40 protein-coding genes, 3 tRNA genes and 1 pseudogene (2 of these 44 cut by a window edge) are annotated in these 57671 nt (G+C 50.1%); 22 read left to right on the top strand and 22 right to left on the bottom strand.

Translation table 11 applies throughout. The features are described 5' to 3' along the window. Both ACO0K8_RS11390 and ACO0K8_RS11385 read left to right on the top strand, forming a co-directional pair. A protein-coding gene (locus ACO0K8_RS11390) for a response regulator (protein WP_422946774.1) crosses the window boundary here: on the top strand, nucleotides 1–1688 show its 3' portion. Its footprint begins 202 nt before the window's first position; only the last 1688 of its 1890 coding nucleotides appear in the window; its start codon lies off the left edge, out of view; it ends in the stop codon at nucleotides 1686–1688. 156 nt (nucleotides 1689–1844) lie between these two features. Further along, nucleotides 1845–3260 (top strand): HD-GYP domain-containing protein, encoded by a 1416-nt coding sequence (locus ACO0K8_RS11385; protein WP_422946773.1) that lies wholly within the window; start codon nucleotides 1845–1847, stop codon nucleotides 3258–3260. A gap of 135 nt (nucleotides 3261–3395) precedes the next feature. Here ACO0K8_RS11385 and ACO0K8_RS11380 read toward each other — a convergent pair whose 3' ends face one another. The 3 genes from ACO0K8_RS11380 to nirB all read right to left on the bottom strand — a co-directional run bounded on the left by ACO0K8_RS11380 (nucleotide 3396) and on the right by nirB (nucleotide 9137). Then, nucleotides 3396–6161, bottom strand: a complete 2766-nt coding sequence (locus tag ACO0K8_RS11380) for a molybdopterin-dependent oxidoreductase (RefSeq protein WP_422946772.1) — start codon at nucleotides 6159–6161, stop codon at nucleotides 3396–3398. A gap of 136 nt (nucleotides 6162–6297) precedes the next feature. Then, a complete protein-coding gene (gene nirD, locus ACO0K8_RS11375) occupies nucleotides 6298–6645 on the bottom strand; it encodes a nitrite reductase small subunit NirD (protein ID WP_422946771.1) in 348 nt (115 codons plus the stop codon). A 62-nt stretch (nucleotides 6646–6707) separates the two neighbouring features. Next, a complete protein-coding gene (gene nirB, locus ACO0K8_RS11370; RefSeq protein ID WP_422946770.1) occupies nucleotides 6708–9137 on the bottom strand; it encodes a nitrite reductase large subunit NirB in 2430 nt (809 codons plus the stop codon). A 430-nt stretch (nucleotides 9138–9567) separates the two neighbouring features. Here nirB and ACO0K8_RS11365 point away from each other — a divergent pair, with 430 nt between their 5' ends. Both ACO0K8_RS11365 and ACO0K8_RS11360 read left to right on the top strand, forming a co-directional pair. Continuing rightward, on the top strand, nucleotides 9568–10782 hold the full coding sequence (locus ACO0K8_RS11365) for a nitrate/nitrite transporter (RefSeq protein ID WP_422946769.1): 1215 nt from the start codon (nucleotides 9568–9570) through the stop codon (nucleotides 10780–10782). Nucleotides 10783–10855: 73 nt separating this feature from the next. Continuing rightward, a complete protein-coding gene (locus ACO0K8_RS11360; RefSeq protein ID WP_422946768.1) occupies nucleotides 10856–12577 on the top strand; it encodes a protein kinase domain-containing protein in 1722 nt (573 codons plus the stop codon). Nucleotides 12578–12920: 343 nt separating this feature from the next. Here ACO0K8_RS11360 and ACO0K8_RS11355 read toward each other — a convergent pair whose 3' ends face one another. Then, nucleotides 12921–14750 carry a M4 family metallopeptidase gene (locus ACO0K8_RS11355; protein WP_422946767.1) on the bottom strand — a complete coding sequence of 610 codons (1830 nt, stop codon included), beginning with the start codon at nucleotides 14748–14750 and terminating at the stop codon, nucleotides 12921–12923. Nucleotides 14751–15545: 795 nt separating this feature from the next. Between ACO0K8_RS11355 and ACO0K8_RS11350 the strand changes: the two genes are divergently transcribed. From ACO0K8_RS11350 to ACO0K8_RS11335, 4 genes are all read left to right on the top strand, one after another. Next, complete coding sequence (locus tag ACO0K8_RS11350; protein WP_422946766.1) at nucleotides 15546–16637, top strand: Stealth CR1 domain-containing protein; 1092 nt, start codon at nucleotides 15546–15548, stop codon at nucleotides 16635–16637. 280 nt (nucleotides 16638–16917) lie between these two features. Continuing rightward, complete coding sequence (locus ACO0K8_RS11345; protein ID WP_422946765.1) at nucleotides 16918–18096, top strand: ABC transporter substrate-binding protein; 1179 nt, start codon at nucleotides 16918–16920, stop codon at nucleotides 18094–18096. A gap of 13 nt (nucleotides 18097–18109) precedes the next feature. Next, nucleotides 18110–22474 (top strand): PAS domain S-box protein, encoded by a 4365-nt coding sequence (locus ACO0K8_RS11340; protein ID WP_422946764.1) that lies wholly within the window; start codon nucleotides 18110–18112, stop codon nucleotides 22472–22474. A gap of 193 nt (nucleotides 22475–22667) precedes the next feature. After that, entirely contained in the window at nucleotides 22668–23042 is a 375-nt protein-coding gene (locus ACO0K8_RS11335) for a hypothetical protein (protein ID WP_422946763.1), read from the top strand. A gap of 37 nt (nucleotides 23043–23079) precedes the next feature. Here the strand turns inward: ACO0K8_RS11335 and lnt are convergent, their stop codons facing one another. From lnt to ACO0K8_RS11280, 11 genes and pseudogenes are all read right to left on the bottom strand, one after another. Next, nucleotides 23080–24618 carry an apolipoprotein N-acyltransferase gene (gene lnt / locus ACO0K8_RS11330; RefSeq protein WP_422946762.1) on the bottom strand — a complete coding sequence of 513 codons (1539 nt, stop codon included), beginning with the start codon at nucleotides 24616–24618 and terminating at the stop codon, nucleotides 23080–23082. A 78-nt stretch (nucleotides 24619–24696) separates the two neighbouring features. Continuing rightward, complete coding sequence (locus ACO0K8_RS11325) at nucleotides 24697–25578, bottom strand: HlyC/CorC family transporter (protein WP_422946761.1); 882 nt, start codon at nucleotides 25576–25578, stop codon at nucleotides 24697–24699. A gap of 266 nt (nucleotides 25579–25844) precedes the next feature. Continuing rightward, nucleotides 25845–26105 (bottom strand): annotated as a pseudogene (locus tag ACO0K8_RS11320) (MerR family transcriptional regulator); the annotation flags it as partial. 8 nt (nucleotides 26106–26113) lie between these two features. Continuing rightward, nucleotides 26114–26527 carry an integration host factor subunit alpha gene (locus ACO0K8_RS11315; RefSeq protein ID WP_422946760.1) on the bottom strand — a complete coding sequence of 138 codons (414 nt, stop codon included), beginning with the start codon at nucleotides 26525–26527 and terminating at the stop codon, nucleotides 26114–26116. Between the two features lie 82 nt (nucleotides 26528–26609). Then, on the bottom strand, nucleotides 26610–29036 hold the full coding sequence (gene pheT / locus ACO0K8_RS11310) for a phenylalanine--tRNA ligase subunit beta (RefSeq protein ID WP_422946759.1): 2427 nt from the start codon (nucleotides 29034–29036) through the stop codon (nucleotides 26610–26612). A gap of 83 nt (nucleotides 29037–29119) precedes the next feature. Continuing rightward, the gene (gene pheS / locus ACO0K8_RS11305; protein ID WP_422946758.1) at nucleotides 29120–30136 is read right to left on the bottom strand and encodes a phenylalanine--tRNA ligase subunit alpha; all 1017 of its coding nucleotides are present in this window, start codon (nucleotides 30134–30136) and stop codon (nucleotides 29120–29122) included. A 150-nt stretch (nucleotides 30137–30286) separates the two neighbouring features. Beyond that, on the bottom strand, nucleotides 30287–30646 hold the full coding sequence (gene rplT, locus ACO0K8_RS11300; RefSeq protein WP_422946757.1) for a 50S ribosomal protein L20: 360 nt from the start codon (nucleotides 30644–30646) through the stop codon (nucleotides 30287–30289). Nucleotides 30647–30674: 28 nt separating this feature from the next. After that, on the bottom strand, nucleotides 30675–30872 hold the full coding sequence (gene rpmI, locus ACO0K8_RS11295; RefSeq protein WP_304771617.1) for a 50S ribosomal protein L35: 198 nt from the start codon (nucleotides 30870–30872) through the stop codon (nucleotides 30675–30677). Nucleotides 30873–31048: 176 nt separating this feature from the next. Then, nucleotides 31049–31570, bottom strand: a complete 522-nt coding sequence (gene infC / locus ACO0K8_RS11290; RefSeq protein WP_422946971.1) for a translation initiation factor IF-3 — start codon at nucleotides 31568–31570, stop codon at nucleotides 31049–31051. A 57-nt stretch (nucleotides 31571–31627) separates the two neighbouring features. Further along, nucleotides 31628–33535, bottom strand: coding sequence for a threonine--tRNA ligase (thrS, locus tag ACO0K8_RS11285; protein WP_422946756.1), 1908 nt, complete (start codon nucleotides 33533–33535; stop codon nucleotides 31628–31630). 243 nt (nucleotides 33536–33778) lie between these two features. After that, nucleotides 33779–33855, bottom strand: a tRNA-Val gene (locus ACO0K8_RS11280). Nucleotides 33856–34065: 210 nt separating this feature from the next. Between ACO0K8_RS11280 and ACO0K8_RS11275 the strand changes: the two genes are divergently transcribed. Further along, nucleotides 34066–34989 (top strand): cation diffusion facilitator family transporter, encoded by a 924-nt coding sequence (locus tag ACO0K8_RS11275; protein WP_422946755.1) that lies wholly within the window; start codon nucleotides 34066–34068, stop codon nucleotides 34987–34989. A gap of 116 nt (nucleotides 34990–35105) precedes the next feature. Here the strand turns inward: ACO0K8_RS11275 and uvrB are convergent, their stop codons facing one another. Next, the gene (gene uvrB, locus ACO0K8_RS11270) at nucleotides 35106–37202 is read right to left on the bottom strand and encodes an excinuclease ABC subunit UvrB (protein WP_422946754.1); all 2097 of its coding nucleotides are present in this window, start codon (nucleotides 37200–37202) and stop codon (nucleotides 35106–35108) included. A gap of 112 nt (nucleotides 37203–37314) precedes the next feature. On the opposite strand from uvrB, the gene ACO0K8_RS11265 reads away from it, so the two are divergent. The 6 genes from ACO0K8_RS11265 (at nucleotide 37315) to ACO0K8_RS11240 (ending at nucleotide 42153) form a co-directional block, all read left to right on the top strand. Then, nucleotides 37315–38529 (top strand): aromatic amino acid transaminase, encoded by a 1215-nt coding sequence (locus ACO0K8_RS11265; RefSeq protein ID WP_422946753.1) that lies wholly within the window; start codon nucleotides 37315–37317, stop codon nucleotides 38527–38529. Between the two features lie 62 nt (nucleotides 38530–38591). Continuing rightward, nucleotides 38592–38667: transfer RNA gene (locus tag ACO0K8_RS11260), tRNA-Asn, on the top strand. 76 nt (nucleotides 38668–38743) lie between these two features. Then, nucleotides 38744–38819: transfer RNA gene (locus tag ACO0K8_RS11255), tRNA-Asn, on the top strand. A gap of 82 nt (nucleotides 38820–38901) precedes the next feature. Then, nucleotides 38902–39417: a DNA-deoxyinosine glycosylase gene (locus tag ACO0K8_RS11250; protein WP_422946752.1), complete on the top strand. Its 516-nt coding sequence runs from the start codon at nucleotides 38902–38904 to the stop codon at nucleotides 39415–39417. A 73-nt stretch (nucleotides 39418–39490) separates the two neighbouring features. After that, nucleotides 39491–40306 carry a methyltransferase domain-containing protein gene (locus ACO0K8_RS11245; protein ID WP_422946751.1) on the top strand — a complete coding sequence of 272 codons (816 nt, stop codon included), beginning with the start codon at nucleotides 39491–39493 and terminating at the stop codon, nucleotides 40304–40306. A 65-nt stretch (nucleotides 40307–40371) separates the two neighbouring features. Then, nucleotides 40372–42153 (top strand): GspE/PulE family protein, encoded by a 1782-nt coding sequence (locus ACO0K8_RS11240; RefSeq protein WP_422946750.1) that lies wholly within the window; start codon nucleotides 40372–40374, stop codon nucleotides 42151–42153. A gap of 157 nt (nucleotides 42154–42310) precedes the next feature. On the opposite strand, the gene ACO0K8_RS11235 is transcribed toward ACO0K8_RS11240, so the two are convergent. Beyond that, nucleotides 42311–45094 (bottom strand): HD domain-containing phosphohydrolase, encoded by a 2784-nt coding sequence (locus ACO0K8_RS11235; RefSeq protein WP_422946749.1) that lies wholly within the window; start codon nucleotides 45092–45094, stop codon nucleotides 42311–42313. Between the two features lie 298 nt (nucleotides 45095–45392). After that, entirely contained in the window at nucleotides 45393–46301 is a 909-nt protein-coding gene (locus ACO0K8_RS11230; RefSeq protein ID WP_422946748.1) for an NAD-dependent epimerase/dehydratase family protein, read from the bottom strand. A 35-nt stretch (nucleotides 46302–46336) separates the two neighbouring features. Between ACO0K8_RS11230 and ACO0K8_RS11225 the strand changes: the two genes are divergently transcribed. From ACO0K8_RS11225 to ACO0K8_RS11205, 5 genes are all read left to right on the top strand, one after another. Beyond that, complete coding sequence (locus ACO0K8_RS11225) at nucleotides 46337–47365, top strand: CDP-6-deoxy-delta-3,4-glucoseen reductase (RefSeq protein WP_422946747.1); 1029 nt, start codon at nucleotides 46337–46339, stop codon at nucleotides 47363–47365. Nucleotides 47366–47637: 272 nt separating this feature from the next. Then, nucleotides 47638–48840, top strand: a complete 1203-nt coding sequence (locus ACO0K8_RS11220; RefSeq protein WP_422946746.1) for an acetylornithine transaminase — start codon at nucleotides 47638–47640, stop codon at nucleotides 48838–48840. Between the two features lie 128 nt (nucleotides 48841–48968). Further along, complete coding sequence (argF, locus tag ACO0K8_RS11215; protein ID WP_422946745.1) at nucleotides 48969–49886, top strand: ornithine carbamoyltransferase; 918 nt, start codon at nucleotides 48969–48971, stop codon at nucleotides 49884–49886. 72 nt (nucleotides 49887–49958) lie between these two features. Next, nucleotides 49959–51188: an argininosuccinate synthase gene (locus tag ACO0K8_RS11210; protein WP_422946744.1), complete on the top strand. Its 1230-nt coding sequence runs from the start codon at nucleotides 49959–49961 to the stop codon at nucleotides 51186–51188. Nucleotides 51189–51278: 90 nt separating this feature from the next. Continuing rightward, nucleotides 51279–51593, top strand: coding sequence for a pyrimidine/purine nucleoside phosphorylase (locus tag ACO0K8_RS11205; protein WP_422946743.1), 315 nt, complete (start codon nucleotides 51279–51281; stop codon nucleotides 51591–51593). 114 nt (nucleotides 51594–51707) lie between these two features. Here the strand turns inward: ACO0K8_RS11205 and ACO0K8_RS11200 are convergent, their stop codons facing one another. Then, nucleotides 51708–52490, bottom strand: a complete 783-nt coding sequence (locus ACO0K8_RS11200) for an SDR family NAD(P)-dependent oxidoreductase (RefSeq protein WP_422946742.1) — start codon at nucleotides 52488–52490, stop codon at nucleotides 51708–51710. 172 nt (nucleotides 52491–52662) lie between these two features. After that, on the bottom strand, nucleotides 52663–53688 hold the full coding sequence (gene murB / locus ACO0K8_RS11195) for a UDP-N-acetylmuramate dehydrogenase (protein ID WP_422946970.1): 1026 nt from the start codon (nucleotides 53686–53688) through the stop codon (nucleotides 52663–52665). 107 nt (nucleotides 53689–53795) lie between these two features. Here murB and ACO0K8_RS11190 point away from each other — a divergent pair, with 107 nt between their 5' ends. Beyond that, the gene (locus tag ACO0K8_RS11190; protein ID WP_422946741.1) at nucleotides 53796–54287 is read left to right on the top strand and encodes a YajQ family cyclic di-GMP-binding protein; all 492 of its coding nucleotides are present in this window, start codon (nucleotides 53796–53798) and stop codon (nucleotides 54285–54287) included. 14 nt (nucleotides 54288–54301) lie between these two features. Beyond that, nucleotides 54302–54934 (top strand): retropepsin-like aspartic protease family protein, encoded by a 633-nt coding sequence (locus ACO0K8_RS11185; protein ID WP_422946740.1) that lies wholly within the window; start codon nucleotides 54302–54304, stop codon nucleotides 54932–54934. A gap of 110 nt (nucleotides 54935–55044) precedes the next feature. On the opposite strand, the gene aroG is transcribed toward ACO0K8_RS11185, so the two are convergent. Together aroG and tldD are read right to left on the bottom strand one after the other, a co-directional pair. Beyond that, the gene (gene aroG / locus ACO0K8_RS11180) at nucleotides 55045–56106 is read right to left on the bottom strand and encodes a 3-deoxy-7-phosphoheptulonate synthase AroG (protein ID WP_422946739.1); all 1062 of its coding nucleotides are present in this window, start codon (nucleotides 56104–56106) and stop codon (nucleotides 55045–55047) included. Nucleotides 56107–56446: 340 nt separating this feature from the next. Further along, on the bottom strand, nucleotides 56447–57671 hold the 3' portion of the coding sequence (tldD, locus tag ACO0K8_RS11175; protein WP_422946738.1) for a metalloprotease TldD. The gene runs 236 nt beyond the window's last position; only the last 1225 of its 1461 coding nucleotides appear in the window; the start codon falls outside the window, past its right edge; it ends in the stop codon at nucleotides 56447–56449.

Raw genomic sequence — 57671 nt, 5'->3', positions numbered from 1 at the left:
TCTTCAACCAAGTCACCGGTCAGGCGACACCTCAAGCAGCTCCCCAGATTATCGAGGTCGGCCATCCACCTTTAAGCGAAGTACAGCTAGAACTGCAGCGCCTCAATGCTAAATTAACTGAACGCGAAAAAGTATTCTATCCGGACGAAAACGCGCTGTTGCAAGCCGAACAGGACAAGCTCGCCAGTGCCGCAGCAGCGCGACTAGCGCCCGCTGATACGATCACTCGCCTGGCCCCAACCTCGCACGAAACCCACAATACACAAGCCAACGAGTTTGAAATCGCCGCGCTAGTGAGTAGCATGCAAGAGAGCGTTACGCCTGTGCTAACGGCTGTGCCCGAGCATTTCGATCCTAGCGAACTTGAGGCAGTCGCCATAGCGTCTGCCGAGTTCGACGGTATCGATTTTGAAAACGAAGAGCAGGAAGAACGAGATAGGCAAACCGCAGCGGCTGCATTGGCCGCAGCGCAAGCCGAACGTGCTGCCGAACAAGAGGCCGAACTACGGGCAGAACAACAGGCTAAAATAATCGCAGAACAGCAAGCCGAGGCGGCAGCGGTAGAAGCACAGGCCGCCTTAGCGATATTGGCAGCACAACATGAGGCGCAAAGAGAAGCGCAACAAATAGCACAACATCAGGCACAGCTGGCGGCCGACCTGGCAGAAAAATTAGAACAAGAACGTGCCACACTGGTCGCGCGACTGGAAGCAGAGCAAGCCGCTCATCTAGAAGCACAAAGAGTCGCAGAAGAAAATGCAAAAATTGCAGCCGAGGCCTTGTTAGCCCTGGAAACGGCGCGACAAGAAGCACAGCAAGCGGCCGCCGAAGTTGAGAGAGTAGAGCAAGAACGCATCCATCACGAAACTCAAAGACGAGAACAGCAGGCGTCCGAACAAGCGGCTCAGTTGCAAGCCACATTAGACGCTCAGTTAAAAGCCGAGCAAGCCGCGCAACTAGAAGCGCAACGCCTTGCCGATGAAAACGCCAGGATAGTAGCCGAAACAAAGCGCGCAGCCGAGCAAGCAGAACAATTGGAAGCGCAGCGAGTACAAACCCAATTAGCGGCAGAAGCTAACGCAGCCGCACTGATAGAGCAAGAGCGACTCGAGCAGGCCGCGCTGATACAAGCACAAGCGCAAGAAAAAGAAAAAGCGGCACAAGAAGAGCTAGAGCGTCTAGAGCAACAACGTGCAGCCGCACAAAAACTTACCGAACAAACCGCAGCAGCACAGGCAGCACCAGCGCCATCCGCACCGCCAACCCCGTTAGTGCCAGAGCCAGCCTTGAGTGCTAGCCAGCCTGGCGCAATGAAGAGCCCGGAAAACACCATGATCATGGTGGCGGACGATTCCAAAGTAGTTCGCATCAAAATTAGCCGGGCCCTGACTAAGCACAACTACCAAATTACACTGGCGGAAAACGGCATAGAAGCGGCCAGCAAAATTGCCGAAGCGCGGCCCGATGTCTTGATCACTGACGTAGAAATGCCAGGCATGGATGGCTTTGGTCTGACCCAGCAACTACGTAGCAATCCAGCCACTATGCATCTGCCTATCATCATGATCTCCGGTGCCAGTCATGAATTGGCCGACAAAGCCAAACAAGCTGGGATCGACGTTTTGCTGGGCAAGCCTTACTCGGATGATGAATTGATAGGGCACATACATCGCTTATTACAGCGATAATTACAGAGGTAATTTAGAGATAGCATGCGTTTGCAAGAGCGGGAATGTATTGAATTAATAAACGCATGATTTGTTAGGGCGCGACACGAAGCATATAACCATGCAAAACGGTCCTCGGCACAAAAAGATATTTCACGCTTACTCATGGATACGCATATGCCCAATCGCCCTCCTGATACGCCGCTCGATCTAAACCTCGCTCTCAGCCCAAGTTTAAGCCCCTCCCCGGTTAATGACATCGCCCTGTCTGAGTTAATCGGGGCACTCAGCCACGCCTTAGACATCACCGAAGGGCAGCCCGCCGGGCACTGCATACGTTGCTGCTGGATAGGCATGCACCTGGGGCGCGAGCTAGGTTTGCCGGAAGATCAGCTGTGGGATTTGTATTACACCTTGCTGCTCAAGGACCTGGGATGCAGCAGCAACGCGGCACGCATTTGCGAACTCTACCTGACCGACGATTTGAGCTTTAAACGCGATTTCAAGACCGTCGGCGATAGCCTGCCCAAGGTCTTGCAATTCGTGCTGAAACATACCGGTCTAAAAGCCGGCCTGGCCGAACGCTTTCGTAGCGTCATGACGATCTTGCGCGATGGCAGCGAGATCGCCCATGAATTAATCGCCACCCGTTGTCAGCGCGGCGCAGAAATCGCCCGTTTGCTGCGCTTCTCAGAAAGCGTGGCCTGCGGCATCTACAGCCTGGATGAACATTATAATGGCCAAGGAAAACCGGATGGCTTAAGCGCTAACGCCATTCCCATCTTTTCGAGTATCGCCTTGCTCGCGCAAGTAGTCGATGTATTTCGCACCGCTGCCGGTGAACAAGCCGCCATCGCCGAAGTAGCATTACGTTCAGGTCAATGGTTCGATCCAAAGTTGGTACTGGCGTTCCAGAAAGTAGCCAGCGCCAGCACGTTTTGGCAAGCATTGAACTCGGACGACATCGCCTTGCGCGTCGCGCAGCTAGAGCCGATTAGCCGTAAAGTGCCAGTGGATGACGACTATCTGGACGACATCGCGGCCGCCTTCGGCCAGGTAGTCGATTCAAAAAGTCCCTACACCAGCGGTCACAGCGCCAGAGTCGCTTTTTACACCGACATGATCGCAGCAGCTATGGGGCTAAGCATAGAACAAAGACGCTGGCTAAAACGCGGTGCACTGCTGCATGACGTTGGTAAATTAGGTGTCAGCAATAGCGTTCTGGATAAACCCGGCAAGCTCGATGCCGAAGAATGGGAGGCGGTAAAATCCCACGCCGCCTACACCGAAACCATCCTGGCCCGTATCGCCGCCTTTGCCCAACTAGCTACGGTAGCCGGTGCCCACCACGAAAGACTCGATGGCGGCGGTTATCCGCGCGGCCTGCATGCCGCCGATATCAGTCTGGAAACGCGCATTATCACGACCGCCGACATCTTCGACGCGATCACCGCAGAACGTCCCTACCGTGGTGCCATCCCGGTAGCGCGCAGCCTGGAGATGATGGCAGAAACCGTAGGCACAGCGATCGACGCCGACTGCTTTGCCGCCCTCAAACTCGCGCTCAGCCAGCTCAGCGAGCTGCCGCCCTAGCCCGCCAGCCAAAGCCAATGAAGGCATGCCGCCAGCGCGCATAGCCCATGCGGCTCGCAGACCAGCATGCTCGAAGAAGCGCATGGATTATGCGCGCTGGCAGGGTGGCATTTCAGATTACCACCAGAGGTTTAGCTAGGCCGCGACCCCGCTTTTCACAAAGATCATTTTCTTCAATTCCGGCACGCAAGAGCCGCAGTTGGTGCCGCACTTCAAGCGTGTTTGCAAAGCTGCCAGAATGTCGGCTGGGGCGCCATCGAGTTTATCGAGTTCGGCATTGATCTCACTGTCGGCCACGTTGAGACAAGCGCAGACTACTTTGCCGCGCGCTTTAAAACCTTGCGGGGCGCTGGTGCTAGGCATTAGTAAAAGACGACCTAATTTTGCGACACTTTGCTGATCCAGCAGATAGGGACGCAGCCAGCTTTCGGCGGAAATATCGCCAGCTAAGGCAACTGCCGCCAGCGTACCGTCTTTAACCATAATATGTCTGGAATTGCCGCGTTTACTATCGTCGTAGCGCAATACAGTGGCGCCGCTGATGCCGAACAAGGCCTCGATTTTTTGCAATAACTCGGGCGCAGCCGCATAGTCGTCGGCAGCACGGAATAAGACCCCGACTTTATCGCGCCCAAACGGCACACAACTGGCATACGCGAACTCGCGCATAGTCGGGCGCAATGCCTGTTGCAGGCTGAGCGCCTGCGCCGCATCGACCCAGGCAAACACCAGAAAGCGCCACGGCAATTCGGCCTTGAGTATTTTTACCGCAGCGTGCTTCAGTTCCGGCTGTTTCGAGCTAGGATCTAAGGCCGACGAGGTCAGCGCATTGACCCCGGTGCCGGCAGTACCGGCATGGCCGCGCCCGGAGACGTATTCTTCGCCCCAATGCATGGCGATAAAGCTTTGCCCGGGACGCATCTCATCACTCTCGCTGACGGCAAAAATTTGCGAGCCGCGTTTATTCGTCACATGCACCAAGTCGCCGTTTTTCAGGAAACGCCGCTGCATATCCTGCGCCGCCATATTGATACTCGGTTCAGCCACATGTGAAAACAATTGCGCCACGCTACCGGTGCGGCTCATGCCATGCCATTGGTCACGCAGGCGGCCGGTGTTTAAAGCAAACGGATGGCGCGGATCGACTATTTCAGCCACCGGCAGATACGGGGTATTGATAAATTTGGCCCGACCATTGGCGGTGGCGAACACGCCATCCTGATACAGGCGTTGCTGACCTCTGCTTGCGCCAGTCGGATACGGCCATTGCTGCGGGCCCTGCTCCGCCAATAATTGATACGACAGGCCAGTGATATCCAGATCGCGCCCACGCGTGCTTTCTCTGTGCTCGTTCCAAACTTGCTCCGGCGACTCGTACGGAAATAGCGTGCCACGCGCACCCTGGTTTTTTTTCAGATATTTTTCCAGCTTACGGGCAAAGGCGGTGGCGATCTGCCAATCGGCTCGCGCCTCACCGGGTGCGGCGATGGCAGCGTTGACGCGCGAGATACGGCGCTCCGAATTCGTCACGGTACCGGATTTTTCGGCCCAGGTGCTGGCCGGTAGCAAGATGTCGGCATACGGCACGGTGGCGGTGCTGCTATAGGCTTCTTGCACGATCACCAGCTCGGCCTTATCAAGGGCTTCGCGTATCAGATTTTGCTCGGGCATGGATTGCGCCGGGTTGGTGCAGACTATCCAGAGTAGTTTAATCTGACCTTGTCTGACCGCTTCAAATAACTCGACCGCGGTCTTACCGGGTAGCGCTGGCACATCGTCCACACCCCACAGCGCAGCCACTTCAGCGCGATGTTTTGGATTTGCCAAATCTCTATGGCCAGACATCAAATTCGCCATGCCGCCGACTTCGCGCCCGCCCATGGCGTTCGGCTGGCCAGTCAATGAGAAAGGTCCTGCGCCCGGTTTGGCTATCTGATGGGTGGCCAGATGCAGATTGATCAGGGCAGCGTTTTTGGCGGTGCCGGACGAGGATTGATTCAGACCCTGACAATACAAAGACAGCGTCGCCTTCGATTGCCCGAACCAGCGCGCCGCCAGGAGCAAGTCTTCTTCCTTGATGCCACAGGTTTGCGTCACGTAAGCGGGCGTATAGCTGCGCACGGTTTGCTTGAGCTCGGCAAAACCTTCGGTGTGGGCGGCGATATAGGCAGCGTCGACCAAGTCTTCCCACAAACACAGGTGCAACATGCCATTAAACAAAGCGACATCGGTGCCAGGCAAGATCGCCAAAAATAAATCGGCTTCACGCGCAGTATCGGTACGGCGCGGATCCACTACGATGACTTTTAATTCAGGATTGTTTTTTCTGGCATCCTCTATGCGACGATACAAAACCGGATGGGCATACGCCGTATTCGAGCCGACGATAAAAATCACCTCGGCCAGATCGATATCCTCGTAACAGGCGGGCGGCGCATCGGCTCCCAAAGTTTGCTTGTAACCGGCCACCGCGCTAGACATGCACAGGCGCGAATTGCTATCGATGTTATTGGTGCCTATCAAACCCTTGGCGAGTTTATTGAAGACGTAATAATCCTCGGTCAGCAATTGGCCCGAGACATAGAAGCCTACGCTATCAGGGCCGTGCTCGTGGATGGTGTCGGCAAAACGGCGTGCCATACTATCTAGACAGCTATCCCAGTCACTACGCTGGCGAGCTTGTCCACGGCTGCTGCGCATCTCGGGATACAGCGCGCGCACTTGCTGTTGTATCAGCGGCTGCGCAGATAAATGCAGGGTGCTGCCCTTACTGCAGAGTCGTCCAAAATTGGCCGGATGCTCCGGATCGCCACGCACGCCCAGCACTTGCTGGCCATCGCTTTGTATCAAGACGCCACAACCTACGCCGCAGTAACAACAGGTGGCTTTCGTTTCAGTCATTTTCTAGCCTTTTATTTATACTCCCCATGAGTATTTTTAAATTGCGCAATACTGATATGCGCAATTGGCCTAATTTTTTTAAATTTAGGGGGAGTATCTTGTTATTTACTGTGCTTACTGGATTTAATGAAGGTGTTCAGCTGGCGTCCAGCGCCAGCGTACGCAACTCCGCCGCATCCAGATAAACCAGCTCTTGCTCTACCTTGAGGCTAAATTTCTGGGTGCAACCCTCGTCCGGCGAGACCGCGCAACCGGTTGGCAATTCTATGTTCCAGTTATGTAGCGGGCAGGCCACTTTTTCACCAAAGACGATGCCTTGCGAGAGCGGCCCGCCTTTATGCGGACACTTATCTAACAAGGCAAAAATCTTGTTTTGACTATTTCTAAAAATCGCCACATCGGGTTTGACGCTGCGTACCACAACGCGCGCACCTAGCACCGGGATGTCGTCGATTTTACAAATAGCTTGCCATTCTTGGGACATGGTATTTCCTTCAATTATTGATTTCTATCCCCTGCCCCGCTCGCGGGACAGGTTGTTTAACACTAAGCGTTGAGCATCTCAAACTGGCGGGTATCGACCTGCGCCTTTTCTGGCTCATGCCAGGGATCGGCTTCCTGCTCTAGCGAGAACAAGAGTCTTTGGTAGAGTTCTTTACGTTTGACTTCATCGTCCACCACGCTACGCTTGGCGTGATCCAGGCCGACACGTTCCAGATAATGCACAGTGCGCTCCAGATACCAGCCCTCTTCCCGATACAATTGCAGGAAAGCGCCGGTGTATTCCATCACTTCTTCATGGGTCTTGAGCTTAACGAAAAATTGCGCGACTTCGGTTTTGATACCGCCGTTACCGCCCACATACACTTCCCAGCCTGATTCGACGCCGATAATCCCCACGTCTTTAATTCCGGATTCAGCGCAATTACGCGGGCAACCGGAGACTGCTAGTTTCACTTTATGCGGTGCATACATGCGTGCCAGTTCGCGCTCTAGTTGCTGCCCCATCAGGGTAGAATTTTGCGTCCCCATACGGCACCATTCGCTACCGACGCAGGTCTTAACTGTACGCAGTCCCTTGGCGTACGCCAGACCGGAAGGCATGCCCAGATCTTGCCAGACCGCGCGCAGATCTTCCTTCTTAACACCGAGTAAATCGATACGTTGGCCGCCTGTCACCTTGACCGTCGGGATGTGATATTTGTCGACCACATCGGCAATCCGGCGCAATTCTGAGGCATTGGTCTCGCCACCCCACATACGTGGAATCACAGAATAAGTGCCGTCTTTCTGGATGTTGGCGTGCGAGCGTTCATTGATGTAGCGTGATTGCGGATCATCCTTGGCTTCGCGCGGCCAGGTCGAGATCAGGTAGTAATTAAGCGCCGGACGGCAGCTAGAACAACCGTCAGGGGTACGCCAGTTCATGCCTTGCTGGGTGCTTGCCACGGTCAGGTATTTTTGTGCCTTGATCGCATCGCGCACTTCTTGATGGGTGTGATCGGTACAGCTGCACATGGCTTTAACTTTCGCCACATCGCTGTAATCGCTACCGACTGTAAACATCAAGATCTGTTCGACTAAGCCAGTGCATGAACCACAAGAAGCAGATGCCTTGGTGTGCTTACGCACCTCGTCCAAAGTGAGCAGGCCTTTTTCTTTAATCGTGTTGACGATGCTGCCTTTACAAACCCCATTACAACCGCAGACTTCGGCGGTATCGGGCATGGCGGCGGCTTTACTATAGCCTTCATGCCCAGTGTCGCCGGTATTGGATTCACCAAACATTAAGGTGTCGCGGAACTCGGCGATGCTTTTTCCTTCGCGTAGCAGTTTGAAATACCAGCTACCGTCCGAGGTATCGCCATACAGGCAGGCACCGACTAATTTATCGTCCTTAATCACCAGCTTTTTATACACGCCGCCGATAGGATCCGACAAGATGATCGCTTCGGTGTCAGTGCCGCCCATAAATTCGCCAGCCGAAAACAAATCGATACCGGTGACCTTGAGTTTGGTAGAAGTGACCGAACCCTGGTAGCGCGCGATACCGAAATTGGCCAGATGATTGGCGCAGACTTTCGCCATTTCATACAAAGGCGCGACCAGACCGTAGGCGGTGCCGCGATGATTCACACACTCGCCAACCGAATAGATACGCGGGTCGAAAGTTTGCATGGTGTCGTTCACCACGATGCCGCGGTTGCAATGCAGACCGGCCGATTCGGCCAGTGTGGTATTCGGGCGTATCCCGACCGCCATCACGATCAGTTGCGCAGGGATTTCTAAACCATCGGTAAAACGTATGCCTTTAACGTGACCTTGATCGTCACTCAGGATGGCTTCGGTATTTTTTTCCAGCAGGAAGCTCAGGCCGCGATCTTCTAAAGATTTTTGCAGCATTTTGGCGGCGACCGGGTCGAGTTGGCGTTCCATCAACCAGCCTGGCAAATGCACGACAGATACCTTCATGCCGCGCATCATCAAGCCGTTAGCCGCTTCCAGACCGAGCAAACCACCACCAATGACCACCGCATGGCTGTGCTTCTCGGCCGCAGCGATCATGGTATTGGTGTCGTAAATATCGCGATAAGCAATCACGCCTGGCGCGTCTTTGCCAGGCACCGGCAAGATAAATGGTGAAGAACCGGTGGCCATCAGGAGGCGATCGTATTGGGCCTCGGTGCCATCTTCGGCAATCACGATGCGTTTTACCCTGTCGATTTTGACGATTTTTTTACCAAGATGCAGGGTGATATTGTTTTCTGCATACCAGGCTTCATCATTAAGCATGATGTCTTTGAAGGCTTGTTCACCAGACAGTACCGGGGACAAAAGAATGCGATTGTAATTGGCGTGCGGCTCTGCACCAAAAACCGTAATGTCATACAGATCGGGGGCGATCTTTAATAACTCTTCTAAGGTACGTGCACCTGCCATACCGTTCCCTACCATCACTAGCTTCAATTTTTTCATCGCTCACTCCTTTGCTTGTCTTGCACTCGTATAAGCAAAAGCAATGCCAGTTTCGAGGAATCTTATTCAGACCTGACTGCGCCAGCAATACAAGCGTCGGAAAAACAAGCAAAATCATGTATTTAGCACAGCGCACCAACACCCTATCCAAAGTTAATTTGGTGCGAGCAAAAACTTTGAAGCACCGAAATTCAGCAAAGCAGTCTGATTCGCACCCGAAAGTGGCATTCAGACTACCCATCTGGTGCAACGCACAATTTGAGGGAGCTAACTTAGCTAGTTTGCCTCCAAATGCAGCTAGCGCAGCACTAAAATGCGCCAAAACAGATGGCACGGCAATTGCAATAGCTTAGTTAAAGCTTGCAAAGACTGGTCTCAAGCACCGGCCCTCACCACTTACTTATTACGCTGTTACTACGCTGGAGCGATTATGCAAAAAACCTCTTTCTGGAAAGTCGGACACACCCCGACTTTACTAGCCGCCTTCTTTTACTTCGACCTCAGTTTTATGGTCTGGGTTTTACTCGGGCCCTTAGGTATACAGATCGCTAAAGACCTAGGTTTAAGCGCCGCGCAAAAAGGCTTGATGGTGGCCACCCCTTTGCTGGCCGGAGCTTTGCTGCGTATCGTGATGGGCATGCTGGTGGATCATTTAAAACCAAAAAAAGCCGGCTTGATCGGGCAAGTCATCGTGATCGCCGGCCTGAGCTGGGCCTGGTTAGGTAATCTGCACACCTATGAGCAATTGCTGTTTCTGGGCATCATACTGGGCGTCGCTGGTGCTGCCTTTGCGGTGGCATTACCGCTGGCATCCCGCTGGTATCCGCCTGAGCATCAGGGCACAGCGCTGGGCATTGCAGGAGCCGGCAATTCTGGCACCGCCTTCGCTGCCTTGTTTGCCCCAACCTTAGCAATTATGTTCGGCTGGCAGAATGTATTTGGCCTGGCCATCATCCCCTTGTTGCTTGCACTGGCGGTGTATCTGGTGTTCGCCAAAGATGCGCCGGGCGAGGTGCCGACTAAATCCTTAACCGAATACCTTGCGGTATTAAAAGATAAGGATGCCTGGTGGTTTATGTTCTTCTATAGCGTGACCTTTGGCGGCTTCTCTGGCCTGGCTTCCTCTTTGACGATTTACTTCAATACCCAATACGGCCTAACCCCGGTAACTGCTGGTTATTTCACGGCCGCCTGCGTGTTCGCCGGCTCTATGGTCAGACCTATGGGCGGGCGCATCGCCGACCGCATCGGCGGCATCAAAACTTTGTCGGTGATGTATGTGATCGCAGCGGCCTTTCTGTTCATAGCCTCCACCGGCTTGCAATCAGCGACTGGCGCAGTGATCGTGTTTGTGGGAGCGATGCTGGCACTCGGCACCGGCAACGGTGCGGTGTTTCAATTGGTGCCGCAACGTTTCCGCAAAGAGATGGGCGTGATGACCGGACTGGTCGGTATGGCCGGTGGTATCGGCGGCTTCTACTTAGCCTCCAGCCTCGGCTATTCGCATCAGATCACTGGCAGTTACCAAATCGGTCTGTCTATCTTTGCCAGTCTGGCCGTAATCGCCTTATTGGGCTTATCATTAGTCAAGAAACGCTGGCGCACTACCTGGGGTTCAGCGGCCATGACGACAGCTAAGATTTAAACCTAAACCCAAGCATCGCCGCTGAGGCGCAAAACGTTTTCACCGAATTAGATGAGCCAACTATGCCCCTGATATGCCCCTGATCGTTAGCACCGGCCACCACTCGCTGGCGGGAGTGCGTCCACGCAATGAAGACTTTGTCGGCATGGTCACGCCAAACGAACCTGAACTTTCTAGCAAGGGCTTGATCGCTGCGATTGCCGATGGCGTCTCAGGTAACGAGGGTGGGCGCGAAGCTTCAGAATATGCGGTGCGCGGCCTGCTGACCGATTACTACGCCACTCCCGACACCTGGGAAATTACCACCTCGCTAGAAAAAGTACTGGTCGCCATCAATAGCTGGGTGCAACAGCAAGGCACGGTAAGGCGCGAATTGGCCGGCATGGCCAGCACCCTGACCGCACTGGTGCTGCGCGGCCGTATGTATTACACCGCGCATGTGGGCGATACCCGCTGTTATTTGCTACGCGACGACGGCTTGGGCAAGCTACAAAAACTGACGCAAGACCATGTCTGGGACCGTCCCGAAATGCAGCACGTACTGACCCGCGCAATCGGCATGGATACCCGTCTGGCGGTCGATCATGGCATGGGCGAAGTACGTCAGAACGATGTGTTTTTACTCGCCAGTGATGGCGTCTGGGCGGCCCTGAGCGAATACGATATCTGCGATACCCTGAAACAAGTCAGTCAGCACAGCTTGACACCTGAGCTAGGCAGCAAAGCCCTGTGCGATGCAGCGCTAGCGGCAGGCTCGCAAGACAATTGCAGTGCCATCGTGGTGCAAGTGACGACCTTGCCCGAGGGCGATTTGCGTGATGCTTTATCTGAACTACGCAGCCTGCCAGCCCCACCCAAGCTCAAACCGGGGCAGATGATAGACGGCTATCTGGTCGAAGAAATTCTGCACAGCTCAATGACCACACTGCTCTATCTAGTCAACGACAGCGTGCATCATCGCAAGCTGGTGTTAAAAACCCTGCATCCTGATCGTGCCAACGACGCGCATGAGCGCTCCGCTTTTGCGCATGAAGCCTGGCTCGCCAAGCGGGTAGTGGCGCGCTTTTTCCCGCAGGTGATCACACCGGATCAAAGAAATTTTCTGTATTACCTATCGACCTGGCATGCCGGCGATTCGCTACAAACCCGGCTCGCTAGCGGCCAGCATTTTACGGTGCCGGATGTGATCACTTATGGCAGCAAGCTGGTACGTGCAGTGGGCGCCCTGCACCGCCGCAGTATTGTGCATAGAGACATCAAACCAGACAATGTGCACCTGGGCGAAGATGGCGAAATTCGCATCCTCGATCTAGGCGTTGCGCAATCTGGCCTGGATGCCCAAGACCAGAACTTGTCGGCCAACTTTAGCATGGCCGGCACACCGTCCTTTCTCGCCCCCGAACAATTTCAGGGGGCCAAGGCCTCACCTCAGAGCGATATCTACGCCAGCGGCGTCACGCTGTATTACCTGCTGACGCGGCATTATCCTTACGGTGAGATAGAGCCGTTTCAAAGGCCTAAATTTGGCGATGCTGTCGTGCCTAGCCGCTACCGCCCCGATCTGCCGATTTGGCTAGAAAACGTCTTGCTCAAAGCAGTGGCGCGCGAGCCGCAAGAGCGCTTCGAAACTGCCGAAGAATTTTTACTCGCACTGGAACGCGGCGCGGCCCGTCCGCTGCCAGCACCCAGCGCCACGCCGCTGGTCAACAGTGACCCCGCCACCGTATGGCGCGCGCTAGCGGCCACCTCCATCGTAATCAATCTACTCTTGCTGTATGTGCTGATCGTGCGCTAAGCATGCTGCTGTGCGACTTAAACAGGTTTTCAAACTAGCACCTGGTTCACCACGCATATTTCATGCGCCTCACCGGCCCGATAGGCTGGAAACCCGCATGGGTATTGCGCAAGCGGGTAGTGCATCGATCATTTTAAGAATGTTACGCTCGTGATAAATGCCTGCCATGCCAGCCATGCAAGCCACACAAATATTGGTCAAAAAAAAATCGCCACCCCCGCTGATAGCGAGGACGGCGATCTCGAGGTAGCTCACCTAAGCTGAAATACTAAGCTGAAATCCCAAGTTAACCAACTAAGTTGAACTACCAAATTAAAACACTAGCTAGGCATCAAGCACTTACTTAGAAAGTCGCCACCAAGGATGTACCGGTGACTGCTGCATAGGCTTTGACTAAAATATAGTAAGTGCCCGCCGCTGGCGAAGTGACTGTCATGGTTTCGGTATTGGTTGAGCCTGCCGACTTCTTCAAATACGAAGTTGTGGTTGGCGCAGAACCCAGTTTGGTATAAATATCGCCATCGCCTGTTCCGCCAGAGAGTTTAATCGTCAGACTTGCCTTGCCTGCAGGAACAACGATGGTGTAAGTCTTGCTAGCGTTCTTAGCCAGAGTAATGCCTGTAACGGCAACACCATTAGTCAAGACGGTACCAGTCGGTGGTATGACTGCACAACTTACGCCAACAGCGGCGAATGCTGCCGTGACATCGGCGGTGACGTAAGCACGATTAGTCGCTGCTTTTTCTACGCCACATGCACCGTCATTAAAAGTGCTACCTGCGGTCCAATACAAGTGATTTGCGTCTGCCATGACTTCAAAGGCTTTACGTGTATTCCAGCCTGCGGTGCTTGCTAACAAATAAAACGCTTTGTTATACACACCGCTGCTGTAATGAACATCGAGCGAGCTCTTGTAATTGGCCGCATTATCGATAGAGCCGCCATCTAGTGGTGGGTTATACATGTAACGCAAGGCACCAGCAGCCTTGAAGATATCAACGCCTACTTTAAAATCGTTAGTCCCCTTGACGTAATACTTCGCAGCCTCGCCCGCCATATCCGAGAATGCTTCGTTCATACCGCCGGACATGCCGGAGTAGGTCAGATTCGAATTTTGCTCAGTGAAACCATGGCTCACTTCGTGTGAGGTCACATCGAGCGAAACCAAAGGATAGAACGTGGTAGCGCCATCGCCAAAGTTCATGGCACTGCCATCCCAGAATGCGTTTTCGTAACTAGAGCCGTAATGTACTTTCATCATCAGCTTTTGACTGATAGGACGCAGGCCAAGATACGCCTGGTACATATTGAACACCTGGTTACCAAAATAATGCGCGTCATTCATCGGTGAAAACGCACCATTGATTGCCTTGACCGTATTGCGTGGGCAAGTAAAGCTATGCAGCGTACCGGCACCGGAGGTCGCACCATTCATATTGTAGGTATCGACATTGCTGCTGCTTAATTTACAGGTGCTACCACTGACCACTACATCCAAAAATCCGTAGCCTGCGCTTGTGCCGTATTCGTATTGGCCGGTTTTAGTGTTGCCGCCTGGCCCCGTGCCTGACAAGGCGTGAGTAATGCCCTCCCACTGCGCTAAGATAGCACCAGAATTTGCATCGATCATGAATGAGGGGCGACTAGGTTTGGCCGTATTTTTTGCCAAAAACGACACCGCATACACTAGCCTTGCAACACCATTGGCATCTTGTTTGATATACAGTTTTGCTTGCTCGTTCTCAGTGGAGAAAACTTGTGCCTTGGTTTTTGCCAACTCAAGAATCTGGGTAGATGTATAGGTGGGCTTGATACTTGGCAGGTCGTTAGCTAAACCTCTGAGCATTGCTCCAGACATTTTTGCCTGGTTCTCGCCTTTACCGCGGTGCTCAACAATACCCTCACCCCAGACCGGTACTCCCATATGATATTGCTGATGGCGGGTAACGACTTTGCCGTTAGCATAAGTCTTACTGCGCTCCGCTTTCAACTCATCTGCCGCCAAACCCAAATGCTCCCCAGCACTGAGCGGTCCGGCATTCGTCAAACTCGTTGATTTGGCAGCGCTTGAATTTTTTTCTAAATCTACGCGTTCAGCGGCCATGACATTACATGCACTAGCCACCAAGACGGATAACAACAGCGGACGAACTCCATAAAATGCTTGTTTCATTTTTAAGCCTTATATTTAGTTATATAACTCGAGGTTGATTCCCCAATGTTTAATCAATGAAAACTGTTTGCCTCCATTGACCCATCCTTACTTATCGAAGTCAGATAAATGTGTGATTTTTTCTCACAAATACCCAGCTTAAATAATTAACTACTAAGTCTCCTGCATCGCAAATAATACAGAGATGAGAAAGATAAAATTGTATGAATAGCACTTAGCAGCCAAAAGAGACTTACGCAAAAAACATGCCAATGTACAAAAACAACAAGAAATATAATAATGTTAATTATTTTGATCATTTACTTTGGCTTTTAGGAATCCTTCGCAGGAAAATCCATCAAGATTTTTTTAAAATTGATATTTTTTTTGACTGCACGTCCCAGTCAAACAGTTATTTTTTACTGAAAAAAGAGTAACGATTTTGAACTGATGTTGAACTGATGTTGAACTGATGTTGAACTGATGGTGAACTGATCGATATATCAGATGCAAGGATCAATCTCAGCTCACGTATGCAAAATAGGCTTTGAAGCTGCACCGAGAAAGTGCAGCTTGCCACTAAAGCACCCTACTTTGGCGCAGCGCTTAAGACTTCGCTATCGCTGCTGGCCGCAGCACCACGAATGGAAACAAAATAAATAAATTAGGGCATAGGCCCAGCGCGCATAGCCCATGCGCCTTGCAGGGCAGGCATGCTGAAAAGCCGCATGGGCTATGCGCGCTGGCGGCATGCTAGTTTTTATTTTGAATATGCCGGCAACAAATACTGATAGCAGCGATCGCAATTTCTAAAACATGGTAAATTGCGCCTCCGGACGGTCGCGTCTGCAGTTAACCCAAGGCCAGCAAATTATCTTCTCTGACTCTATCGTGAACTCCTGCCCTTCTCCACAAGTCGAAACCATCGCCATCCTGGACCAGATCGAACCTATCGATATCGTGTATCTGTGGGTGAATGGTGCCGACCCGGCGTGGCGCAATAAGCGTCAGCAAGCACTGCTGGATGCGGGCGCGCCGCGGGCCAGGGATCTGGCCGTGCATGGCGATGTCGCCGGTCGTTACCGGGACAATGAAGAGTTACGTTTCAATTTACGGGCACTTGAAAAATTTTATCCTGAGCATGGCCATATCTATCTGGTGACCGATGGCCAGACTCCGGATTGGCTAGACGCTCATCCTCGCCTTAGCGTGATCGACCATAGCGAACTGATCCCGCCTGCGGCCTTGCCGGTGTTTGATTCCGGACATATAGAATCATATCTGCACCACATCCCCGGGCTGGCTGAACGCTTTATTTACCTCAATGACGATGTCTTCTTCGGTGCCGAGGTAGACCCGGCGCTGTGGTTCGGCACGGAGGGCCTGGCGGTGTTTACCGAAAAAACCAAGGTGCCGGACTACGATCAGTTGCAAGCGCATGAGAGTGCGCTGGTCAACGCCTCGGTCTTGTCTAAGCATTGGCTGTCGCGGCGTTACCCGCAGTACCGGCATGCGCCACGGATTTTTGCGCACTCGCCACGCCCCATGCTCAAGAGCCTGTTGTACGAGTTGGAGTTGGCCGCACCTGAGCTGTTTCAGCAAGTGCGGCAAACCGTGTTTCGCTCATGGCAGGTGCCGCCATTAATGCCAGATCTGGTACCGCGTTGGATGCTACACACCGGGCACGCAGCTGAACAAACGCTGGAGCCACTGTATATCAGCAGTGGTGCCAACGATGCAGAACAGCAATTTCAAACGCTGCTCAATGAGTTCGGCAGTATTCCTTTTTTTTGCATCAACGATACGAGTGACGATGCCTTGGACGATGCCCCGCAATTGCAGAAAATCCCGCATACTTTGGCCAGGCTGCTACCGCATCCCTCGTCCTTTGAGCGTTGCGCTGACTAAATTTTTTGCGGGGCTAATGCATTAAATTGTGCATAGCCATTGAGCAGATTACGAAGAGGCGGATACAAATATCAAAATACTGTATCAGTCTTACAATTTTCTTACATGATTAGACTCCCTTTTTAAACTCATTTGGATTAGACTATTTCGGTATTTGCAATACATGAAATAGTCGAACTATGCTTTTGACGCGTGGTAATCGAGCAAGCTAGCTATATCGTTGAATAAGCTCACATAGGCACTCCTGGACTAGCACAAGCAAGATCACCGAAGGATCAAAATGACTTTGCCATTCTTGCGCTTACTTAAACACGAGGGCACAACTGCCCCAAACAGCTTGTGCAGCAAGTCAGACCGACACCTAAGTCACAAAAAAAACAAACGCTTTTCACCAAAGTTTGCGCTGCTCGCTGCAGTCAGCATGTTGGCGCTGAACACGGCTAGAGAACTATGCGCTGAAGAATATTTTTCACACTACGCCAGCAGTACAGACTCCGCTGCAATCGATCTAGGGATACAACCTTTAGGCTACCCTTCCGGTGTGATCAGTGCACTGATGCAACGTGATCAGATTCTAAAAAAAGCACTGTCAGAAAGTCAGCAGGAGTTAAAAATTTACCCCTTCAAACGCGGCGCCGACATGCTAACCATGCTCGCGAATCAGCGATTAGAAGCAGGTTTTCTGGGTGATATGCCAACCATACTAAGTGCCGCCAGTGGCGACGTATGGATAGTCGGATTGTTGAAGCAAAGTTTTACCTCTATCATTGCCAAAGACACCAGCCAAGTGCGCGACCTGGTCGGAAAACGACTCGCCTATATTGAGGCTTCGAGTGCACACCACACCTTGTTGCAGGGATTGGCCTCGGCGGGCATCCGTGAGGGCCAAGTCAGCTTGGTGCCATTAACGGTCGACGCCATGCCAGAGGCGCTAGCGCGTGGCGAAATTGATGCTTTTGCGGCGTGGGAACCGGGGCCAACCCTCGCGCTTAGCCAGAGTGAAAGAAACCACATTGTTTTTCGCGGTATTAGTAGCGACTATTTTGTCATAGGCAAAGAATTTGCAAAACAGTCTCCGCAGGCCGCGTTGCATCTGGTGGCTAGCCTATTACGAGCGGTTGAATGGTTGCGACGCTCACAACGACATCTCGAAACGGCTGCTAAATGGGCAATGGCTGATGCGAAGGCTTTTTCTGGTAAGGCGACGACACTTAGCGTGGCCCAAATCAGCGCTATTACCAGACGTGAAATTCTCGATATTCCGTCAGCACCAAACATACTAAAAAATCCTAGCGCACCGCCGCTCAAAGCCGAATTTTTATTCTTAGCTAATTTAGGAAAACTTCCCGCAACCGCTAATGAACAAAATTTAGCCGCTGCATTCAACTATGACGGTCTAAGTACGGTTATCAGTGACAGAAAAAAATTTCAAATCGAGCGCTACGATTATAGAGAGTAAGCATTCGACACTCATGAATACTTCTTTCTCAAGCAGAATCGCAGGATATTTTGGCGTTTTATTTTTAGCCGCAATTTGGCTATTATTGATGCTCTGGTATTTCGGCTTTCCTCAAATTGGATGGATAGGTGCGCGCAATCAACGCTTAACCGAAGCTATTCATATTCTGGAAGTGAAAGCTGACTTACAAAGGGCCTGGATTGCCAACAGTATTAAAGAGCGCAGAGGGAGTATTTTAGTAGTCTCAGAAAGTCGCTCATTGGCAAACCAACTCGAGAGTCAAGACAAGAATTTGCAAAACAATTTTGAACGCCTATTTGACCGCATAGAACGCGCCCACCCCGACCATTTCAATCATATGCTTTTGGTCGATCCTGAGAGTGGAACAATACGAGCGAGCGACAAGTCTATCGATGTCGGTCGTCAGTTTTATGATCAATCGTTAATCAAACGCGCCACTCAAATTGGCGCATCCGAAATGGTGGAACAATTACTGGGACCGGAAAATAAACCTGCTATAGGGATCGTACGGCAGATCCACATGGAAGACAGCAATGGCGACCACAATGGCAAATTAGTGGGGCTGCTGATCGCTTTTCTCGATTTACAAAATTTTATTGGCGAAATTTTTCAGGAGGAAAGTAGCGGTTTCACCAGTCAGGAAAGAAGCTTGCTGTTTGATCCTGATCGCAGACTCCTGGCTCACTTCCCCGCCCATGCGGGTTCAGAAAAGTTCATTTTCAACAATCAGATAGCACCAGGATTTGAAGGAACGTTAACTGGCAAAGATGGCAGCGATACTGAGCTGGTGGAAGTCTATCGCAGTCTGCAACTGAACGGCTCACAAGTATGGACCCTAGTGCATTATGCGAGCAAGGAGGCGGCACTCGGCACTTTGAAAGAAAACCTCAATGCACTTGCGATCAGTGCGCTACTGCTCACCCTGCTAGCCTTACTGCTCATACGATGGGTAGCGCATCGGCTGACGCGACCATTGTTAGCCTTATCAGAAGCGGCCAAACAACTTGGTGTCGGAGATCTGAATGTCAGGGCAACAAGCCACAAGAGCGAAAGCCGGGAACTGGTTACACTATCAGACGCCTTCAATAGTATGGCCGACAGCATACAAAAAGATCACTGCACCTTGGCTGATCGCATCACAGCGGGCACCGCAGAATTACGAAAATCCGAAAAGCGCAATCTGATTTTTTTTGATGCAACTGCCGATGCCGTAATCTTATTGGAGAACGGTACCATCATCGACTGCAATCCGGCAGCGCTACGACTGTTCGGTGCCCACCATCGTAACGAAATTATTGCAAGACATCCCTCTGAACTTTCTCCTGCCAAACAAGCGGACGGAGCAGACTCCATCAGTGCGGCAAACCAACGCGTAGCGCAGGCTATGACACAAGGGATGATCGTGTTTGAATGGTTACATCTGCGTCTGGATACAAAGAAGACCTTCATCGCCGAGGTTTTACTTAGTCGCATGGAAATTAACGGTCAGACCATCATACAAGGAACGATACGCGACATCAGCGAGCGCAAGCGTATCGAACAAGCGCAACAACGCAGTGAGGCAAAACTACAAGCGACCCTCGATGCGATTCCCGATTTGCTGTTTGAGCTTGGTCTTGATGGGCGCTATCAATCCTACCATTCACCACGAGTCGAGTTATTGGCAGCCCCACCACAAGAATTAATCGGACATCTGATCACCGAAGTACTCCCCGAGCCTGCGGCATTAACCGTGATGGCAGCGCTACAACAGGCCAATGACGCCGGTTTTTCAGCCGGAAAGCAAATCGCATTGAACCTACAACAAGGTGTGAAGTGGTTCGAACTTTCGGTCTCCCGCAAAACCCGCATTGAGAAAGAAGAACCTAGTTTTATTGTACTTTCGCGTGACATCACAGAACGCAAGCGTATAGAAACCGCGTTGCAAGAAAGTGAAGAACGTCATCGTGCACTGGTGGAATGGACGCCAGAAGCGATCATCATCCACAGTAACGGAAAAATAATGTATGCCAATCCTGCCGCGATTCACTTATTTGAGGCCAATAACGAACAGGATTTATTAGGAAAAACCGTCCTCGATTTGGTACACCCAGATTTTCACGAATCGGCTCAAGTACGTGCACAGAGTATTCGGGAGCATGGCAGCAGCACACCGATGACCGAGGAGGTATTACTCAAACTAGACGGCACACCATTAATCGCCGAAGTCCAAAGTACCTCTATTACTTACGATGGAAAACTCGCCTTCCACACCTTTATTCATGACATTACCAGGCGCAAACGTACCTTGGCGGCCTTGCAAGAAAGTGAGGAGCGACACCGCGTGCTAGTTGAATGGTCGCCGGAGGGTATTAATGTGCATAGAGATGGCCGGCTGATTTATGTCAATCCGGCAGCCATCAGGATGTTAGGTGCCACGCAAGTAGAAGATTTAGTAGGCAGACCGATTTTAGACATCATTCATCCAGACTTCCATCATGTGGCACTCTCTAGAGTCCAGAGCATCAGCGAAAATCAAGCACAAGCGGCGATGATGGAAATGAAGTTTTTACAGGTCAATGGCAAGTCCATCGACGTCGAGGCACAAGGAACGTCTATCGTATTCGATGGGGCAGCGGCAGTATATGTTGCCTGGAATGATATTAGCGAACGAAAAAAAAATGAACAGGCACTGCGCATCGCTGCCACCGCATTTGAATCCCAAGAGGGCATGTTTGTAACCGATGCTGACAGAACTATCCTACGCATTAATCGTGCGTTTTCTGAAATTACGGGCTACCCGGCAGATGAGATCGTAGGAAAAACCCCGCGTCTGCTCAAATCGGGGATACATGACGAGGCATTTTATGCAGCAATGTCGGACAGTATGCAGAGTACCGGAACCTGGCAAGGTGAAATTTGGAATCGACGTAAAAATGGCGAGGTGTTTCCTGAGTGGCTAACGATCTCGGGTGTCAAAGACAGCGCTGGCGTCACTACCCATTATGTGGGAAGCTTCATCGATATCACCTCCCGCAAGATCGCTGAAAATGAAATAAAAAATCTGGCATTTTATGACCCGCTTACTGCCCTACCCAACCGTCGGCTCTTACTCGACAGGCTAGAGCAAGCGTTAGCAGCTGGCACCCGACATCAACGCAAGGGTGCCTTATTATTTGTCGATCTGGATAATTTTAAGACTCTTAACGACACCCTAGGCCATGACAAGGGCGATCTTTTACTCAAACAAGTAGCCAGCCGATTGACGGATTGCACGCGTGAAGGTGACACCGTGGCGCGCCTGGGTGGCGACGAATTCGTAGTTATGCTGGAGAATTTGAGCGAAAGTGCGCTGGATGCAGCAACCCAAGCCGAAGCAGTAGGTGAGAAAATCTTGTATGCTTTGAATCAGATCTACCACCTCGGTCATTGCGAGCATCGTAGCACTCCGAGTATAGGAATTACCTTATTTGGAGAGCACGCCGAAAGTATAGACGAGCCACTAAAAAGAGCCGACCTTGCCATGTACGAAGCAAAAGCGGCCGGTCGCAATACCCTGCGTTTTTTTGATCCGCAGATGCAATCCGCTGTCGCCACGCGTGCCTCGTTGGAAACAGACCTACGCGAAGCAATAGTCAAAAAGCAATTCCAACTTTACTATCAGGCCCAAGTCACTAGCGACAATAGCATCAGCGGCGTCGAAGTCTTATTACGTTGGCAGCATCCCTTGCGCGGTATGATTTATCCAGCTGACTTCATCCCTTTGGCCGAACACACGGGTTTAATTTTGGATTTGGGAGCCTGGGTGATCGATAGCGCTTGCGAGCAATTAGCCTGCTGGAGCCAGCAAGTTAACATGGCGCAATTGACAATTGCGGTCAATGTCAGTCCGAATCAATTTCATCAAGCCAATTTTGTACCTCAGGTGCTGGACGCGTTAGCGCGTAGCGGAGCTAATCCACTATTACTCAAACTTGAACTAACCGAGACCTTATTGATAAAAAACGTCGAAGAACTTATCGTTAAAATGCGCATCTTGAAACAACATGGTGTCGGTTTCTCTCTAGACGATTTTGGCACAGGATACTCCTCGTTGTCCTACTTAAAAAGACTTCCACTGGATCAATTGAAAATAGATCAAAGTTTCGTCAAAGACATTTTATTTGACTCAAACGATTCCTCGATTGCAAAAATGATTATCGTTTTGGCGGAAAGTTTAGGATTGGCGGTGATCGCCGAAGGCGTAGAAACAGAAGAGCAACGAAGCTATCTAGCAACTCAAGGTTGTCAAGCGTACCAGGGATATTTGTTTAGTCGCCCATTACCATTGGTTGATTTCGAAAACTTAATGAAAAATCAAACTAGCTTATCGATATAGCAGTATTTCACTTAGCTGAGCGCGAAAATTGCAAAATACCACGGTAAGTATCCGCTAGAGGAAAGCATAGCCGCTCATCGGGGTCTGACCTATGTTATATTCCGGTCAAAATATTCGCGTTTAGTTTTACCCCCAATGCAGATTGGACACCGAAAAAATTTGATACAGATATCTACCATTTTTGAAAGCAGTAATGAACCACAAATTAAGCATAGACGAATACGACGCATTGGAACAAGTAAGCAAACTGCCAAGAAATGCCAGGCCGAGTGCTTGCGTTGCAAGAAATACCAAGCGACTAACTGGCATCAAACTCCTTACTCATCGTAAAGACGGTGGCTTGGAGTTAACCGATACAGGCAAACAAATTCTATTTATCAAGCAATGCATAGACGGTCTGCGTGTAATCGCCAATGACCCTAGCGTCGTAGTATCTGCGCCAGTAGCGACTTTTCTCGGAAAAAAAGGCCATATCATACTCAATCCAGATTCAGGCCTAAACGAAATCAGTGAACGTGGCCGTGAATGCCTGCTTGATATCGATGCAAATAGTACTAAGCAAAAATAAAATTTTCCTGCGCTTGTCGTCGTCAGCGACTGGCAAGTTAACTAACTAGACTCTTGTTAGTTAACTTTTTTGTACGGATGCTTGCTATAAAACCCGACAGGAATGCCAGCAATAAGGACAGTGAAGCGAGCGCAAGGATGCTGGCATTTCCATATAGAATATACGGTGTGACACCTCTCATACCCTGCACCTGAGCACTCAGTGTCCCTCTGGACTGCGATGCAATTTGCGCTATAACCTCACCTTTTGCATTGATTACCGCAGTCGCCCCAGTATTGGTCGCCTGCAGCATCGGACGGCCAGTCTCTAAGCTGCGCATCTGCGATATTTGCAAATGCTGCGGTATCGCGATACTGTCACCATACCAAGCCAGATTAGACATATTCAGCAAGATGCTCGCAACCGCATTTTTTCCATCGGATTGCATGCGTAATTGCTGCGAAATTTCTTCGCCAAACAAGCTTTCATAACAGATATTCGGCAACACATACTGATCCTTAACTTGCATGGCTTGTGGCAACTCAGCCCTGGTAGATAACTCGCCGAAAGGAATTTTCATCATGTTGATGAACCAGCGAAAACCAAAAGGAATAAATTCACCAAAGGGAACCAGATGATGTTTGTCGTAGCGAAATGCTTGTGTTTGATATTCGTGACCAAAACCGAGCGCACTATTTGAATATTGCTTTGGACCGTCGTGCGTCACTAAACCGAGTAACAAGCGACTATGACTAGCCTGAGTAAATGCATTCAAGCTAGGCAGATATTCTATAGGTAATTGTGACGAAGGCAAAGGCAGCGCCGTTTCTGGGGTCGCGATCAAATCAGCTGGCTCAGCGACAATCATATCGTGATATAAACGCAGCGATTCATTGACATGTTCCATGTCAAATTTCAGGTTTTGATCTACGTTACCTTGCAATAAACGCACACTGATAGTCTGCCCGGTTGGCTGAGTCCATGCATACTGGCGCAGACCTGCACCAATCACTAACAAGAGCACGATCAACGCAAACATTTGTTTCCAAACTTTAGGCTGCACCACAGTCACCGCCACCGAGGCCGCGATCACAGCGCTGATCCAGCCTACTCCATACACACCCAAAACAGCTGCATAACCGGCCAGCGGGCTTGCGGTATGGGCATAGCCGGAAGCCAACCAAGGGAAGCCCGTTAAGACCCACCCTCGCAACCACTCACTGATCGCCCAAATTGCTGGAAAAACCATTAATAAAGTGATGGCCGCGGAGAGTTTCCAACGTCGTTGCAAATACGTACCAAGCAACATCGCAATGGCCGCAAAAATTGCCAGATAAGAGGCCAGCAATGCCAAGCCTATTAGGGACAACCAGAGCGGCAAATCGTTATATCGAGTCATCAGGATAATAAGCCAACTGATGCCACAAAACATGGCACCAAATCCATAACTCCAGCCCAATAAAGCCACTCGCAACAAAGTATATTCTTTACTTTGTATGGCTACAAAGAAAAGCAGGGCGAGACCCAGGCATTCAAGTGGCCAGAAATGGAAAGGCGCAAACGAGAGGACGTTAAGACACCCCGCTAGTAGTGCCATAAGCATAGCGGAACGCAAGGAAAAAAATCGGGTCAAATATGGCCTTACTTGAGCAATGAAATTCACAAGACTACAGACTTAGTCTTCAGACGAATAGGCGGGGCTGCGTTTCTCAACTAACAACATTTGCACCTGTCTGGCATCTGCGCGCAAAACTTCAAAATGAAGTTGACCGATGTCGAACGCATCGCCCTTATGCGGCACATGTTGCAGAAAATTAGTGACTAACCCACCGATGGTATCGACATCTTCATCTGACAAATCAGTTCCCAACACCAGATTAAATTGCTCAATATCAGTCAAACCTTTGATACGCCAACGTTTGCCGTTACCATTATTGTCCAGGGCAAGAATGTTATCTTCTTCCTCATCGAAATCGTATTCATCTTCGATATCTCCGACAATCTGCTCTAGCACATCTTCTATCGTAATCAGCCCGGCTACGCCCCCATACTCATCAACCACCATCGCCATATGATTGCGATTAGCGCGAAAATCGCGCAGCAAAATATTCAGCCGTTTAGACTCAGGAATGTAGATAACTGTACGCAGCATGTCACGGACATCAAAACTGTCCTCCGCATAGTAGCGTAGCAAATCTTTCGCCAATAAAATACCCACCACCTTATCTCTATCACCGTCCACCGCAGGAAAACGCGAATGTGCGGTACTCAATACTTCCGGCATCCATTCTGAAATAGGCTTGGAAATATCGATCACATCCATTTGCGAACGTGGAATCATGATGTCACGGGCGGATAAATCAGATACCTGAAACACGCCTTCTATCATCGCCAAAGCATCGGCGTCGATCAGATTACGTTCTTGCGCATCATGCAAAACTTCCAGCAATTCTGCGCGGTTCTCAGGTTCGGGAGAAATAAAGGCGGTCAGTCGTTCAAACAATGACCTGTGTGGTTTAAGGTCAGATGTGCTGACCTTAGGAGAGTGCTCTTGCATAATAGGCGTAACGCCGTTGTTTCAATCCTATAGGATACAACAAATAAGCTTTTATTATTTGAAATTTACTACTTTTAAAGCACTCGCTAGAACATCCAGTCTAGAAAATGCTGCAGCGTACACTTACTTAATTTGAATAATTTAAGAAATTGTATTGGTTATGGTTTCAATAAAGACAGGATAGACAGCAGCTCATCTTTAATCTGAAATAAACTCACGTGTTCTTTAACACTTTCGCTCGCCAGCACATTGCTATTGGGCGTGCCTAATTTATTTCTGGCACCATTGATGGTAAAACCTTGCGCATACAATAGTTCGCGGATACGCCGTATCAACAACACTTCATGATGTTGATAATAACGGCGATTACCGCGCCGTTTTACTGGCTTTAATTGAGTGAATTCCTGCTCCCAATAACGCAGAACATGAGGTTTGACGCCACACAAATCACTCACTTCCCCAATTGTGAAGTAGCGTTTTGCAGGTATCGGTGGCAAGGCGACTGAGTCTATGTTTAGTTCGCTCATACGAAAGATCAGACTGATTGTGCAACAGGACGACTACTGACATCATCAACCATACCTTTTAACTTTTGGCTGGCATGAAAAGTCACCACTCGACGTGCAGTGATGGCAATTTCTTCGCCGGTTTTAGGATTACGGCCCGGACGTTGTGTTTTATCGCGCAATTGAAAATTTCCAAAACCTGATAATTTTACAGCCTCACCACGCTCTAAGGCATCCCGTATTTCACCAAAAAACGTCTCCACCATATCTTTGGCCTCACGCTTATTCAAACCAACTTGCTCAAAAAGGAGTTCGGCCAACTCTGCCTTAGTCAAAGTCGGTAATTCTTTTTCGGCTTGTGAACGCACTTTGGCTTCACGCATCGCTCGATTTAAGTCTGCATCCAGAACCGATTGAAGTTCAGCGGAAGTCACATCATTCATTGTTTTTATTCCTACTTGCTAATAATTAAGACAATGATCTACAGATGTGGATGCAGATCATTGCTGGCTGAATTGAGATGGTTTAACGCAGTCTGGCAGCGATTTTATTTTTTGCGGCAAGAATCAAGGCTGCCATAGCGGCATCAATTTTATCATCCTGAAGCGTACTCTGAGTATCTTGCAAGCTAAAGCGGAAAGCAAGACTTTTCTCATCAGACTCTAAGCCTTTTCCACGATATTCATCAAATAAAACAATGGCTTGCACAATTTTACATGCGTCGTTGTCCTTTGTTTCCACAGCAAATATGTCCTGCAAATCTCGCACCGAAACGGACTGTTTTACCACTAAGGCAAGATCACGGCTGACCGCTTGAAATTTAGACGTTTCTTGATAAATCGGAACGTTTAGTGTTTGCAAAGCAGCGACGTCAACTTCAAATACGACTGGTGCCAAAGGCAAGTCGTATTTTTGCTGCAACCGCGGATGCAACTCACCTATCATGCCAACAATTTGCCCATCGCATTCTATTTGAGCCGAGCGACCTGGATGTAAAGCGACGTGTTCTTTTTTTACAAATCGTAAAGTCTTAGGGGAGAATAAGGCCTCCAGATCAGCTTTAACATCGAAGAAATCAACATTTCTGCTTGCCTGCCCCCATTGCTCTTCAGCATATGGTCCGTACGCCAAGGAAGCTAATCGTTTGGGCTGATCGTAGCCAGCAATCGTCAGGGGACCATCTGGAACATTTCCACTTTTCAAATAAACTGCAGCAATTTCAAAAATCCTTACGCGCCCGATTTTGCGATTTAAATTATATCTAGCATTAGCAACCAAGCTAGCAATCAAACTAGTGCGCATGACGCTCATCTGACTAGAAATAGGATTCTGTAACTTAATTGGCGCCTCATTATCGCAAAAATCTTTTTCCCATGCCTCTTCTACAAAACTGTAATTAACAACCTCTTGATAATCAAGATCGGCAATTTGTCTGCGTAGGGTGAACAAGGAGCGACGATTTTCCGGTTCGATCAACATCGCATTCGCAGCCACTGGTGGTAAGGATGGAATATTTTCAAAACCATAAACGCGCACCACTTCCTCGATCAAATCTTCTTCGATTTCGATATCAAAGCGATATGATGGTGGTGTTACTGAGAACAGGCCAGGTTCTTGGGTAAATGGCAGTCCCAAACGAGTAAAAATATCTGCGATTTGCGTGTCGCTCAGCGCCACACCGATGACTTTTACTGCGCGCGCCGTTCTCATTTTCACTGCCGGACGTAGTGGCAAATTAACGATGTGATCATCAATAGGTCCCACTTTTACATGCGCAGCACCGCCACAAATTTCTACAATAAGACTGGTAATACGTTCCAAATGCTCAACCGTGGTTGCGAAATCAACTCCTCGTTCGAAGCGATGCGCAGCATCCGTTGAGAAATTAAATCGACGAGCACGTCCCTGTATGGCCTGCGGCCACCAAAAGGCCGCTTCAAGGTAAATGTTTTGAGTATCAAGGCTAACCGAGGTAGAGTCACCGCCCATAATGCCAGCCAGCGATTCAATTTCCTGGTCATCCGAAATCACGCCTATCCATTCATCTACGGCAACCGTGCTCCCGTTCAGCAGCTTCAAAGATTCACCACTCTTACCCCAACGCACTTCAAGACCACCGTGTATCTTGTCCAGATCAAATACATGGCTAGGGCGCCCCATTTCCAACATCACATAATTAGAAATATCGACCAGGGCAGAGATCGGACGCTGACCACTACGTTCCAGGCGTTGCTTCATCCAATCCGGCGTCGGGGCTTTCGCGTTAACGCCGCGAATAATGCGTCCGCTAAAGCGCCCACATAAGTCAGGTGCCGAAATTTTTACAGGTAATTTGTCTTGCAAGCTAAGCGCGACAATATGCGTCTCAGGTAAAGTGAGCGGAGTTCCTGTCAGCGCCGACACTTCACGCGCGACACCCAAAACCGACAGGCAATCCGCCTTATTAGGAGTCAGTTTAATGGTGAACTTGAGATCATTTAATTGATAATAATCCCGAAAGTTTTGCCCGACTTGCGCATCTTCAGGAAGCTCCAACAAACCTGCAATCTCTTCAGTTAGTTTCAACTCGCGTGCAGAACACAACATCCCTTGCGACTCGATGCCACGCAGTTTTCCAACCTTAATCTCAAATGGTTTGCCGTCTGCACCCGGAGGCAAAATAGCCCCCGCCATGGCACATGGAACCTTCATGCCAACTCTGACATTCGGCGCGCCGCAAACGATGTTCAACAAAGTACCAGTACCGACATCAACTTGACAAACGTTGAGTCTATCGGCATCGGGATGTTTAACTATTTCACGGATTTCCGCGACTACTACGTTGTTAAAAGGAGGGGCGACTTCTTCGACCTCCTCCACTTCCAATCCAGACATGGTGAGCAAATGTGCCAACTCATCCGAAGTCATCTTCGGATCAACCATGGTGCGTAACCAGTTTTCAGAAAATTGCATAATTCAGCCGTGAGTATGTACCTGAGGTACGAAGTAATCGTTGGACGAAGAAGTTTTTGCTTCTCCGAATTTATTTAAACGTTTTAGTTGAATTGCTTAAGGAAACGCAAATCACCTTCGTAGAAAAGACGTAAATCGCTGATCCCGTAACGTAACATGGCAAGGCGCTCTAAACCTGAGCCAAACGCAAAACCTATATATTTCTCAGGATCTAAACCCATATTTCTAATCACAGAAGGATGTACCTGGCCAGAACCGGAAACCTCCAACCAACGGCCCTTCAACGGACCACTACCAAAAGCGATGTCGATCTCGGCCGATGGTTCAGTGAAAGGAAAATAGGACGGGCGAAAACGCACTTGCAAATCATCGGTCTCAAAAAACGCTTTGACGAAATTAAGGTAAACACCCTTCAAGTCAGCGAAACTAATATTTTCATCTATCCACAATCCCTCAACCTGATGGAACATCGGGGAGTGCGTGGCATCGCTATCAACGCGATAAGTGCGACCTGGTGCGATGACCTTAATCGGCGGTTGATGCATGCGGGCATAACGAACTTGCATAGGACTAGTATGGGTACGCAACAGCAATGGCTTACCTGAACTGTCATTACCCTCGATATAGAAGGTATCTTGCATAGAACGTGCGGGATGATTTTCCGGGCTATTCAAAGCGGTGAAATTGGTCCAGTCATTTTCGATTTCAGGGCCGTCCGCCACTGCAAAACCAATCGAGCGAAAAATCTCTTCAACCCGCTGCCAGGTACGCATGACAGGATGAATTCCACCCATGCCACGCCCACGACCAGGTAGACTGACATCGATCGCTTCAGCATTGAGTCGCGTCTGCATTTGGGCATTGGCCAAAGCATCGCGGCACTCAGTGAGCGCATTTTCGATTTGCTCTTTCACGACATTAATAATCGCTCCCTGCGCTTTACGCTCTTCTGGAGCCAGCTTACCCAAGAGCTTCATTTGCTCGGTAATTTGTCCAGTTTTACCAAGGTAAAGTGCCTTGGCATTTTCTAAAGCAGCAGCGTCTTGGGCGGCAGAAAAGTCTGCGCGCGCTTGAGTTACGAGATGATCTAAGGGATTCATGCGATTTTTCCCAACTAAGGGTAACAAATAGGGCAACTGATTGCGGGAGTCTGAATATGAAATACTGAAAACAAAACGGGGCACAGGATTCAACCTCTGCCCCGCTTATCTTACAGACTCGCGTATGGCGAATCTGCATCTAACACATGCTTAAGCAGCCAGTGTCGCTTTGACTTGATTAACAATCGCAGTAAATGCTGGTTTGTCCATCACAGCCATATCAGCCAAGACCTTACGATCAAGTTCGATGGAAGCTTTTTTCAGACCATTCATGAATACGCTGTATGTCATACCATGCTGACGTGACGCCGCATTGATACGGGTAATCCACAATGCGCGGAATACACGTTTTTTGTTACGACGATCACGGTATGCATATTGACCAGCGCGCATAACTGCTTGCTTGGCAATACGATATACCTTGCTACGACGACCACGGTAGCCTTTGGCTAAATCGAGGACTTTCTTATGACGGGCACGAGCTGTAACCCCACGTTTTACTCTAGGCATAGTAACTCCTTAATAGATGAGTATGAGGTTAAGCGTTTGGCATCATGCGCATGACTGATACTGTGTCATGAGCATTAACGTTCGTGATACCGCGCAATTGGCGTTTATTTTTAGTGGTCTTTTTTGTCAAAATGTGACGCTTGAAAGCATGACCACATTTGATCGTTCCACCTGGACGTACACGAAAGCGCTTCTTAGCAGAGCTCTTTGTTTTCATTTTTGGCATAGCACATCTGTCTTAACGACAGCTCCAATTTTATATGATGGTAGGTGGCAACAATGACGATGCACTTGGATGCCTACTTCTCACTTAGTGAGGGTGTGAAATCTAGTTCATCACCCATTGAGGAAATCTTGCTTTTTAATGACAAGACTCCTTCAAATTCTGAAATTACTTCCGAATTATTTTTTCTTCTTAGGAGAAAGGATCATCACCATCTGACGACCTTCCATCTTAGGAAATTGCTCTACCTGACCGTAAGGCTCAAGATCGAGTTTCAAACGCTCCAGCATGCGCATCCCGATATCTTGATGCGCCATTTCACGTCCGCGAAAACGTAAAGTAATCTTAGTTTTGTCACCGTCATCCAAGAATTTGGTCAGATTACGCAATTTAATGTTGTAATCGCCATCATCGGTGCCAGGTCGGAACTTTACTTCCTTCACCAAAATAACTTTTTGTTTCAGCTTGGCTTCGTGCGCCTTTTTTTGCTCTTGGTATTTAAACTTGCCGTAATCCATCAAACGACAAACGGGTGGCTGCGCAGTAGGCGCAATCTCCACCAAATCGACATTCGATTCTTCTGATAGACGAAGAGCCTCACTCAGTTTGACGATACCCAAAGGTTCGTTCTCAACGCCAGATAAGCGCACTTCTAGCGCTGTAATTTCACCGTTGATGCGATGTGACTTGTCGGTAGCTATTGCAGTTTCCTTCGAAAAATAAATAAATTGGCTGTGCTATTTCGCTGACTTATCTGATTAGACCTTGTTTGCCACGTCACTATTTAGACGTTCCAACAAGGCTTCATGGGACATTACACCCAAATCGAGATTACCACGCGTACGCACAGCCACTGTGTTTGCATCTCTTTCTTTATCGCCAATAACGATGATATAAGGAAGTTTTTGTATTGAATGCTCGCGTATTTTATAGGTTATTTTCTCATTACGCAAATCTGTGTGCACTCTAAACCCTTGTTTTCTCAGGTTTTCCGCAACAAGTGCTGTGTATTCAGCCTGAGATTCAGAGATATTCAAGACTGCAATTTGCACCGGAGCAAGCCATAAAGGCAAGGCGCCAGCATAATTTTCTATCAAAATACCTATGAAACGCTCCATGGAGCCGACGATAGCTCTATGCAACATCATCGGTATCTTACGAGTATTGTCTTCCGCTACATACTCGGCACCAAGACGCACTGGCATAGACGGATCTATTTGCACCGTTCCAACCTGCCAAGAGCGCCCCAGACTATCTTTCAAATGATATTCAATTTTTGGGCCATAAAATGCCCCCTCGCCAGGCAACTCCTCCCAACTTAAACCGCAGGCTCGTAAGGCTGAACGCAACGCCTCCTCCGCCCTATCCCAAGCCTGTTCTGTGCCAATACGATTATCAGGACGAGTCGCGATCTTAATATCGATATTTGTGAAACCAAAATCAGCATACACCTTCATCGCCTGTGGATGAAAGGCCATGACCTCATCGGCAATTTGCTCTTCGGTACAAAAAATATGTCCATCATCCTGAGTAAAGCCACGTACCCGCATAATGCCGTGCAATGCACCTGAAGTTTCATTGCGATGACACTGACCAAATTCACCAAAGCGCAAAGGCAATTCGCGATAGCTGCGCAAGCCCGTATTGAAAATTTGTATATGGCCAGGGCAATTCATGGGCTTCAAAGCATAGCTGCGACTTTCCGACTCAGTCGAAAACATGCTTTCGCGATAGTTCTCCCAATGCCCGGTACGCTCCCACAAAGAACGATCTAGAATTTGCGGCGTTTTCACCTCTTGATATCCGCAGTCGCGATAGACCTGACGCATGTATTGCTCAACTTGCTGCCAGATAGTCCATCCCTTGGCGTGCCAAAATACCAGACCAGGTGCTTCCTCCTGCATATGAAACAAGTCCAAGGCCTTACCTAATTTACGGTGATCGCGCTTCTCCGCCTCTTCCAACATGTGCAGGTAATTCTCTTGCTCTTCTTTTTTTGCAAAAGCAGTGCCGTAAATACGCTGCAGCATTTCATTCTTGGAGTCACCGCGCCAGTAGGCACCAGCCAACTTCATTAACTTGAAGACTTTTAGCTTACCGGTGGATGGGACATGCGGGCCGCGACACAAGTCTGTGAATGATCCCTCAGTATATAAAGAGACATCCTGATCCGCCGGAATTGATTCAATAATCTCTGCCTTATACGCCTCACCTATCGATTTAAAATAGGCAACCGCCTCGTCGCGCGGCAAGACCTTGCGCGTCACTTGCTCATCTTTTTTCGCCAACTCGGTCATTTTCTTTTCGATGACGACCAAATCTTCAGGGGTAAACGGGCGTTTATACGAGAAATCATAGAAAAATCCATTTTCTATCACCGGACCTATCGTCACCTGCGCCTCTGGAAATAATTCTTTCACCGCATGCGCCAACAAATGCGCAGTAGAGTGACGTATCACCTCCAGGCCATCCGCATCCTTATCGGTAACAATTGCCAGATCAGCATCAGCCGCAATCAGATAGGAGGTATCAACCAATTTACCGTCGACTTTTCCTGCTAAAGCGGCTTTCGCCAAACCGGCGCCGATACTTGCGGCAACCTGAGCAACCGTCACAGGCTCATCAAACTGACGTTGAGAACCATCGGGCAATCGAACTGAAATCATCTTAATCTCCATGCCGGCAAGGATTGCCGAATAATGTAATGGTGTATCGGTGAGTGATTAAATCTAAACAAATACGAAAAACGCGGACGAAAAAAAACGCGGGCTAGCCGCGTTTTTCACAATACCTACAAACGAAAAAACACCTCGACTAGAGTCGCTCACAAAGGAATGTGATCGTAGTTCGCGGTGTCATAACCATGATGCCTTTCTCGCTCTTATATAACTAAGGTACTGCTTAAATTCTGGTGGGCGGTGCAGAATTCGAATCTGCGACCCCTTGGATGTCGACCAAGTATTCTAACCAGCTGAACTAACCGCCCGAAGAGCCGACACTATAGCAAACCAACGCCATATAGTAAAGGCGTTTTTGTATTTTTGTTTTCACCTGAGCTGTCACCCACCAACAACAACTCGCTCACCCCCCCCCACAACAAGCAGCAAAAAACAAGGATATTTCACGAACATAGTGACTATCCTTTACACTCACGCCCATCGCAATTGCAATAACCTCCAATTAGACTGACCGTCAAATGCCATCAAAAATCGAATCCGAACATAATACTCGCCTACACGCCCACGGCCACGGCGACGCAGTACACCAGCATTATTTCGAGAACCGCAGTCAAAGCATACTAGCCTGGGCGCTTGCACTCACTCTGAGCTTTGCCTTAGTGGAAGTTGTCTTTGGATTTTTATCAAATTCACTTGCCCTGATATCCGATGCCGGCCACATGGTGACCGATGCGGCAGCGCTTGGCCTGGCGTTACTAGCGCAGATGATCGCAAAACGGCCGCCGACGGCCAAGAACTCTTTTGGCTTCGGGCGCGCGGAAGCACTAGCCGCATTCGTTAATGGTTTAATTATGCTGGCCGTGGTTGGCTGGATTTCGTATGAAGCCGTGCAGCGCTTAGCGCATCCACCGGCCGTACAGGGCGGCACAGTCATGCTAGTCGCCAGCATCGGCCTGGCGATCAATGTCGTGGCGGCCTGGGTACTTTCACACGACAAGGAGAGCCTCAACACTAAGGCAGCGCTGATCCACGTGATGGGTGACTTACTCGGTTCGCTAGCCGCTATTATTTCCGGCGCGGTTATTTACAACACAGGCTGGATGCAAGTCGACCCTATCCTATCGATCTTTGTCTCTCTATTGATTTTAAAGTCCACCTTTGGTGTACTTGCAGATTCGTATCATTTCTTGATGGAAGGTGTTCCGCATCACATCGATTATGTAAAAATTGGCGATGACCTGGAAGCCATCGCAGGCGTCCTTTCCGTACACGATTTACATATCTGGGAAATGTCGCCAGGCCATCCGGCGTTAATAGGCCATCTGGAAATCGCCGACATCAGCGCATGGCCACGCATTATGGAAAGCGTGAAAACTATGCTACTCGAGATCCATAATATTGATCACATCACACTACAACCAGAAGTCGGCGGCGAAAATTAACTCGGCGCAAAAAAAGAACTTCTAAAAACACATACGCAGTATCCATGCGCCTTTCCGAGCCATTTCGAGCCAGAAGGCGCATGGGTATTGCGTGCTTTAATAAATATGCTTCGCCCTTAAAGCTTGGCACTCAGTGCCGCCAGATTATCCTTACCATCAGCACCAAATAGCTGCTGTTTCAGATGTGCAAGTTGATCTCTGACCATACCTGCCTTTTCGAACTCCAGATTCTTGGCGTGATCCATCATCAGTTTTTCCAATTTCTTAATTTCGCGACTGATTTGTTTCTCGCTCATCATTTCGTATTTAGCTTGCTCCTGCGCTACGGCCAACTCTTCGCGCGCCTCTTGCGGATTGTAGACGCCGTCAATAATGTCCTTGATCTTTTTCTTGATACCGGTAGGCGTGATATTGTTTTCCAGATTAAACGCGATCTGTTTATTCCGCCTTCGCTCAGTTTCGTCGATGGCGCGTCGCATGGAATCGGTAATCCGGTCGGCATATAAAATCGCAGTTCCATTGAGATTACGAGCAGCCCGGCCTATGGTTTGAATCAAGCTGCGCTCGGAGCGTAAAAAGCCCTCTTTATCGGCATCAAGTATAGCGACTAACGAGACCTCGGGAATATCCAAACCCTCACGCAATAGATTAATCCCGACCAGCACGTCGAAGGTGCCAAGGCGTAAATCGCGCAAAATTTCTACCCGCTCCACGGTATCAATATCACTATGCAGATAGCGTACTTTAATACCGTTATCACTTAAAAATTCTGTGAGCTGCTCAGACATGCGTTTGGTCAAGGTAGTCACCAAGACCCGCTCATGCAACTTCACTCTAGCGGTGATTTCCTGCATCAGATCATCCACCTGCGTCAACGCTGGCCGCACCTCGATACGCGGATCCACCAGGCCGGTCGGCCTTACGACCTGCTCGACTACCTGATCGGCGTGAGTTCGTTCATATTCAGCCGGAGTGGCCGAGACAAACACGGTCTGACGCATCTTACTCTCGAACTCTTCAAACTTAAGCGGACGGTTATCCAACGCCGATGGCAGGCGAAAGCCGTAATCGACCAGATTGGTTTTGCGCGAGCGGTCGCCGTTGTACATGGCATTAAGCTGCCCGGTCAAGACATGCGACTCATCGAGAAACATCAAGGCGTCGGCCGGCAAATAATCGACCAGAGTCGGTGGCGGCTCGCCCGGCAAAGCACCACTCAAATGACGCGAGTAGTTTTCAATGCCCTTGGTGAAACCAATCTCCGCCATCATCTCCAGATCGAAACGGGTGCGCTGCTCTATGCGCTGCTCTTCAATTAATTTGTTTTCGCGTCGAAAAAACTCCAGACGCTCACGCAACTCTATCTTGATAGTTTCCACCGCACGCAACACGGTCTCACGCGGTGTCACATAATGCGAGCTTGGATAAACCGTAAAGCGGGGGATTTTTTGCTTGACCCGCCCGGTGAGTGGATCAAACAATTGCAAGTTCTCGATCTCATCGTCAAACATCTCCACTCGTAGCGCCAGTTCAGCATGTTCAGCTGGGAAAATATCGATGGTATCTCCGCGCACACGGAAAGTACCGCGGCTAAAATCAATTTCATTGCGCGTGTATTGCATCTGTATCAAACGCGCAATCAAATCGCGCTGACTCACCTTATCCTTGGCGCGCAAGGTAAGGATCATCTTGTGATACTCCTTGGGATTACCAATACCGTAAATCGCCGACACCGTTGCCACGATGATCACATCACGTCGTTCCATCAGCGATTTGGTGCACGACAGGCGCATCTGCTCTATGTGCTCATTGATCGCCGAGTCTTTCTCTATGAACAAATCGCGCTGCGGCACATAGGCCTCTGGCTGGTAGTAATCGTAGTAACTGACAAAATACTCAACCGCATTACGCGGGAAAAATTCGCGGAATTCACTATATAACTGCGCTGCCAAAGTCTTATTTGGCGCGAAAATGATTGCTGGTCGACCAGTACGGGCGATTACATTGGCCATCGTATACGTCTTACCCGAGCCGGTCACACCCAGCAAAGTCTGAAAGAATAAGCCATCATTAATTCCCTCAACCAGTTGCGCAATCGCCGCAGGCTGATCACCCGCCGGAGGAAATAATTGACACAATTGATAGGGCGAATCTGGAAACGTCACGAATTTTGGTTCATCCACCGCACCCGATATCTGTGTTAAATCAGCCATTTACCAATTACCTTTGTTAAAATAGTCCGTTGAAAAGAGATTTTAGTTCCCCCCTTCCAACCTCAGTCTGCCTTTGCCAGTCAATTAACAGACAATTTTTCATATTATCACGATGACCGCTCCCGCTACCTCCCCCCTGTTTTCCGCCATCACCATGGCACCTCGCGACCCTATCCTTGGCATTACGGAAGGTTTCAACGCCGACCAGAATCCTGCCAAGGTTAACCTGGGCGTTGGCGTTTATTATGACGACAATGGCAAAGTACCTTTACTGGAATGCGTCAAAAAGGCCGAAGCCATTCTGATGGGAAAATTTGCTCCGCGTACTTACTTGCCTATCGAAGGCCTGGCTGCCTACGACAAAGCGGTACAAGAACTAGTATTTGGTGCCGATAGCGCCGTAGTACAAGAGAAGCGTGCAATTACTGCGCAAGCCATCGGTGGTACTGGCGCATTAAAACTGGGCGCGGACTTTTTGAAACGCTTCGCACCGGATGCACAAGTGTGGATCAGCGACCCGAGCTGGGAAAATCACCGCGCCCTGTTTGAATCGGCCGGTTTCACGGTCAATAACTACCCTTATTACGATGCAGCGACACGCGGCGTCAACTTTAGCGGTATGCTCAATGCCTTAAGCACTATGCCAGCCGGCTCCATTGTCTTGCTGCACGCCTGCTGCCATAATCCAACAGGTGCCGACTTGACTGACGATCAATGGACGCAAGTCATAGCAGTCGTGACGACGCGTGGCCTGGTTCCCTTCCTCGATATGGCTTATCAAGGTTTTGGCGACGGCATAGAAGCCGACGGCAAAGTAGTCCGTCGTTTTGCTGAAGCGGGAGGCGCGCTATTCGTTTCCAACTCTTTCTCAAAATCCTTCTCCTTGTATGGCGAACGCGTTGGCGCACTTAGCATCGCCGCCTCCAGCGCAGAAGAAGCGGCACGCATCATGTCGCAACTCAAACGCGTGATCCGCACCAATTACTCGAATCCACCTATTCATGGCGGCCAGGTAGTTGCTACCGTACTGTCTACGCCAGAACTGCGTCAATTGTGGGAAGAAGAATTGGCTGGCATGCGCATACGCATACGCGAAATGCGCGCGGCCTTCGTCAGCAAACTCAAAGAGAAAGCGCCTGCGCATAGCTTTGATTTCGTGACCCAGCAACGCGGTATGTTCTCTTACTCCGGCCTCACAAAAGAACAAGTTGAAAAGCTGCGCGACAACAACTCTATTTATGCCGTTGATACCGGCCGCATCTGTGTCGCTGCTCTGAACAAGCGCAATATCGATGTCGTGATTGACGCGCTTACAGCGGTTCTGTAAGCGGGCAAAACCAAAAAGCTTTTGACAAGACGGGCAAAGACGCATATAATCTTTGTCTCTGTTCCCTGATAGCTCAGTTGGTAGAGCGACGGACTGTTAATCCGCAGGTCCCTGGTTCGAGTCCAGGTCGGGGAGCCACAGAATTTGAAGTAGCCAGTGAACTTGTAACAAAATCACTGGAAAATAGTTTAACGAAGAGGTGTATTTCTTCTATTCCCTGATAGCTCAGTTGGTAGAGCGACGGACTGTTAATCCGCAGGTCCCTGGTTCGAGTCCAGGTCGGGGAGCCAAAATAAAAAGCCTTGCAGAAATGCGAGGCTTTTTTGTTTTCCGCTCGCATTACAGCAAAAAAGCTGCAAGGAATAAGCGCTCATGACGCAACGGCCATCCGCAGAAGCCATCCCGCTACAGGGCTTTGCCCCGGTAATCGATACGGCAACACATACACTGATACTGGGTAGTTTTCCTGGTGAGGCTTCTTTACGTGCACAACAGTATTACGCCTTTAAACAAAATCAGTTCTGGCGCTTATTATCCGGAGTACTTGATGAAAACCTGGTCGATTTAAGCTACCCAGACCGCCTGCAAAGCCTGCTGGCGCACGGCATAGGCTTATGGGATGTATTTGGCGCCTGCCGGCGGCAAGGCAGCCTAGACTCAGCTATCAGACAAGGCGAACCGAATAATTTTCGCTCCCTCCAATTGGCCTACCCCCAACTCAGAAAACTTTGCTTCAATGGCAATACGGCAGGCAAAATGCGTACCGATTTTGAGCAAATGGCCTATACCACGCTGCAACTACCCTCCTCGTCTCCCGCCTATGCGCAGATGCGCTTTGAAGACAAACTGTTACGTTGGAAATGCATCATTGAAAACACCGCCAGCTAACGCTGCTAAGTAACTTAGTGTAATCCTGCTTAATTCGCTTTTAGTCGGGCCAGATGCTGGTTAAAATGACGGCATGCTTATCAAACGAAAATCCATAGAGGCCGAAGGCAATTTCCGGTCCGGCCCCAAAGCGGCGGCAATCACCAAAAATCGCAAAGTCAAATTTGCTCCCATCACTCTGTCGGAACTGGATGGTGTCCGTTTCCTGCATTTCGGTACTGAGTGGGTACAAGGCGCGATGCGCCTGCGTAAACCTGACTGGCTGGAACTGGAATACGCGCAACAGATGATGGCATGGATGCTGTTTATCTCTGAACCTAAGCAGTTATTGCAATTAGGATTAGGAACCGGCGCCATGACCAAGTTTTGCTATCGTCAGTTTGAACAGGCGCATGTCACGGCCGTTGACCTCAATCCTGCGGTGATCATGATCTGCGAAAGCATGTTTAAGCTGCCAGCCAATGACGAACGTCTGAATGTCATAGAAATGGATGCGCAGGCCTTTGTAGACAACCCAGATAATCACGACAAGTTCGACGCGATACAAGTAGATTTATATGATGCAACCGCGCGCGGCCCTGTACTCGACAGCGCCGAGTTTTATCAAGCCTGTGCCGACTGTCTGACTGAAGACGGGATCTTGACAGTGAATCTGTTTGGCGACCATCCGAGTTTTGCCAAGAATATTAAGGCGATGCGCTTCGTCTTTGGCAGTGTATTTTGCCTGCCTAAAGTGCATGATGGCAATGTGGTGGCGATCGCCTTTAAATCGAGAATGAAGTTGGATTTTCCTACTTTGACTGAACGCGCAAAAGCAATTAAAGAACTCACTAAGCTGCCCACAAAATCATGGGTAGAAGGTTTAAAGCTAGCTGACGATCCAGTCTAATTTTTATTCTTTGTATTTAGCCGTACCGACAAGCAAAAACCTAGTTCAACCGCCATCGAGCAACCATGACAAAATCCGTGCAGAAGCATCTGAGCATACAACAAATATTTACCTGGTTGATGAGCGATGGCATCATCAAAAAAGAAAATGCCAAGGCCGAGTTTACCAATGCCCAGGTCATCCTAAGAAATGGACCGGCCACCATGCATGCATTGACCGCGGTGGCGCAAACCAAGCTGCATTCGGAGCTGGCCCCGCACCAATTACTCAGCCTCGACTGGCTGACTGAATGGACGGCCAGAAAATGTGATCTTCCTTTTTATCGGATCGATCCACTCAAGATAGACTTTGCCAAAGTGGCCGATGTCATGTCATCGACCTACGCCACACGCTTCAATATTCTACCGGTAGAGACCGGCGCCACTAGCGTCACCGTGGCCACCACTGACCCCTACAATAATACCTGGGTGGAAGAAATTGCCCGCCTCAGCCGCAAAGAAATCAAACTTGTGCTGGCCAATCCGCTAGAGATTGCCCAATACATTACCCAGTTTTTTTCACTAGCAAAATCGATTAAAGATGCCAAGCGCGCTGGCAATAAAGATCTGGCCCTGCGCAATAACTTCGAACAATTGGTGGAACTCGGAAAGGCCAATAAGCAACTCGACGCCAACGATCAGCACATCATCAACATCGTCGACTGGCTATGGCAATTCGCCTTCGACCAACGTGCTTCTGACATCCATCTGGAGCCCAAGCGCGATATGGCCACCATACGTTTCCGCATCGATGGCGTGCTGCATCAGGTATATCAAGTGCCCGCCACAGTGATGATCGCCATGACCGCCAGGATCAAGCTACTCGGACGGATGGACGTTATCGAAAAACGCCGGCCTCAGGATGGCCGCATCAAAACCGTCACCCAGGAAGGGGTAGAGGTTGAGTTGCGACTATCCACCTTACCAACCGCTTTCGGCGAAAAAATGGTGATGCGTATCTTTGATCCGGAAGTCGTGGTCAAGACTTTGCCAGAACTGGGCTTTCCGATTGAAGACGCGGTGCGATGGGATAATCTGACCAGTAAACCGCATGGCATTATCCTTGTCACCGGGCCGACCGGTTCCGGCAAAACCACTACCTTATACACCACACTGAAGGCATTGGCGACCCCCGAAGTAAATGTCTGCACCGTCGAAGACCCAATAGAAATGGTGGAAGCCTCATTTAATCAAATGCAGGTACAGCATAATATTGGACTGAGCTTCGCCGATGGCGTGCGCGCCCTGATGCGGCAAGATCCCGACATCATCATGGTCGGTGAGATTCGCGATTTGCAGACTGCTGAAATGGCGATACAGGCTGCGCTCACCGGACATCTGGTGCTATCGACGCTGCACACCAATGACGCGCCGTCCGCCATCATGCGTCTGCTAGAGCTGGGTGTCCCTTATTACCTACTGGAAGCGACCATTATCGGCATCCTGGCGCAGCGCCTGGTGCGAACTTTATGCCCAATGTGCAAATCGGCGGATGGCGAAATGCTCGATACTGTCTGGTACAGCCTGACCGAAGAGTGGGGCATTCCAAAACCCGCAAAAATATATAGACCGGTAGGTTGCCCTGATTGTCGTCAAACCGGTTTCAAGGGGCGCGTTGGCTTGTATGAGTTACTCACTGTGACACAACCATTTAGCAAATTGATTAAACAAGAATCCGATATCAACGCACTTAGAGCACAAAGCATCAAAGATCAAATGAAGCCCTTGCGCATAGCTGGGGCCTATAAAATTTTGGAGGGAGTCACTACGGCGGATGAGGTCTTGAAGGTGACGTCGGCTCTGGTATAAACCTAAGAGCGCCTGAACCTAGGCCAGGGACGCATATTCCATGCGCCTTCCCGGCATGCCTGCCCTGCAGAGCGCATGGAATATGCGCGTTGGGCCTGCCTACCCTACCGGCCGCATGGGATATGCGCGCCGGACTTGTCTTGATTTAGTATGAAGTTCAGTGCTCATCCTGAAACCGTGCGCGTATCTCCAGCACATCATCCCAATGCTCGAAAAAGGTGGAGACACAGTCTGGATCAAAATGGGAGCCACTATTGGCCTTGAGATAATCAACCGCAGCTTCCAGCGGCCAGGCTTTTTTATACGGACGTTCTGAGGTCAGGGCATCGAACACATCGGCCACCGCGACGATGCGACTAAAAATCGGTATTTCTTGCCCCTTCAATCCATACGGATAACCGCTGCCATCAAATTTTTCATGATGTCCTCGTGCTATTGCAGCGCCCGCTTGCAGCACTTTTGATGAGCTTTCTTTCAAAATCTCGTAGCCGTACAAAGCATGTTGCTTCATTACCTCGAATTCTTCGCCATCCAGCCGTCTTGGTTTCAGCAGGATGTGGTCGGCAATGCCAACTTTACCTATGTCGTGCATGGGTGCTGCCTCTAACAACAACTCGCGATCCGCCACCGACAAGCCCATGCCTTTAGCGATTAATTCAGAGTAATGTGCCATCCTTAGAATATGGGCGCCGGTTTCGCGGTCACGGTATTCGGCCGCCTTCGATAAGCGATACACGGTTTCGCGTTCGCGCTGGGTAATTTCGCCGGTAGCCTTGCTGACCTCCTCCGCCAGCCATTCTGCATGATCGGCCAATTTTTCTCTGGCCTTACCTAGCTCTTGCAGCGCGGCATTGGCTTGCAATTGGGCGCTATCGACCATTGCGTAGGCAGCCGCATTCTCGAGTGCGATCGCCGCATACGCGCACAGGGTTCGGAAAATTGCACATTCGCGCTCAGCATAGGCATGCGAGCGTATCGATTGTATTGACATCACGCCCAACAAACGTTCACCTGCTAACAAGGGCGCGAACAACAAACTCACAGTATCGAGGCTGCCTGCGACCCTGCTGGAGTCAGCCAGATCGTCATCGGGCAAAATATTAATCACAACTTCTTGTCGTTCACGCGCACAGCGTGCCGTAAAGATGGTCTCGTCATCCACGGAACAATCCGACAAAAGCAGGGCGCGGCCCTCCTCCATGCAAAAACTTCCTGTTAGCGTGACGCCATCCTGTTCGAGTAAAGAAATCGAAAATGAGGTGACATCTAACAATTGCCTGACATGCCGGTAGAACGTAGAAAACACCGCTTCTTTATTCAGATTGGCGGTCATCTCGCGACCGATCAAGCCCAGGGTTTCCAAGGTGGTATTGGTTTCCTGCAGATAGCTGGCACGACTAGCCTCATTGATGGCAAGCTGCTGATGATATCTGGCCGAAGCATAGGCGCGCTCGGTTTCCTGGCGCACTTGCATCGCCACTGCACGGATACTGGCATCGGCCAGTCGTTTATTGTCGCGCGCCGCGGCAGCTGACTGTGCATAGGTATAAGCCAAACGGTAATTTCCGATGACAGCATAGGCATTGGCCACTTCATCAAGTAATTCGCTAGGCACGATGTAGCCATTGATGGTGCTTGCGACCGCCAAAGCCTGATTTAAAAAATGCAGACTAGCGCTGGCACTGGCCATGCCGTCCGGTGCTGGCAGTGGATATAGATGGTATAGCTCGGCATAAATGCGCAAGGCCTTAATTTGCTCGTCGGCACTGCCTTCGCGACTCGCTAATGCAAACGCAGCCGCCACCTTGGCGCTGGCCTCTTGCGGTTGCGCCAAACGGCACAGCGCATTGGCCTGGCCACGCCAGCAACGCAGTAAAAAATATTGTTCGCCCAGACTGGTAATGCGTTGTTCGACCTGGAGAAAATACCCTAAGGCCGCCTGTGGCTCAGCCGCATCCAGCGCCAAATCGCCCAGATACTGCAGTGTCATCGTATAAGACTTGGAACTAGTCAATTCGCGCATAGTGGCCTGCGCCTCCAGCAACATGGCCTTAGCCTCATCACGCCGCCCCAGCAGACGCAAGACATTCCCGGTTTGCATCAAGGTGTTACCAACCATCGAGGGCCAGCCGGTACTGCGTGCCAGAGCCAGGGCATGCTCATCCCACTCCAACGCAGCATCAAGGTCACCTAAGGTAGCAAAGGCATCGGCACCATTGCTGGCATTCAAAATCGCCTGCCTTAGTTGGCCGCTTTCACGCGCCGCCAAATGCGCCTGCGAATAAGCGCGGATCGCCGTCACTTGATCGCCGCTTAAGCCAGGCACCAGCGCCAGCGCACTGGCCAACCATGCCATCACGGCAGCCGGTTGTGACGACTTAAGATCAAACAATTCAGAAATGCGCGCGCTGGTGCCTGGCGCATCCAGAAAGGCGGCAAAATGCAAAGCCCGCGCATTGGCGATGGCCACGCGCAGTGCATCACCGGCCAGGCGGTAATCGGCAGTCGCCAACTCTAGCCACTTGGCATGATTGTGTACATCACCACGGTCTAGCCATACCGATGCCAGCAACCACTTGGCGTCACCCGCGCCAATACGATCGGCGAAACGCTCAAAAATACTGATGGCCAACATCGCTTGTTGCTCTGCCTGAGTCAGGTCGGCAAATAACCAGTTAACCTCGCCTTTTATTAACAGCAGCCGCGCCAAATCAGCTTGCACCTTCGTATCCTCAATCGGCTCATGATCCAGCATTGCCTCGGCCTGCTCGACCAAACGCAAGGCATACTCACAATCGCGCTGACGCAGAGCCCAAGCCAGAGTGATCAAAATGTCGAGTCGTGCGCGCCCCTCCAGCCCAGCGAGGCTAGCCTCCAGAGCGGCGACATCTTGATTAAGGGCGAACAATTCCATCGATAAGCGTGGGTTTTGCGCGGTCATTTTTTTCCGGCCTTCAGCCTCATTTTTTTTCGGAGCTCAGCATGCTGCCGCAGCAATTTAACATGAAGAGTTCTTTTTGGTAACATTTTATTACATTGATTTTTTATATCGAAACTCAGACCGACATAAAAGAGACATTTGCACCAGTACGCCAAGTTAGGAAAAGTTTTTTCGAGCATTTTCTGACTTTTCGCCAAGCACACCGCCAAGACCCAGTCTGGTCGGGGCTTGGCGAGCCGCCTGCCTGGAAAGGCGCATGGAATATGCGCGACAGACTAGGCGAACTTCGTTGGTATCTTCATTTTTGCGTCAGCAGCATGGCTGCCTGAACGCCCTGCAACACGCTAGGGTAATTGAACCGCCCTCCCAACTCTTGCTTGATCCTATGGTTAAGCATGCGGCGCGATTCCGACATAAACGACAGCAACACAGGAGAAATCTGCTGCGCCAGCTCAGCGCGCGTTAAACGTGGCGGGCGAGGCAACTGAAAATGATCGGCCACCAAATCAAAATAATCCGCCATCTTCAGATCGCTATCGTCAACCGCGTGGTAAACCCGATTCGGTGCGGCGCGAAACAAAGCCAACTTAATCAGCATCGCCAAATCATCGGCATGGATATGATTGGTATACACGTCCTCGGCCGCTAACAATGCCGGCGTGCCTTTACGCAGACGTTCCAGTGGTAAGCGGTCGGCGGCGTAAATACCCGGCACCCGCAGGATCGCCAAGCGCGATTGGCTGCGCACAGCCCAGGCGCGCAACAGACGCTCAGCGGCCACTCTGCGCTTGGCGCGCGGATTATTCGCGGCCACAGTACGGGTTTCGCCAAACGGCTGTTCGTCGCAGTTTCCGTAGACTCCGGTGGTGCTGATATAAACAAGACGGCTCTTGTCGGGTAAAATGGCGATCAAATTTCGCGTGCGGCAGTCAGAATCACCTACTGCCGGCGGTGGTGCCAAATGCACGACATAGTTAGCCAAGCCAGCCAGACGCGCCAAACTGCGCGGCTGATCCAGATCGGCGGTGATAGGGATAGCACCTGCTGCGCGTAACTCGGCATGCCGCGCTGGCTGACTGGTCAGCGCAAAAATACGAAACTGCTGTGTTAACAAAGGCAATAATCGCATGCCTACATCTCCACAACCGATGATCAGCAGGCGTGGTTTGCCTAAGCGCTGAGAATTTTTGATGCGATGTTGATTCATTTTATTTTTATCTGATTTTTTATTTCAGGAATTGTATGACTTTTCAAGTAACTGTGACGCCTAGTGGCCGACAATTTAGCTGCGACGCAGACGAAACTATCCTCGCGGCCGCCTTGCGTGCCGGGGTCGGCCTGCCTTACGGCTGCAAGAACGGCGCTTGCGGTTCCTGTAAAGGTAAAGTGTTAGCCGGTCAGGTGACGCATGGTGGCCATCAGCAAAAAGCCTTATCCGATACCGAAGAAGCGCAAGGAGCGGCCTTATTTTGCTGCGCGGTTCCAAATACTGACGTCAACATAGAAGTACGCGAAATCCAGGGCAGTGAGGAATTCCCGCTCAAGAAAATGCCTAGCCGCATCGCCAAGATGGAGAAACTATCAGAAGATGTGATGCTGATCGCCCTGCAATTGCCTGCCAACGAGCGCCTGCAATACCGCGCCGGGCAGTACATAGAATTCATGCTGAAAGACGGTAAGCGGCGCAGCTACAGCATGGCCAATGCACCGCATATCGATGGGCAAATTACGCTACACCTGCGCCACATGCCTGGCGGCGTATTTACCGATCAGGTATTTTCCAGCATGAAAGAGCGCGATATTTTGCGCTTTGAAGGACCGCAAGGCAGCTTCTTTCTACGTGAAGACACAGAAAAGCCCATCATCCTGCTGGCGTCCGGCACCGGATTTGCGCCTATCAAAGCGCTCATGGAGCATCTGATCGATCTGCAATCGACCCGCCCTGTGACGCTGTACTGGGGTGGCCGTCGACCGCAAGACTTGTATATGGACGGATTGTGCCGCGAATGGGTCACCAGTCTGGCTAATTTTAGCTACGTACCGGTAATATCGGACGCGCAGCCGGAAGACCTATGGAGCGGTCGCAGCGGTTTCGTACATCAGGCGGTGATGGCGGATCATGCCGATTTATCGGCGTATCAGGTGTACGCCTGCGGCGCGCCTATCGTAGTCGATTCGGCCAAACGCGACTTTATCGCGCAATGCCAATTGCCGGCAGATGAATTTTACGCCGATGCATTTACCTCAGAAGCCGATTTACAAGGCGCGTAATTTTTTTCGAATAATTTTATACTGCGCCGCGCAAAATACCTGAAACTGCTTTACACTATGCTGATGAATTCTTTTACCGACATGTCTTCCCCAAATAGTGCCCGACGCCGTAGCTTGCAGATCGAGCCTGGGAAGTCTTGCGCGTAAAAAGCAGTATTAAGTAAATAACGCAAATAGAAGCCACAGGACAAAAACCTGTGGTTTTTTTTTGCATTCAAACATTTTTATTTTCTTTTTTTAACTTGTCATTACGCTTTTTCAGGAGCCAACAAATGGAATTCAGTCAGTACAACGTGAACGCACTCATGTACATCACACCGCGCCCGGAGCTGGTGTTTACCGAAGGCAGCGGCATGTGGATGAGCGATCATAATGGCAAGCGCTATCTCGATTTTCTGCAAGGATGGGCGGTCAACTGTCTGGGGCATTCGCCGCAATGCATACAAGATGCCCTGATTACACAATCGAAAAAACTGATCAATCCTTCACCGGCTTTTTATAACGCGCCAGCGATAGAATTGGCCAGCATGCTCACTGCCAACTCTTGCTTTGACCGCGTGTTTTTCACCAATAGCGGTGCCGAAGCGAATGAAGGCGCGATCAAGCTGGCGCGTAAATGGGGCCAGCTAAATAAGGCGGGCGCCTACGAAATCATCACCTTTGATCATGGCTTCCATGGCCGCACTCTGGCTACTATGTCGGCATCCGGTAAACCGGGCTGGGATACTATTTTTGCACCGCAAGTCACAGGCTTCCCGAAAGCCGATCTGAACGACATCGCCTCGGTAGAACAACTGATCACAGATAAAACTGTGGCGGTGATGCTAGAACCGGTACAAGGCGAAGGTGGGGTACTGCCCGCCAGCCGTGAATTCATGCAAGCCTTGCGCGCGCTGACCAAAAAACACAATATTCTCTTGATCGTCGATGAAGTGCAAACCGGCATGGGCCGTACCGGCGAATTGTTTGCCTATCAGTTGTCGGAAATCGAACCGGACATCATGACGCTCGGTAAAGGCATAGGCGGTGGTGTTCCTTTAGCCGCCCTGTTATGCCGCGAAGCGGTCGCCTGCTTTGTGCCTGGCGACCAGGGCGGTACCTATAATGGCAATCCTTTAATCACCGCCGTCGGTATTGCCGTACTAAAAGAATTACTGGCACCCGGGTTCATGGCATCGGTCAAAGAAAAATCTGACTATCTGAGCAAAGCCTTGCTCAAGCTATCGGAAAAACACGGCTTGCAGGGCGAGCGCGGCGAAGGCTTACTGCGCGCCCTCAAGCTAGGCTCAGACATAGGCGCGAAACTGGTCGAGGCCGGACGTGACATGCAGCCATTTGGCGTGCTGCTGAACTCGCCACGACCTGATTTATTGCGCTTCATGCCGGCCTTGAATGTCAGCATAGAAGAACTTGACCTGATGCTGGGCATGTTAGACAGCTTACTGACGCAAATCATGACACAGATTAAAAAATAAGCACGGCACTCTTTTAGATACAAAAGAGCAAGCTTTCAGAATTTATGCAGCTTGCTCAATTAAATCCCTTATAATTCAGCAGTTATAACAGGCGCTGACAGAATTTCCTCTTGTCAGCGATTTTATTTATGGCTATCAGACACTTTTTACAATTTTCCGATTTATCGCTTCCCGAGTTCGAGTACGTGATGGAACGCGCGCGCATTATCAAGCGCAAATTTAAAAATTACGAGCCCTACCATCCGCTGCTGGATCGCACGCTGGTGATGATTTTTGAAAAAAACTCCACCCGTACCCGTCTATCGTTTGAGGCTGGCATGCACCAGCTCGGCGGCGCAGCGATCTATCTCAATACCCGTGACAGCCAATTGGGTCGCGGCGAACCGGTAGAAGATGCGGGCCAGGTCATCTCACGCATGTGCGACATCATCATGATCCGCACTTTCGAACAAGAAATGATAGAGCGCTTCGCCGCTAATTCGCGCGTGCCTGTTATCAATGGTCTCACCAATCAACATCACCCGTGCCAGGTGTTTGCCGATGTCTTCACGTATATCGAGCATAGGGGTACTATCGCCGGCAAAAAAGTGGCCTGGATCGGTGACGCCAACAATATGCTGTATTCGTGGTTGCAGGCGGCCGTCATTTTTGGCTTCCATCTGCATATTTCTACACCTAAGGGCTATGACATGGATATGTCCTTAGTCAGTGCCGATGCTAGCCATTACACGGTGTTTGAAAATCCCTCGGATGCTTGCGCTGGTGTGGATGTCGTGAATACCGATGTCTGGACCAGCATGGGCTACGAAGCCGAGAATCAAGCACGTTTAGCCGCCTTCGACGGTTGGATCGTGGATGAAGCCAAGATGGCGCGTGCCAATCCGGATGCCTTATTTATGCACTGCCTGCCAGCGCATCGCGGCGAAGAAGTTTCGGCTGGCGTCATCGACGGACCGCAATCGGTAGTCTGGGATGAAGCGGAAAACCGTCTGCATATACAGAAAGCCCTGCTCGAATTTTTAGTAGTCGGCAAGATCACCGAATAAAGGCTTGCGTTTGAACGCAACAAAAACGCAACAAAAATACTCAAACAACGTAGAACCAACAGAAAGCGAATTATGAGCGACGTCAAAAAAGTAGTGCTAGCCTATTCCGGCGGCTTAGATACCTCAGTCATTTTGAAATGGCTGCAAGACAATTACCACTGCGAAATCATCACCTTCACCGCTGATCTGGGTCAGGGCGAAGAACTGGAACCGGCCCGCGCCAAAGCACTGAAATTCGGTATCAAGCCTGAGAATATTTTCATCGACGACGTGCGTGAAGAATTCGTACGTGACTTCGTCTTCCCGATGTTCCGCGCCAACACCGTGTATGAAGGCGAATACCTGTTAGGTACGTCAATCGCCCGTCCTTTGATCGCCAAGCGCTTGATCGAGATCGCCAAGGCCACCGGTGCCGATACTATCTCGCACGGTGCGACCGGCAAAGGCAATGATCAGGTCCGTTTTGAACTCGGTGCCTATGCACTGATGCCTAACGTTAAAGTCATCGCGCCGTGGCGCGAGTGGGATTTATTGTCGCGTGAAAAACTGATGAAATACGCAGAAGACGCTGGCATAGAAATCGACCAGAAACATAAAAATGGCGGTGCGCCTTACTCGATGGACGCCAATCTGCTGCACATCAGCTTTGAAGGCCGTCATCTAGAAAATCCAAGTAACGAAGCCGAAGAAAGCATGTGGCGCTGGACTGTCAGCCCTGAGCAAGCTCCGGATCAGCCTGAATACCTCGATATCGAATACGAAAAAGGCGATATCGTTGCCCTGAATGGCGTGCGCATGTCACCCGCCACCGTACTGACTGAACTGAATCGCCTGGGCGGCAAGCACGGCATAGGCCGTCTTGATTTAGTAGAAAACCGTTACGTCGGTATGAAGTCACGCGGTTGCTACGAAACTCCGGGCGGTACCATCATGCTGCGCGCGCACCGTGCGATAGAATCGATCACCTTAGATCGCGAAGTGGCGCATCTGAAAGACGATCTGATGCCGCGTTACGCTAGCCTGATTTATAACGGTTACTGGTGGGCACCAGAGCGCGTCGCTCTGCAAACTCTGATCGACCATACCCAACTGAGCGTCAACGGCTGGGTCCGTCTGAAACTGTACAAAGGCAATGTCATTACCGTCTCACGCGACTCTAAAACAGATTCGCTGTTCGACATGACCATCGCCACTTTCGATGAAGATGGCGGCGCTTACAACCAGGCCGATGCCGGCGGCTTTATCAAGTTGAACGCTCTGCGTATGCGCATTGCAGCCAACGCCAAAGCTAAGCGCGGTTAAGATCATTTATTTGATTTAATTTAAGCGGCTCGATCTCGAAAGACATCGGGCCATTTTTTTGCCTTTTCTCTCTCACCACTCAGCCTCATCATGACAACACAATTCGACCAGGTTAGCGTCATCAAGCAAGCCAATATCTACTTCGACGGCAAATGCGTTTCGCATACCGTCTTGTTTGCCGATGGCAGCAAAAAGACCATAGGCGTGATCTTCCCATCTAGCCTCGTATTTAATACCGGTGCCGCAGAAATTATGGAATTAAATGCAGGCAAATGCCGCATCCGCATCAACGGCGAACAAGCTTGGGCGAGCTATGAAGGTGGTCAGCAATTCACGGTGCCAGCCAATTCCAGTTTCGATATCGAGACCCTGGAAACCTTAGATTATGTTTGCCATTTTATTTAATTAGCTATGCGCAGTATCCATGCGCCTTCTGGCATGAAAATGGCCTGTAAGGCGCATGGATACTGCGCACTCTGTTTTGGAAATCTATAAAAACAGAGTCGCGGTTTACTCACCTTACATCCCAAACGCACGCAAAAATTGTATGCCTGCGCCCTGCCACTTTGGTACTGCATAACGTAATCGGGGATTTTTTGCTTCGACTACCTTGACCAGCGTCTGTATCACTTTTTCTATCTTGACGCTCTGCAGCCCAAGTACTGTCTTTTCGTTCTTTTCGATAAAGGCGTGTTGATCGCGGTAAATCGACTCCGGCCCCATCCAACTATATTTGGTGGCGATCTGCGCTTCGTTAAAACCGGTAGCAAAAGCGCCCGGTTCTATCATGGAAACTGCGATATTGAAGGGCTTTAATTCGACCGCCAGATCGGCACCGGCGACTTCCAGCGCGTATTTGCTCATGCCGTATGGCGCCAGAAAAGGGATGGGCATGCGCCCGGCCAGCGAGGTCACAAACACGATAGTGCCACCGCCGCGCTTGATCAGCTCAGGTACCGCCATTTGTACCATGCCCAGACTACCGATCACATTGGTTTCAAAGGTACGGCGTATCCGCTCCAAAGGCACTTCCGCCAGTGGCCCGGATTCACCAACACCAGCGTTATTGACCAGCACATCAATACCGCTGCCGCTCACTTGTCGCCGGTCTTCTTCCAGAGTGATATCGAGTTTAATGATGTTAAGCGCAATGCCCGCTTGCGTTGCCTCGACTCTTAAGGCTTCCGCCTGCGCATGATCATAGGTAGCGGCGATAACATGATGGCCGCGTTGCGCCAAGGCGAATGCAGCCAACTTTCCAAAGCCGCTGCCGGCACCAGTAATCAAAATGGTCTTGCCCATGAAATTTCCTTTTTCTTAACAATAGGATAAAAGACATGTTAACCTGAAGTGCCAGGCAACGGCAGGATAAAAATCAAACTATCAGTTGCTTTGTGGCCTGACTAAATTAAGTAGCTGCGAGCAAAAAATAATCAGATCAAGCAATAACTAAACGCACCGACGTAACCACACTTCAGACAAAAACCGGTTCTACTTCCAGTCGCACCCCAAATTTCTCCATGACATCGGCTTGTATCTGCTGCGCCAACTGACGCACTTCTGCGCCTGTTGCGCCACCGAGATTGACTAGCACCAGAGACTGTTTGTGATAGACACCAACCATCCCCAGAGCTTTACCCTTCCAGCCAGTTTGCTCTATCAGCCAGCCTGCCGCGAGCTTATAAGCACCGTCCGTCTGCGCATAGCTGACCATCGCAGGATACTGCGCCAGTAAGGAGTCGCGCAGCTTCAGACTAACGATAGGGTTTTTGAAAAAACTACCTGCATTGCCGATCTCGGCTGGATCCGGCAATTTGCTTCGTCGGATAGCAATAATGGCGTCGCTGACATCTTTAGGAACAGGGGCAGAAATGCCTTGCGCCACTAGCCTTTGCGCCACATCGCCATAATTTAAACGCGGCTGCCAAACTTTGGGCAAAGCAAAAATGACGTTCAAGATCACCATTCTGTCACGGTAGTCATGCTTGAAAATACTGTCGCGGTAAGCGAACTGGCAGGCCTGCTTATCCAGCGTACGGACCTCTCCAGTGAGAAAATCGAACGCTGTCAGCTGATGGAAATAATCCTGCATCTCCACGCCATAAGCACCAATATTTTGTATAGGCGCGGCACCAACGGTACCCGGTATCAACGAAAGGTTCTCCAATCCGCCCAGCCCCTGTTGCAGAGTCCACAACACAAACTCATGCCAGGTCTCGCCAGCCGCCGCAGAAACAAACACAAGGTCATTATTCTCAGCGACTATGTGCTTACCCATCATGACTATCTGCAGCACCAGCGCATCGAGCTTGTCAGAAAGCACCAGATTGCTGCCACCGCCAAGTATGAGTCTGGGCATGGCAGCCAGTTGTGCATCGTCTCTGATCTGTATTAATTGCTGTTCGTTCTCAATGCGTAAAAACGCTGAAGCTTGCGCCGCGATACCGAAGCTATTGAGTGCCAGTAAGGAAATATTTTTTTGTAGGGTGAGGGACGTCATCATATGGGCAGAATTATAGACGCGAATAGACATTAAGTTGGCGCTGGCATTTGTTAAAATACGTCCATAGTCGTCAATTCAATTAATTTAAATACCAAGGAATAATCATGCCTTCTTTTGATACCGTCTCTGAAGCGAATATGGACGAAGTAAAAAATGCCATCGTGCAGACCAACAAAGTGGTGACCAATCGCTTTGACTTAAAAGGCACCAGCGCCAAGGTAGAACTCAAGGAAAAAGAACGCGAAGTCACAATTTTCGGCGATTCCGAGTTCCATCTGGAGCAAATCATGATAGAAGTAACACAAACCATGGGTAAACGCGGGGTAGACGTGCGCTTTCTCGACAAAGGCAAGATAGAAAAAATCGGTGGTGACAAGGTCAAGCAAGTGATCAAGATCAAAAACGGCATAGAAAGTGATGATGCCAAGAAAATCGTCAAGACCATCAAGGACAGTAAGCTCAAGGTGCAAGCCAGCATACAAGGCGATGCCGTACGTGTAACCGGTGCCAAGCGCGATGATTTGCAAGAAGCGATGGCAATGCTGCGCAAAGAAATCAAAGATTTGCCACTGGAATTTAACAATTTCCGCGACTAAGCAACACCTTTGCCATGAGACATCTCAGCATCTTCGCCTGCCTGTGTGCCTGCGTGATTTCAGCGCATGCCACCGATATCGATGTGGTTGGACTTTTTCCTGGCAAGGCCGTGCTGGTGGTCAATGGCAGTTCGCCTAAAACCTATGCGGTGGGCAGTGTCATCGCAGATGGCGCAAAATTGATTGCCGCCGATAATGCGACCGCTACCATAGAAATGCATGGAAAGCGCCAGGTGCTGGCGATTGGCCAGTATGTGCATCGCTCTGCGCCTAGCACGAATAGCAGTGTTACTTTGCAAGCCGATACGCGCGGTCATTTTATAGCGCGGGGACAGATCAATGGCGGTGGCGTCAGTATGCTGGTCGATACCGGTGCCAGCGTCATCGCGATACCGGCCTCCGAGGCGATACGTTTGGGCATCAATTATAAGAGCGGGAGAATGGGACGTGCCAACACTGCCAACGGCCAGGTGGTGGTGTATATAGTCCAACTCGATTCGGTCAAGATCGGTGATGTCGAACTCAATCAAGTCGAGGCCATGGTACAAGAACAAGGCCTAACAAGTATTTTGTTAGGCATGTCATTTCTAAACCGTATGGAAATGAATCGAAATGGCGAGCAAATGGTCTTGACAAAACGTTTTTAAGCGTATTTGCCAGCACCATCAAAAGAGCCCCTATGAATACGCAATTCATAGGGGCTCTTATATTTCCCTACTTACCAACTACCGCACGTCGGAGCTCATTCACGTCAGGCTTACTCCGCCTGCTTGAGTCGGCGCTGCTTGACCGCGTCGGCCAAGCCTTCCAGCACCGCAATACTCTCATCCCAGGCGATACAGCCATCTGTTACTGACATGCCGTACACCAGATCCTTACCCGGCACCAGATCTTGACGCCCAGCCACCAGATTTGACTCTATCATGACGCCGACAATACGGTTGTCGCCAGCCGCGATTTGCGCCGCAATATCTGCACACACAGGGATCTGATTGGCTGGATTTTTCGAGCTATTCGCGTGCGATGCATCTATCATCAAACGCGAAGCAAGGCCGTTGTTAGCGATATCCTTGCAGGCCGCATCAACACTGGCGGCATCATAATTGGGTGTTTTACCACCACGTAAAATGATGTGGCAATCTTCATTGCCGTTAGTCGAAACAATAGCCGAATGCCCGCCCTTGGTCACGGATAAAAAGTGATGCGGTTGCGAGGCCGCCTTGATCGCATCCACTGCAATCTTAACGTTACCATCGGTGCCGTTCTTAAAACCAACCGGGCAAGACAAGCCAGAGGCAAGCTCTCTATGCACTTGGGACTCGGTGGTGCGCGCCCCGATGGCACCCCAACTAATCAAATCGGCGATGTATTGTGGACTAATTACATCCAGATATTCAGTGCCAGCCGGCAAACCTAGTTCATTGATATTGAGCAGCAATTCACGCGCTATCCTTAAGCCGTCATTAATGCGAAAACTATTGTCCATATACGGATCATTGATCAAGCCCTTCCAACCCACGGTAGTGCGTGGTTTTTCAAAATACACGCGCATGACGATTTCCAGCTCACCAGAAAAACGTTCGCGTTCTTTGACCAGTTTGTGCGCATACTCCATCGCTGCCTTGGTATCGTGGATAGAGCAAGGACCAATCACCACCATGACCCTATCATCTTGCGCATGCAAGATACGGTGTAGCGCAGTTCTGGCGGAGGATGCCGTTTCTGATGCTTTTTCAGAACAGGCAAATTCGCGTATCAGATGCGATGGCGGCAGCAGTTCCTTCATTTCCCGTATGCGTAAATCGTCAGTGCGTTGCATGTTTTTCCCGCTTTATGGTTAAAATTGATGATTAATATCGAATAAAAAACTAAATAACAAGTAGTGAAATCTAAACTAAAAAAGCAAAAAAAAATCCGCCAAGGCTGGCGGATTTTTTAGATTTGATATGTTCGGATCTTGCTTTTACGTGAACTTACCGCTTCTCCACCGCCTTGGGGTTGGAATAGCTAAAATAAAAATAAAAGTAAAATCGTGGGTGTGCCATGGCGAACTCTTCAAATCAGATGCATTGACTATAACAATATTTTACGTGGCTTGGCAAGCATTTTGTTTTATTTTATTCTGTTTCCTGATGAAAATCATGTTCTTATTAAGGTTTTTAAGCGGTTCCGCCAACCACTAAACCGTCAATGCGCAAGGTAGGTTGGCCAACACCGACCGGTACGCTCTGCCCTTCTTTACCGCAAACACCGACACCTGGATCGAGACGCATATCGTTGCCTATCATAGAGACACGATTCAAAACGTCGGGACCATTGCCAATCAAGGTCGCGCCCTTGACCGGATAAGTCACTTTGCCGTCTTCTATCATATAAGCCTCACTTGCTGAAAAAACAAATTTTCCGTTCGTAATATCAACCTGACCACCGCCGAAATTGACCGCATATAAGCCATTTTTTACCGAGGCTAGAATTTCCTGAGGATCTTTATCGCCCGCCAGCATATAGGTGTTAGTCATACGCGGCATAGGCAGATGGGCGAAAGATTCACGACGTGCATTGCCTGTCACCGGCATTTTCATCAAGCGCGCATTCATCGTATCCTGAATATAGCCCTTCAAAATACCGTCCTCGATCAAGGTTGTGCATTGAGTAGGATTGCCTTCATCGTCGATATTGAGCGAACCACGACGGTTGGCGAGTGTGCCGTCATCCACCACGGTGACGCCTTTGGCTGCCACACGGTCGCCAATGCGTCCAGAAAAAGTACTCGATCCCTTACGATTAAAATCGCCTTCCAGACCATGACCGATCGCTTCATGTAAAAGAATACCAGGCCAACCGGAACCTAGTACCACCGTCATCGGACCAGCCGGTGCCGGTCTTGCATCGAGATTGACCAAAGCCGACTTCACAGCCTCATCCGCATATTGTTCCAATAAAGCATCCGAGAAGTAAGAGTAGTCGTAGCGCCCACCGCCACCGCTAGAACCCATTTCGCGACGTCCATCTTGCTCAACTATCACGGTAACGGAAACACGAACCAGAGGCCGGATATCGGCAGCCATCACGCCATCGCTACGCGCCACCAAGATAACATCGTACTCACCGGCTAAACCAGCCATAACTTGCACTACACGCGTATCTTTAGCGCGTGCAATTTTTTCCAGTCGTTCGAGCAAATTCACTTTTTGAGTCGCATCAAGTGAGGCTAAAGGATCGTCTTGCAGAAACAGCGCCTGACTGGCACGTGCTTGCATCTGCGATGCTACTTTGACCTTGCCAGAACCTTGGCGCGCGATAGTACGCGTCGCTTTGGCTGCCTCCAGCAAAGCAATTTCAGAAATCTCGTCGGAGTAGGAGAAGGCCGTTCTATCGCCAGAT

Source organism: Undibacterium sp. Ren11W, from assembly GCF_049340485.1.
Taxonomy (GTDB): Bacteria; Pseudomonadota; Gammaproteobacteria; order Burkholderiales; family Burkholderiaceae_D; genus Undibacterium.
Note: the sequence above shows the minus strand (reverse complement) of the source record. Positions and strands in the feature narration are given on the sequence as shown.

Excerpts from the sequence above, each read along its gene's own strand:
- rpmI (WP_304771617.1), bottom strand. The coding sequence starts at position 30,872 with ATGCCAAAAATGAAAACAAAGAGCTCTGCTAAGAAGCGCTTTCGTGTA.
- ACO0K8_RS11315 (WP_422946760.1), bottom strand. The coding sequence starts at position 26,527 with ATGAATGATGTGACTTCCGCTGAACTTCAATCGGTTCTGGATGCAGAC.
- ACO0K8_RS11230 (WP_422946748.1), bottom strand. The coding sequence starts at position 46,301 with ATGAATCAACATCGCATCAAAAATTCTCAGCGCTTAGGCAAACCACGC.
- ACO0K8_RS11200 (WP_422946742.1), bottom strand. The coding sequence starts at position 52,490 with ATGGGCAAGACCATTTTGATTACTGGTGCCGGCAGCGGCTTTGGAAAG.
- ACO0K8_RS11265 (WP_422946753.1), top strand. The coding sequence starts at position 37,315 with ATGACCGCTCCCGCTACCTCCCCCCTGTTTTCCGCCATCACCATGGCA.
- ACO0K8_RS11250 (WP_422946752.1), top strand. The coding sequence starts at position 38,902 with ATGACGCAACGGCCATCCGCAGAAGCCATCCCGCTACAGGGCTTTGCC.
- ACO0K8_RS11380 (WP_422946772.1), bottom strand. The coding sequence starts at position 6,161 with ATGACTGAAACGAAAGCCACCTGTTGTTACTGCGGCGTAGGTTGTGGC.
- ACO0K8_RS11345 (WP_422946765.1), top strand. The coding sequence starts at position 16,918 with ATGACTTTGCCATTCTTGCGCTTACTTAAACACGAGGGCACAACTGCC.
- nirB (WP_422946770.1), bottom strand. The coding sequence starts at position 9,137 with ATGAAAAAATTGAAGCTAGTGATGGTAGGGAACGGTATGGCAGGTGCA.
- ACO0K8_RS11275 (WP_422946755.1), top strand. The coding sequence starts at position 34,066 with ATGCCATCAAAAATCGAATCCGAACATAATACTCGCCTACACGCCCAC.
- argF (WP_422946745.1), top strand. The coding sequence starts at position 48,969 with ATGGCTATCAGACACTTTTTACAATTTTCCGATTTATCGCTTCCCGAG.
- ACO0K8_RS11360 (WP_422946768.1), top strand. The coding sequence starts at position 10,856 with ATGCCCCTGATCGTTAGCACCGGCCACCACTCGCTGGCGGGAGTGCGT.
- nirD (WP_422946771.1), bottom strand. The coding sequence starts at position 6,645 with ATGTCCCAAGAATGGCAAGCTATTTGTAAAATCGACGACATCCCGGTG.
- ACO0K8_RS11240 (WP_422946750.1), top strand. The coding sequence starts at position 40,372 with ATGACAAAATCCGTGCAGAAGCATCTGAGCATACAACAAATATTTACC.
- ACO0K8_RS11335 (WP_422946763.1), top strand. The coding sequence starts at position 22,668 with ATGAACCACAAATTAAGCATAGACGAATACGACGCATTGGAACAAGTA.
- aroG (WP_422946739.1), bottom strand. The coding sequence starts at position 56,106 with ATGCAACGCACTGACGATTTACGCATACGGGAAATGAAGGAACTGCTG.
- ACO0K8_RS11205 (WP_422946743.1), top strand. The coding sequence starts at position 51,279 with ATGACAACACAATTCGACCAGGTTAGCGTCATCAAGCAAGCCAATATC.
- ACO0K8_RS11245 (WP_422946751.1), top strand. The coding sequence starts at position 39,491 with ATGCTTATCAAACGAAAATCCATAGAGGCCGAAGGCAATTTCCGGTCC.
- ACO0K8_RS11365 (WP_422946769.1), top strand. The coding sequence starts at position 9,568 with ATGCAAAAAACCTCTTTCTGGAAAGTCGGACACACCCCGACTTTACTA.
- pheS (WP_422946758.1), bottom strand. The coding sequence starts at position 30,136 with ATGAATCCCTTAGATCATCTCGTAACTCAAGCGCGCGCAGACTTTTCT.
- ACO0K8_RS11355 (WP_422946767.1), bottom strand. The coding sequence starts at position 14,750 with ATGAAACAAGCATTTTATGGAGTTCGTCCGCTGTTGTTATCCGTCTTG.
- ACO0K8_RS11225 (WP_422946747.1), top strand. The coding sequence starts at position 46,337 with ATGACTTTTCAAGTAACTGTGACGCCTAGTGGCCGACAATTTAGCTGC.
- ACO0K8_RS11385 (WP_422946773.1), top strand. The coding sequence starts at position 1,845 with ATGCCCAATCGCCCTCCTGATACGCCGCTCGATCTAAACCTCGCTCTC.
- pheT (WP_422946759.1), bottom strand. The coding sequence starts at position 29,036 with ATGCAATTTTCTGAAAACTGGTTACGCACCATGGTTGATCCGAAGATG.
- ACO0K8_RS11340 (WP_422946764.1), top strand. The coding sequence starts at position 18,110 with ATGAATACTTCTTTCTCAAGCAGAATCGCAGGATATTTTGGCGTTTTA.
- lnt (WP_422946762.1), bottom strand. The coding sequence starts at position 24,618 with ATGGCACTACTAGCGGGGTGTCTTAACGTCCTCTCGTTTGCGCCTTTC.
- ACO0K8_RS11190 (WP_422946741.1), top strand. The coding sequence starts at position 53,796 with ATGCCTTCTTTTGATACCGTCTCTGAAGCGAATATGGACGAAGTAAAA.
- ACO0K8_RS11325 (WP_422946761.1), bottom strand. The coding sequence starts at position 25,578 with ATGCAAGAGCACTCTCCTAAGGTCAGCACATCTGACCTTAAACCACAC.
- rplT (WP_422946757.1), bottom strand. The coding sequence starts at position 30,646 with ATGCCTAGAGTAAAACGTGGGGTTACAGCTCGTGCCCGTCATAAGAAA.
- ACO0K8_RS11220 (WP_422946746.1), top strand. The coding sequence starts at position 47,638 with ATGGAATTCAGTCAGTACAACGTGAACGCACTCATGTACATCACACCG.
- ACO0K8_RS11185 (WP_422946740.1), top strand. The coding sequence starts at position 54,302 with ATGAGACATCTCAGCATCTTCGCCTGCCTGTGTGCCTGCGTGATTTCA.
- ACO0K8_RS11235 (WP_422946749.1), bottom strand. The coding sequence starts at position 45,094 with ATGACCGCGCAAAACCCACGCTTATCGATGGAATTGTTCGCCCTTAAT.
- murB (WP_422946970.1), bottom strand. The coding sequence starts at position 53,688 with ATGACGTCCCTCACCCTACAAAAAAATATTTCCTTACTGGCACTCAAT.
- ACO0K8_RS11210 (WP_422946744.1), top strand. The coding sequence starts at position 49,959 with ATGAGCGACGTCAAAAAAGTAGTGCTAGCCTATTCCGGCGGCTTAGAT.
- ACO0K8_RS11350 (WP_422946766.1), top strand. The coding sequence starts at position 15,546 with ATGGTAAATTGCGCCTCCGGACGGTCGCGTCTGCAGTTAACCCAAGGC.
- uvrB (WP_422946754.1), bottom strand. The coding sequence starts at position 37,202 with ATGGCTGATTTAACACAGATATCGGGTGCGGTGGATGAACCAAAATTC.
- thrS (WP_422946756.1), bottom strand. The coding sequence starts at position 33,535 with ATGATTTCAGTTCGATTGCCCGATGGTTCTCAACGTCAGTTTGATGAG.